Annotated in this window: 43 protein-coding genes and 1 riboswitch; of the genes, 27 read left to right on the forward strand and 16 right to left on the reverse strand. The window is 45.8% G+C overall.

The genetic code is table 11. The annotated features are described in order from the left end of the window. The first annotated feature begins 137 nt into the window (after nucleotides 1-137). From QUA42_RS18875 to QUA42_RS18930, 12 genes are all read left to right on the forward strand, one after another. The gene (locus tag QUA42_RS18875; RefSeq protein WP_333139072.1) at nucleotides 138-2,876 is read left to right on the forward strand and encodes a DEAD/DEAH box helicase; all 2,739 of its coding nucleotides are present in this window, start codon (nucleotides 138-140) and stop codon (nucleotides 2,874-2,876) included. Between the two features lie 387 nt (nucleotides 2,877-3,263). Beyond that, a complete protein-coding gene (locus tag QUA42_RS18880) occupies nucleotides 3,264-6,005 on the forward strand; it encodes a family 10 glycosylhydrolase (protein ID WP_445301340.1) in 2,742 nt (913 codons plus the stop codon). Between the two features lie 456 nt (nucleotides 6,006-6,461). Then, entirely contained in the window at nucleotides 6,462-10,406 is a 3,945-nt protein-coding gene (locus QUA42_RS18885) for a PAS domain S-box protein (RefSeq protein WP_333139076.1), read from the forward strand. 7 nt (nucleotides 10,407-10,413) lie between these two features. After that, entirely contained in the window at nucleotides 10,414-11,838 is a 1,425-nt protein-coding gene (locus QUA42_RS18890; protein ID WP_333139078.1) for a response regulator, read from the forward strand. A 210-nt stretch (nucleotides 11,839-12,048) separates the two neighbouring features. Then, nucleotides 12,049-12,441: a response regulator gene (locus tag QUA42_RS18895; RefSeq protein WP_333139080.1), complete on the forward strand. Its 393-nt coding sequence runs from the start codon at nucleotides 12,049-12,051 to the stop codon at nucleotides 12,439-12,441. Beyond that, nucleotides 12,438-14,996: a response regulator gene (locus QUA42_RS18900; protein WP_333139082.1), complete on the forward strand. Its 2,559-nt coding sequence runs from the start codon at nucleotides 12,438-12,440 to the stop codon at nucleotides 14,994-14,996. The genes QUA42_RS18895 and QUA42_RS18900 overlap by 4 nt, the downstream gene beginning before the upstream one ends. Next, nucleotides 14,971-16,629: an adenylate/guanylate cyclase domain-containing protein gene (locus QUA42_RS18905; protein WP_333139084.1), complete on the forward strand. Its 1,659-nt coding sequence runs from the start codon at nucleotides 14,971-14,973 to the stop codon at nucleotides 16,627-16,629. Before QUA42_RS18900 ends, QUA42_RS18905 begins: the two co-directional genes overlap by 26 nt. Nucleotides 16,630-16,697: 68 nt before the next feature. Continuing rightward, nucleotides 16,698-17,213, forward strand: a complete 516-nt coding sequence (locus QUA42_RS18910) for a DUF1499 domain-containing protein (RefSeq protein WP_333139086.1) — start codon at nucleotides 16,698-16,700, stop codon at nucleotides 17,211-17,213. Between the two features lie 547 nt (nucleotides 17,214-17,760). Next, a complete protein-coding gene (locus tag QUA42_RS18915) occupies nucleotides 17,761-18,621 on the forward strand; it encodes a DUF2382 domain-containing protein (RefSeq protein ID WP_333139088.1) in 861 nt (286 codons plus the stop codon). Nucleotides 18,622-18,842: 221 nt separating this feature from the next. Next, nucleotides 18,843-19,736, forward strand: a complete 894-nt coding sequence (locus tag QUA42_RS18920) for a DUF2382 domain-containing protein (protein ID WP_333139090.1) — start codon at nucleotides 18,843-18,845, stop codon at nucleotides 19,734-19,736. 290 nt (nucleotides 19,737-20,026) lie between these two features. Then, nucleotides 20,027-20,515, forward strand: a complete 489-nt coding sequence (locus QUA42_RS18925; protein ID WP_333139092.1) for a glutathione peroxidase — start codon at nucleotides 20,027-20,029, stop codon at nucleotides 20,513-20,515. A 489-nt stretch (nucleotides 20,516-21,004) separates the two neighbouring features. Further along, nucleotides 21,005-21,466 (forward strand): VOC family protein, encoded by a 462-nt coding sequence (locus QUA42_RS18930; protein WP_333139094.1) that lies wholly within the window; start codon nucleotides 21,005-21,007, stop codon nucleotides 21,464-21,466. A gap of 93 nt (nucleotides 21,467-21,559) precedes the next feature. Here the strand turns inward: QUA42_RS18930 and QUA42_RS18935 are convergent, their stop codons facing one another. After that, nucleotides 21,560-24,145: a PAS domain S-box protein gene (locus QUA42_RS18935; RefSeq protein ID WP_333139096.1), complete on the reverse strand. Its 2,586-nt coding sequence runs from the start codon at nucleotides 24,143-24,145 to the stop codon at nucleotides 21,560-21,562. Nucleotides 24,146-24,247: 102 nt separating this feature from the next. Between QUA42_RS18935 and QUA42_RS18940 the strand changes: the two genes are divergently transcribed. After that, nucleotides 24,248-24,505: a hypothetical protein gene (locus tag QUA42_RS18940; protein WP_333062580.1), complete on the forward strand. Its 258-nt coding sequence runs from the start codon at nucleotides 24,248-24,250 to the stop codon at nucleotides 24,503-24,505. Between the two features lie 591 nt (nucleotides 24,506-25,096). Here the strand turns inward: QUA42_RS18940 and QUA42_RS18945 are convergent. Continuing rightward, the gene (locus QUA42_RS18945; RefSeq protein WP_333139098.1) at nucleotides 25,097-27,232 is read right to left on the reverse strand and encodes an ATP-binding protein; all 2,136 of its coding nucleotides are present in this window, start codon (nucleotides 27,230-27,232) and stop codon (nucleotides 25,097-25,099) included. Nucleotides 27,233-27,379: 147 nt separating this feature from the next. Then, nucleotides 27,380-27,724 (reverse strand): slr1659 superfamily regulator, encoded by a 345-nt coding sequence (locus QUA42_RS18950; RefSeq protein ID WP_333139100.1) that lies wholly within the window; start codon nucleotides 27,722-27,724, stop codon nucleotides 27,380-27,382. 445 nt (nucleotides 27,725-28,169) lie between these two features. Here QUA42_RS18950 and cynS point away from each other — a divergent pair, with 445 nt between their 5' ends. The 3 genes from cynS (at nucleotide 28,170) to QUA42_RS18965 (ending at nucleotide 30,881) form a co-directional block, all read left to right on the forward strand. Continuing rightward, nucleotides 28,170-28,613 (forward strand): cyanase, encoded by a 444-nt coding sequence (gene cynS, locus QUA42_RS18955; protein ID WP_333139101.1) that lies wholly within the window; start codon nucleotides 28,170-28,172, stop codon nucleotides 28,611-28,613. A gap of 227 nt (nucleotides 28,614-28,840) precedes the next feature. Further along, nucleotides 28,841-30,223: an ATP-dependent protease ATP-binding subunit ClpX gene (gene clpX, locus QUA42_RS18960; RefSeq protein ID WP_333139103.1), complete on the forward strand. Its 1,383-nt coding sequence runs from the start codon at nucleotides 28,841-28,843 to the stop codon at nucleotides 30,221-30,223. Nucleotides 30,224-30,278: 55 nt separating this feature from the next. Beyond that, complete coding sequence (locus QUA42_RS18965) at nucleotides 30,279-30,881, forward strand: type IV pilin-like G/H family protein (protein WP_333139105.1); 603 nt, start codon at nucleotides 30,279-30,281, stop codon at nucleotides 30,879-30,881. Between the two features lie 28 nt (nucleotides 30,882-30,909). Here the strand turns inward: QUA42_RS18965 and QUA42_RS18970 are convergent, their stop codons facing one another. Both QUA42_RS18970 and QUA42_RS18975 read right to left on the reverse strand, forming a co-directional pair. Beyond that, nucleotides 30,910-32,184: a protein kinase domain-containing protein gene (locus tag QUA42_RS18970; protein WP_333139107.1), complete on the reverse strand. Its 1,275-nt coding sequence runs from the start codon at nucleotides 32,182-32,184 to the stop codon at nucleotides 30,910-30,912. A 205-nt stretch (nucleotides 32,185-32,389) separates the two neighbouring features. Then, nucleotides 32,390-34,432 (reverse strand): serine/threonine-protein kinase, encoded by a 2,043-nt coding sequence (locus QUA42_RS18975; RefSeq protein WP_333139109.1) that lies wholly within the window; start codon nucleotides 34,430-34,432, stop codon nucleotides 32,390-32,392. Nucleotides 34,433-34,566: 134 nt separating this feature from the next. Beyond that, nucleotides 34,567-34,713, forward strand: a riboswitch (cobalamin riboswitch). Nucleotides 34,714-34,735: 22 nt separating this feature from the next. Here QUA42_RS18975 and QUA42_RS18980 point away from each other — a divergent pair. The 4 genes from QUA42_RS18980 (at nucleotide 34,736) to QUA42_RS18995 (ending at nucleotide 38,753) form a co-directional block, all read left to right on the forward strand. Next, nucleotides 34,736-35,146 (forward strand): DUF1636 domain-containing protein, encoded by a 411-nt coding sequence (locus tag QUA42_RS18980; RefSeq protein ID WP_333139110.1) that lies wholly within the window; start codon nucleotides 34,736-34,738, stop codon nucleotides 35,144-35,146. A 190-nt stretch (nucleotides 35,147-35,336) separates the two neighbouring features. Continuing rightward, complete coding sequence (gene cobW, locus QUA42_RS18985) at nucleotides 35,337-36,371, forward strand: cobalamin biosynthesis protein CobW (protein ID WP_333139112.1); 1,035 nt, start codon at nucleotides 35,337-35,339, stop codon at nucleotides 36,369-36,371. Between the two features lie 182 nt (nucleotides 36,372-36,553). Beyond that, a complete protein-coding gene (locus tag QUA42_RS18990; protein ID WP_333139114.1) occupies nucleotides 36,554-37,525 on the forward strand; it encodes a GTP-binding protein in 972 nt (323 codons plus the stop codon). Nucleotides 37,526-37,664: 139 nt separating this feature from the next. Beyond that, on the forward strand, nucleotides 37,665-38,753 hold the full coding sequence (locus tag QUA42_RS18995) for a WD40 repeat domain-containing protein (protein ID WP_333139115.1): 1,089 nt from the start codon (nucleotides 37,665-37,667) through the stop codon (nucleotides 38,751-38,753). A gap of 263 nt (nucleotides 38,754-39,016) precedes the next feature. On the opposite strand, the gene QUA42_RS19000 is transcribed toward QUA42_RS18995, so the two are convergent. Together QUA42_RS19000 and QUA42_RS19005 are read right to left on the reverse strand one after the other, a co-directional pair. Beyond that, nucleotides 39,017-39,853 (reverse strand): metal ABC transporter permease, encoded by an 837-nt coding sequence (locus QUA42_RS19000; protein ID WP_333139116.1) that lies wholly within the window; start codon nucleotides 39,851-39,853, stop codon nucleotides 39,017-39,019. A gap of 96 nt (nucleotides 39,854-39,949) precedes the next feature. Then, nucleotides 39,950-40,669, reverse strand: a complete 720-nt coding sequence (locus QUA42_RS19005; protein WP_333139119.1) for a metal ABC transporter ATP-binding protein — start codon at nucleotides 40,667-40,669, stop codon at nucleotides 39,950-39,952. Between the two features lie 90 nt (nucleotides 40,670-40,759). Between QUA42_RS19005 and QUA42_RS19010 the strand changes: the two genes are divergently transcribed. Further along, nucleotides 40,760-41,836 carry a metal ABC transporter solute-binding protein, Zn/Mn family gene (locus QUA42_RS19010; protein ID WP_333139121.1) on the forward strand — a complete coding sequence of 359 codons (1,077 nt, stop codon included), beginning with the start codon at nucleotides 40,760-40,762 and terminating at the stop codon, nucleotides 41,834-41,836. A 117-nt stretch (nucleotides 41,837-41,953) separates the two neighbouring features. Here the strand turns inward: QUA42_RS19010 and QUA42_RS19015 are convergent, their stop codons facing one another. Then, on the reverse strand, nucleotides 41,954-42,214 hold the full coding sequence (locus QUA42_RS19015; protein ID WP_006631574.1) for a DUF7219 family protein: 261 nt from the start codon (nucleotides 42,212-42,214) through the stop codon (nucleotides 41,954-41,956). A gap of 289 nt (nucleotides 42,215-42,503) precedes the next feature. Further along, the gene (locus QUA42_RS19020) at nucleotides 42,504-42,671 is read right to left on the reverse strand and encodes a metallothionein (protein ID WP_333081421.1); all 168 of its coding nucleotides are present in this window, start codon (nucleotides 42,669-42,671) and stop codon (nucleotides 42,504-42,506) included. A 146-nt stretch (nucleotides 42,672-42,817) separates the two neighbouring features. Here QUA42_RS19020 and QUA42_RS19025 point away from each other — a divergent pair, with 146 nt between their 5' ends. Next, complete coding sequence (locus QUA42_RS19025) at nucleotides 42,818-43,228, forward strand: metalloregulator ArsR/SmtB family transcription factor (protein ID WP_333139157.1); 411 nt, start codon at nucleotides 42,818-42,820, stop codon at nucleotides 43,226-43,228. Between the two features lie 114 nt (nucleotides 43,229-43,342). On the opposite strand, the gene QUA42_RS19030 is transcribed toward QUA42_RS19025, so the two are convergent. The 4 genes from QUA42_RS19030 to QUA42_RS19045 all read right to left on the reverse strand — a co-directional run bounded on the left by QUA42_RS19030 (nucleotide 43,343) and on the right by QUA42_RS19045 (nucleotide 45,900). Then, nucleotides 43,343-43,540, reverse strand: coding sequence for a heavy-metal-associated domain-containing protein (locus tag QUA42_RS19030; protein WP_333037087.1), 198 nt, complete (start codon nucleotides 43,538-43,540; stop codon nucleotides 43,343-43,345). A gap of 173 nt (nucleotides 43,541-43,713) precedes the next feature. Next, a complete protein-coding gene (aroF, locus tag QUA42_RS19035) occupies nucleotides 43,714-44,574 on the reverse strand; it encodes a 3-deoxy-7-phosphoheptulonate synthase (protein WP_333139123.1) in 861 nt (286 codons plus the stop codon). 142 nt (nucleotides 44,575-44,716) lie between these two features. Next, the gene (locus QUA42_RS19040) at nucleotides 44,717-44,929 is read right to left on the reverse strand and encodes a hypothetical protein (protein ID WP_333037085.1); all 213 of its coding nucleotides are present in this window, start codon (nucleotides 44,927-44,929) and stop codon (nucleotides 44,717-44,719) included. Nucleotides 44,930-45,135: 206 nt separating this feature from the next. Further along, nucleotides 45,136-45,900 carry a sulfotransferase domain-containing protein gene (locus tag QUA42_RS19045; RefSeq protein WP_333139126.1) on the reverse strand — a complete coding sequence of 255 codons (765 nt, stop codon included), beginning with the start codon at nucleotides 45,898-45,900 and terminating at the stop codon, nucleotides 45,136-45,138. Nucleotides 45,901-46,482: 582 nt separating this feature from the next. On the opposite strand from QUA42_RS19045, the gene hpsA reads away from it, so the two are divergent. From hpsA to QUA42_RS19065, 4 genes are all read left to right on the forward strand, one after another. Continuing rightward, nucleotides 46,483-51,549, forward strand: coding sequence for a hormogonium polysaccharide biosynthesis protein HpsA (hpsA, locus tag QUA42_RS19050; RefSeq protein ID WP_333139128.1), 5,067 nt, complete (start codon nucleotides 46,483-46,485; stop codon nucleotides 51,547-51,549). Between the two features lie 40 nt (nucleotides 51,550-51,589). Then, on the forward strand, nucleotides 51,590-52,243 hold the full coding sequence (gene hpsB / locus QUA42_RS19055; protein ID WP_333139130.1) for a hormogonium polysaccharide secretion pseudopilin HpsB: 654 nt from the start codon (nucleotides 51,590-51,592) through the stop codon (nucleotides 52,241-52,243). Nucleotides 52,244-52,306: 63 nt separating this feature from the next. Then, a complete protein-coding gene (gene hpsC / locus QUA42_RS19060) occupies nucleotides 52,307-53,356 on the forward strand; it encodes a hormogonium polysaccharide secretion pseudopilin HpsC (RefSeq protein ID WP_333139132.1) in 1,050 nt (349 codons plus the stop codon). A gap of 58 nt (nucleotides 53,357-53,414) precedes the next feature. Further along, nucleotides 53,415-53,993: a GspH/FimT family pseudopilin gene (locus QUA42_RS19065; protein WP_333139134.1), complete on the forward strand. Its 579-nt coding sequence runs from the start codon at nucleotides 53,415-53,417 to the stop codon at nucleotides 53,991-53,993. Nucleotides 53,994-54,303: 310 nt separating this feature from the next. On the opposite strand, the gene QUA42_RS19070 is transcribed toward QUA42_RS19065, so the two are convergent. After that, nucleotides 54,304-55,059, reverse strand: a complete 756-nt coding sequence (locus QUA42_RS19070; protein ID WP_333139135.1) for a cobalt-precorrin-6A reductase — start codon at nucleotides 55,057-55,059, stop codon at nucleotides 54,304-54,306. Nucleotides 55,060-55,275: 216 nt separating this feature from the next. Between QUA42_RS19070 and QUA42_RS19075 the strand changes: the two genes are divergently transcribed. Continuing rightward, the gene (locus tag QUA42_RS19075; protein WP_333139137.1) at nucleotides 55,276-56,094 is read left to right on the forward strand and encodes a tetratricopeptide repeat protein; all 819 of its coding nucleotides are present in this window, start codon (nucleotides 55,276-55,278) and stop codon (nucleotides 56,092-56,094) included. Nucleotides 56,095-56,295: 201 nt separating this feature from the next. Here the strand turns inward: QUA42_RS19075 and QUA42_RS19080 are convergent, their stop codons facing one another. Both QUA42_RS19080 and QUA42_RS19085 read right to left on the reverse strand, forming a co-directional pair. Next, the gene (locus tag QUA42_RS19080) at nucleotides 56,296-56,532 is read right to left on the reverse strand and encodes a hypothetical protein (RefSeq protein ID WP_333139140.1); all 237 of its coding nucleotides are present in this window, start codon (nucleotides 56,530-56,532) and stop codon (nucleotides 56,296-56,298) included. Between the two features lie 276 nt (nucleotides 56,533-56,808). Then, nucleotides 56,809-57,609 carry a TIGR01548 family HAD-type hydrolase gene (locus QUA42_RS19085; protein ID WP_333139142.1) on the reverse strand — a complete coding sequence of 267 codons (801 nt, stop codon included), beginning with the start codon at nucleotides 57,607-57,609 and terminating at the stop codon, nucleotides 56,809-56,811. Between the last annotated feature and the right edge of the window lie 62 nt (nucleotides 57,610-57,671).

The following is a 57,671-nucleotide window of genomic DNA, read 5'->3' on the forward strand; positions in this document are numbered from 1 at the left end:
GAGCGGAATGAAGCGAAAGTTTCACGTTCCGTTCTGAAGGAGAGGTAGGGGTAGTAATGCCCATATCGACTCTAACCTGCTGACTTGCTTTCAGCAAGATTTAAGCATACTTATCCTGCAACCTTATAATAATCCTTGTGCCAGACACTGCCCAGAACCGCCCAGAGCTGGATCTGAAGACCATATTTCCATTCGAGCTAGATAACTTTCAGAGAGAGGCGATCGCCGCCCTCGATGCAGGTAAATCGGTTGTCGTGTGTGCTCCCACAGGCTCTGGGAAAACGTTAATCGGGGAATACGCCATCCATCAAGCACTCTCCAGGGGGCGGCGCGTCTTCTATACCACTCCCCTCAAAGCACTCTCTAACCAAAAGCTGCGCGACTTCCGCAGTCAATTTGGAGACGACAACGTAGGTTTGCTGACGGGCGACATCTCCGTCAATCGAGATGCGCCGATTTTGGTGATGACTACCGAAATATTTCGGAATATGCTCTACGGTACGCCGATCGGAGAAGTCGGTACTTCCCTCACCGGAGTCGAAACCGTGGTGCTAGACGAGTGTCACTACATGAACGATCGCCAGCGCGGTACCGTCTGGGAAGAATCCATCATCTACTGTTCCAGCGAAATTCAACTGCTGGCCCTCTCAGCAACCGTTGCCAATAGCGAGCAACTCACAGACTGGATTAACAAAGTCCACGGGCCCACAGAGCTCGTCTACTCAGACTTTCGGCCAGTGCCGCTGCAATTCCACTTCGCCAACCAAAAAGGGATATTTCCCCTGCTAGACGAGACCGGCAAAAGAGCGAATGTTCGGTTAGTCCCCAAAAAGAAGCAGCAAAAAGTAGAAAGAGGCAGCATCCCCACTCCGAGTTTGACCGATGTTTTAGCGCGGTTGGACGATCGAGATATGCTACCAGCAATTTACTTCATCTTCAGCCGTCGCGGGTGCGACCAAGCAGTCGCCGAAGTCGGCAATTTCTCCCTGGTTAACGAAGCCGAAACAGCAGAACTCAAACGCATCATTGACGATTTTTTACAGCGAAACCCAGAAGCAGAACGCTTCGGTCAAAAAGAAGCTCTTTTAAAAGGCATCGCCGCCCACCACGCAGGCATTTTGCCCGCTTGGAAAGGTTTAGTAGAAGAACTATTTGGCAGAGGTTTGATTAAAGTCGTATTTGCCACCGAAACCCTAGCAGCCGGGATTAATATGCCCGCCCGCACCACAGTCATTTCCACCCTGTCCAAGCGCACCGACAAGGGACACCGACTGCTAAACGCTTCAGAATTCCTGCAAATGGCCGGTCGGGCTGGTCGGCGGGGCATGGACAAGCTGGGACACGTCGTCGCAGTTCAGACGCGCTTTGAAGGCGCAAAAGAAGCCTCTTATTTGGCAACAGCCAAAGCCGACCCTCTCGCCAGTCAGTTTACGCCCAGCTACGGCATGGTGCTGAATTTGCTGCAAACACACACTCTCGACGAAGCTCAAGAGTTGGTAGAGCGAAGTTTCGGTCAATACCTGTCTACCTTGTACTTGCAGCCGCAGCAAGAAGAATTAGACCGGCTGCAAACAGAATTGGCGGTGCTTGAACAGTCCCTGGCGGCGGGAGGAAATGTCTCCACCCTGGAAAAAGAGCTCGCCCATTACGAAAAATTGCAGGCAAGACTCAAAGAAGACAAACGTTTGCTCAAAATTCTCTTGCAGCAAGCAGAAGAAGCCAGATTTAAGGAGATGTCCGTAGCTGTGGCTTTTGCAGTGCTCGGCACGGTTATGAGTCTCAAAGGCAAGCACGTTCCGACAGCCAAACGATCGCACACAACTCCTGTACCCGCCGTATTGGTTGCCAAAATCGCAGGTTCCGGCCAAGCACCAAATTTGGTGTGCTTGGGCAAAGATAACCGCTGGTATGTCGTGGCCATTAGCGATGTCGCTACCCTGCACGCCGAATTACCCCGCTTGAGCGTTGCAGATACCTTGAACCCGCCGTCGGAAATGCCCCTGAGACTCGGCCAGTGCCGCTTGGGAAATGAAGAGACTGCTTCAATTGCTGCATCGATCCCACAATTGCCCGCACCGGAACCGAGCCCAGAGGCGATCGAGCAACAGCAGAAAATCGCAGCCGTAGAAGCTAAGCTAGAAATTCACCCGGTTTTAGAATGGGGCAATCCCGGTACTTTGCTCAAACGCCAGCGCCGCCGGGAAGAATTGAAAAAAGAAATCCGCAAAAGCGAACAAGAGTTAGAAAAGCAGCGAGCTCGCTACTGGGAGCAATTTCTCAACTTAATCGACATCTTGCTTAATTTCGGCTGCTTGGAAAGAGTAGTTTCGGCAACGGGAAACCGAGATGACTCCTCCGACAGATTGGTGCCCACAGTCTTGGGCCAAGCTTGCGCCGCCATTCGCGGCGATAACGAACTGTGGCTGGGTTTGTCCCTGATGTCTGCAGAGTTTGACGAACTCGACCCCCACCACCTCGCTGCTGCTTGCGCGGCCTTAGTTACAGAAGTTTCCAGACCGGACAGTTGGACTCACTACTCGCTGTCGCCAGAAGTTTTGGCACCTTTGGACAATCTGCAAAAAGGCCTGCGCCGCCGATTGTTTCAAGTGCAGTACCGTCACGAAGCTGCCATCCCGATTTGGCTGGAACGGGATTTAGTGACTTTGGTCGAACAGTGGGCTCTGGGCGTTGAATGGCTGGAACTGATTAGCCATACGAGTTTGGATGAAGGGGATGTGGTGCGGATTTTGCGCCGGACTTTGGATTTCTTGTCTCAGATTCCTCACGTTCCTCACGTCTCGGATTCTTTGCGGAGGAATGCTTGTCGGGCGATGCAGTTAATCGATCGATTCCCCGTGAATGAAGCTGCAAGTTAGAAAATTGTTGAGTGTTGACTGTTGAGTGTTGGCTGTTGACTGTCCGGCATCTAAATTGTATTTTTGGTTTTTCAACCCCAATGCACGCAGATTTTAATCTAAAATCGTTTCCGGTTGCATCGGTATTGTTCCAATGTCCAAACAGTCAACACTCAACAGTCAACAGTCAACTGTCATGAGGAATAGACCGAGATTTAAATCTAAAATCCAAAATCTAAAATCCAAAATCTAAAATCGATCGATCGCACATTTTCCTGATTCAGGTTGCAGAACAGGATAGAAAATTGTATGGTGCGGATCGATCGCTCTTAATTGTTATTGAATTTTTCTCTAGCGGTGTGGTGGGTAATTCTCATATTTATGCAACAAATCAATAAGCCAGATCAAATGCCTGATGCCTGCTCTCAGGCTCAAAAATTTCGCTTTTTAACTTTCTTGCAAAGAGTCTTAATTGGCACTCTAGCAAGTACATTACTCAATCTCTTTATTTTATTTCCCTCTCCGAGTTTCGCAGAAGTAGTTCTGGGTGTGGTTCGCAGTTCCGAAAATTCTCCCGATTGGGTAAAGATTACCACGCGCCTCTGGGAAAGCGGCATTGCTTACAAACCAATCAATTTGGAAGAAATCAAAAACTTGGCGGATTTAGCAGGCGTTAACGTGCTGTTTTTGCCCAACATTGAAACTTTGAGCCCGGCGCAAATTAAAGTTTTAGAAGCTTGGACAAAACAGGGCGGCCGCTTGATTGCTTCGGGCCCAGTCGGCCGCAGTTCCCCGGCCTTGGTGCGCCAATCTTTGCGATCGCTCCTCGGGGCCTATTGGGCTTTTCCGTTAACCCAGCCGGCGACTCCGCAACCGCGCAACCGCTGTCGGGATCTGGCTTGCACTACTTCTAGCAGTTGGATGCCACCCGAACAAAAAAATGTCTCAGTCCAAGGCGGTGTCTTGATTCCGGCTGATGCGAACAGTCAAACTATTGCTACTTGGAAAGATAGTTCCGGTTCCTCCGCAGCCATCGCCACGGATCGCGCTACCTATCTCGGCTGGCGCTGGGGTAGCGACGGTTCGGGAAATGTAGATAAGGCTTGGCTGCAAGCCTCGATCGCCCGCTGGGGAGGCACGATCGCTTCTGGGCCTGTAGCGCCGCCCACTGCTGCCGCGACCCCACTGCCAACTCCCCCCTCAAGAGTCAGTAGAAACAGCCCTAATTCGCCGCGTAGTAACCCGCTGAGCCGACTTTCTCCCTCTGGCTCGGTTCCCGATCCAGTTCCTGCAAGTTTTACAGACCCTTCGGATCAGGTGGCGGCGGCGGGTTTGGACGTGCAGGCAAATTCCAATAAGCCGATCGTCAGCATTGAAGCGTACTTGATGCGCCAAGAACTCACCAACCTCCTCGGCCGGTTTGAAAGCGCCCTGACAGCATCTAATTCAGCCAATACCGCCGTCAATCTCAATGCTGCTACCACCCCTCAACTGGTGGCTGCAGAACAGGGGGGAGGCGGCCCGGGAGCCAGTCGCTTGACTATTCTGCAAGCGAGCAGGACGGGGGCGATCGCCCAAGCGCGGCAGGTTTTGCAAACTTTCGACCAACTCCTGCAACAGCAAAACTACGCGGAGGCTAGAAAGCAGTGGGTGGAAGCGCGGCAGTTGCTGTGGCAAAATTACCCGAAGGAAGGACAGCGCGTTGGGGCGGAAATTCGGGCGGTTTGGCTCGATCGGGGTACGATCGTTGCAGCGCGATCGGAACAGGGTTTGGCGGCAGTGTTTGATCGGCTCGCAGCCGCCGGTATCAATACCGTTTTCTTTGAAACTTTGAATGCCGGATATACGATTTATCCCAGTCAAGTTGCACCGCAACAAAATCCCCTAACAGTTGGCTGGGATCCGCTGGCATCGGCGGTTAAATTAGCTCACGAGCGAGGCATGGAACTGCACGCTTGGGTTTGGGTTTTTGCCACAGGAAATAAGCGCCACAATACTTTAATTGGCCAGCCTAGCTCTTATCCGGGACCGGTACTTTCCGCTCATCCACAGTGGGCGAATATTGACAATAAAGGACGCACGCAAAATCCTAATGATGGTAAATTTTATCTCGATCCGGCGAACCCGGAAGCGCGTAATTATTTGCTGCAAATTGTCAGCGAAATTGCCAACAACTACAAAGTAGATGGGGTGCAATTAGACTATATTCGCTATCCTTTTCAAGATGACAATGCGAATTTTACTTACGGTTACGGTATTGCGGCGAGGCAGCAATTTAGGCAGTTGACTGGTGCAGATCCGGTGAATATTTCGCCCAGGGACGGCAGTTTGTGGCGGCAGTGGGTTGAGTTTAAAACTAATCAAATTAATAGTTTTGTAGCTGAAGTTTCTCAGCTTTTGCGGCAGAATTATCCGCGCACAATTCTGTCGGTGGCGGTGTTCCCGCACCCGGAAAGTCAGCGAATTTACAAAATTCAGCAAAATTGGGAAGTTTGGGCTCGTCAGGGCATTGTAGATCTGATTGTGCCGATGACTTATGCTTTGGATACGAACCGACTTCAGCGCATCACCGAACCTTTGGTAAAGGAACAAATGCTTGGTTCGGCTTTGATTTCTCCGTCGGTTAAGTTGTTGACTCTCCCGGAAGTTGTGGCGATCGACCAAATTCAAGCTTTGCGCGATTTGCCGACTGGGGGCTATGCTATTTTTGCCGTGGAAAGTATCAGCAGCGGGATGCAGGGGTTTTTTAACCGCACTCAAGGCACGCCGGTGCGTTCCACTTCTGCTGCGGAGCCGATTCCTTACCGACAGCCGTTTGCGGCGGCGGCTTCGCGCTATACTGCTCTCAAGCAGGAATGGAGTTTTTTGCTGGCTAACAATCAGTTGCGGGTGTCGGAATCTGAACTAAAAGTTTTGCAAAGTCGATCGGAGGAATTGGCGCAAGCTTTGAGCAAATTGGCGGCAAATCCTTCTACGGAAAGTTTAGCAACTACTAAAAGATTGTTAAGGGGTTTTCAATCTCAATTTCAATCTTCGATGCGCTTGCATTCTGCCGAAAATAGCTATCAGGTGCAAACTTGGCAAAATCGCTTAGAGAGTTTGGATATGCTGTTACGTTACGGCGAAAGAATGGAGTTGAATCGCAGGTAAATGCAGGTTTTTGGGGTGTGTGCTTGTTAGCTACTGTTTGTTCAAACTGAGAGGTTGCACCATTCTCAATAACCCTTCCCTGCGCGGGCAGGATGCCCACCCCACAAGAAAATGTACTTGTTGTGGAACAGGCAAGATGCCTGTTCCACAATAAAATTCATCTCTTGTGGAACAGGCATCTTGCCTGTTCCTAAATAAGTAATTGAGAATGGTGCAATAGATCAGATGATTTCGAGTTAGGTCGATCGCGCCCACTTATCTGTATCAGTAGTTACGAAAAAACTCTGAGTAGAAATACGCTATTTTGATATAAATTGATCGACGGTACTGTCGTCAGTAAACTACAGCATAAGGAGAAAAGGAAGGGCAAAGGGAAAAGAATTTACACTCAAAACTCCCAACAATTACCAATGCCCAATTCCCAATGCCCAATTCCCAATTCCTCTGAGGATGAATATGTTTCCTAAACCCCTCAATCGTTTGGCTACAAAATTTATCGGCAAAGCTCCATTACAAACGGTGCTCGTGGTTCCCTTTTTAGTGCAAATTGTCGGCACGGTAGGAGTTGTAGGTTGGCTATCTTTCCAAAACGGTCAGCGGGCAGTTAACGAGGTTGCCGCTCAGTTGCGGGGAGAAATTAGCGATCGCATCAAAGACCGCATGGAAAATTATATGTCAATTCCCCACATTGTCAATCACCTGAACGTTCAAGGCTTAAAATTGGGGCAGTTGAACCTAGAAGACAACCAAAAACTAGAACATCATTTCCTAGAACAAATTCAATATTTTGATTCTATCAGCATCATTTACACAGGTAAAGAAAATGGAGAACATTCGGGAGCAATTCGCACTAAAGAGCGGACGTTGATATCTGCTGCCGACAGCTCGACTGGCAATAAATTAGCTCGGTATACGGCTGACTCTCAGGGAAACCGCGTTCAATTAGTGCAAATTTCACCCGATATTTACGATCCGCGAACTCGCCCTTGGTACATAGCTGCGGCTGCGGCAAAAAAACCTATTTGGACTCCAATTTATACAGATTTTTTGACTAGGGAACTGGCAATTACTGCTGCTTTGCCTATCTACGACGACGCTGGCAAATTGTTAGGCGTAGCTGGCAGCGATTTGCTTTTTTCTCGAATCAAAGAATTTCTCGTCAGCCTCAAAATTGGCAAATCAGGACAAACTTTTGTCATGGAGCGATCGGGGATGTTAATAGCCACTTCAACGGCGAGTGCAGAATTTGTGGTGGAAGGTAAAGAAACAAGACGCATCAAAGCTTCAGAAAGCGACAATCCGGTAATTCGACAAACCGCACAGCATTTAGATAAACACTACGACAGCTTAGCTAAAATCAATAATTCTCAACAGCTTACTTTTGATGTTGACCGTAAGCGAAATTTTATTCAGGTAGCTCCTTTTAAAGACGATCGAGGGTTGGATTGGCTGATTGTAGTAGTTGTACCCGAGTCTGACTTTATGGAGCAAATTAACCTCAACACGCGCACAACTTTTTTACTGTCGCTTGCAGCTTTGATGGGGGCGACAATCCTGGGAATTCTTACTGCGAAATGGGTAGTTCAGCCGATTTTAAGATTGAATGCAGCGGCGAAAGCTTTGGCGCGGAATGAATGGGATACAAAGCTCACTCTGAATCGCGAAGATGAACTCGGAGAACTTGCCACTGCTTTTAACAGCATGGCAGAGCAATTGCAGCATTCATTTACTTCCCTCTCAGAAAGCGAAAGCCGAGTCAAACAATTTCTCAATGCAGTACCGCTCGGCATTTTTATTGCAGAGCAAAACGGTCAACCTCACTACATTAACCCTACAGGAAAAAAACTTTTATCTCAAGGAATTGTGGCAGCAGATGCCGAAAAGTTGCGCCAATTATACCGAGTTTATTTAGCTGGAACTCAGGAAATTTACCCGGCGGAACGCGACCCAATCTTAAATGCTTTGCAGGGCAAAGCTGTAACTGTTGATGACATTGAAATCTCCTCCAATAACAAAACTGTTCCCCTGCAAGTTTGGGGAACTCCTATTTACGACGCCCAAGGAAATATTATTTACGGAATGTGCGCTTTTCAAGATATTACGAAACGGAAACTCGCAGAGAAATTATTAAGGGCATACAACCAAAATTTAGCAGTGCAAGTTGCAGAACGCACCGCAGATCTTGCTAAGGCAAAAGAAAAGTTTTCTAAAGCTTTTCGTTCGAGTCCGAATGCGATTACAATTACAAGAATTCGTGACGGCTGCCACCTAGAAGTTAATGATAGTTTTTGCCGGATGATGGGCTACACTCAGGAAGAAATTATCGGTAAAACAGCGGTTGAACTCAATTTTTGGGCGAGTTTGAAAGAGCGTGACCGCATGATTCAAATGTTAAAAAACAAGACAGCAATTCACAATTATGAGCTGAGGTTTCGCAATAAAAATGGTACAGAAAGAACGGCACTGCTGTCTATAGAAACCATCGATATTGACGGAGAAGCTTGTTTTTTGTCGATGTCTAGCGATATTACCGATCGCCAAAAAGCAGAAACTGCCCTCCGGGAAGCCGAAGAAAAGTACCGCAACATTTATGAAAATGCTTTGAATGGAATTTTTCAAACTGCTGTTGACGGGAAATACATCAGCGCTAACCCCGCTTTAGCTAACATCTACGGTTACGACTCGCCTGCAGATTTAATAGCAGCACAGCCGAATTTCAATAACCAGCTTTACGTGAAACCCAACCGCCGCGACGAATTTGCAGCGCTGATGAACGAGTGCGGGATACTATCAAACTTTGAATCGGAAATTTACCGCAAAGATGGCAGCATAATCTGGATTTCGGAAAATTGTCGCGCTGTCTGCGATGAAGCAGGAAATTTACTTTACTACGAAGGTTTTATTAAAGACATTACTGATAACAAACAAGCTGAAATCAAAATGCAGCAGGCGAAAGAAGCGGCCGAAGCAGCAAACCAAGCTAAGAGTACCTTTCTCGCCAATATGAGCCACGAATTGCGATCGCCCCTGAACGCGATCATCGGCTTTGCTCAAGTCCTGATCCGCAGTCAAACTTTGTCTCAGGCAAATCAAGAAAATGTCGGAATTATCCTCCGGAGTGGCGAACATTTACTGGCTTTAATTAACCAAGTTTTAGACTTGTCAAAAATCGAAGCCGGACGCACAACTCTTAATGAAAAAAGCTTCGATTTGTACCAACTAATCGACGATTTAGAAGATATGTTTGCTCTCAAAGCTGAGCAAAAAGGTTTGCAACTAATCTTCGACACAGACGCAGAAGTTCCCCATTACATTTGTACTGATGAAGTTAAATTGCGGCAAGTCTTAATTAATTTGCTCAATAATGCAATTAAATTTACCTCCGAAGGGGGAGTGTCGGTGCAAGTCAAAGGAGGAAGGCAGAATATACATAAAAACAGCATTGACCAATTGCCCGGCCGCTACTGGCTGCATTTTGAAGTTCAAGATACTGGTGCAGGCATTGCTGCTGAGGAAATCCATCAGTTGTTTGAAGCATTCGTGCAGACGAAAACAGGTAAAGATTCTCAGGAAGGAACGGGTTTAGGTTTAGCTATTAGCCGCCAGTTCGTGCAATTAATGGGAGGGGAAATTACTGTTAGCAGCGAGATCGGAAAAGGTGCATTATTTCAGTTGGACATCCAAGTTTATCTGGTTGAAGCTAGTGATATTGAAAGCAAAAAAACTCAACGTCGAGTTGTTGCCCTCGAACCGAATCAGCCGAGTTATCGCTTGCTAATTGTGGACGACAAACCTTTGAACCGCCAACTGTTAGTAAAACTTCTCAGTCCACTCGGATTTGAGTTGAGAGAAGCAAATAACGGTAAAGAAGCGGTGGATATTTTTATGGAGTGGGAACCGCATCTGATTTGGATGGACATGAGAATGCCTGTCATGGACGGCTATGAGGCAACGAAACAGATTAAAACTACAACTGGCGGGCAAGCAACGGCGATTGTGGCCCTAACTGCTAGCGTTTTGGAGGAAGAACGGGCGGTGATTCTTTCGGCGGGTTGCGATGATTTTATGCGGAAACCGTTCCGCGAGGAGGATATCTTTGTGGCAATGGGAAAACATTTAGGAGTACGCTATATTTATGAAGATTCAACCGCAGTAAGTGCCGCAGGTATAGAGGAGTCAAGTCAGGAGGTGCTGACACCGGAGGCTTTTGCCTCTCTTTCTCCAGACTGGATGGCCCAATTTAAGCAAAGTATTTTGAGTGTGGACATGGAGGCGATCGCGACTTCGATCGCACAAATCGGCACTGTCAATCCCTCTCTCGCGGGCAAGCTTCAAGATTGCATTAATAATTTTGAATATGACAGAATTTTGAACATAATCGATATCAGCGAAAAACAGTAAATACCCGATGACTTCAACTTTACCTATAACCAATCGAGCTAATATTTTAGTAGTGGACGATACGCCAGAAAACCTGCGGCTGCTGGCCGGAATTTTGAGCGAAAAAGGCTATCAAGTTCGCCCCGTACCCAATGGCAAGCTAGCATTGTCTGCATCTCAAAAAATACCCCCAGATATAGTGCTGTTGGATATTATGATGCCGGAAATGGACGGCTATCAAGTTTGTCAGCAACTCAAAGCTTCTGAAATTACAAAAGACATTCCTGTTATTTTTATTAGTGCGATTAATGACGTGCTGGATAAAGTTAAAGCTTTTGCAGTTGGCGGAGTTGACTTTATTACTAAACCGTTTCAGGTAGAAGAAGTTTTAGCCCGGATAGAAACTCATTTAAAAATTTGTTCGCTGCAACAAACTTTGCAAGAAAAAAATCAAGATTTAGCAACCGCGCTGCACCAACTGCAAGCCACCCAAGAGCATTTGATTCAATCGGAAAAAATGGCAGCCCTGGGACAACTTATTGCCGGCATTGCCCACGAAATCAATACCCCCCTTGGCATTATAGGTTCCTCTATTCATAATATAGCTAACTTTTCCGACGAGTTCTTAGAAAAATTTCCTGAAATTTATCAACAACTTTCTGCCGAGAGCAAAGCTTATTTTTTAGCTTTACTGTACAGAGCCACCCATCAAGAAGTTTTATTCACAAGCAGAGAAAAACGCAAATTTAAGCAGCAGTTGGCGGCGGATTTGATTGCAGAATCTGTTGAAAACGCCGAGGAAATTGCGGATACTTTAGTTGACATGGAAATCTACGAAAAAATAGAAGAGTTCTTGCCGCTTTTTAAATCCCCCGATTGGGAAGTAGTTTTAAATAGTGCTTACCAATTTGCGAGCTTTAAAAAAAGTATTAGCCTGATCCAAAGAGCAACAGCGAAGTCTGGGAAAGTAGTATTTGCCTTAAAAACCTACGCTCATTTTGATAGCAAACTAGAAAAAGTCCAGGCGGACTTGCACGATGGCATTGAAACGGTATTAACCCTTTATCAAAATCAACTGAAACACGGTATAGAAGTAGTTAAAAAGTATGGAAATTTACCCCAAATTATGTGCTATCCCGATGACTTAAATCAAGTTTGGACTAATCTCGTTCATAATTCCCTGCAAGCAATGGATTATAAAGGTATTTTGACGATTGAAACTCGGCAGCAAGAGGCAACTATTTTCCTCAAGTTTACTGATAACGGCAAAGGTATTCCCTCAGAAGTTATTCCCAAAATTTTTCAGCCGTTTTTTACGACTAAATCGGCAGGCGAAGGTAGCGGTTTGGGATTGGATATTGTGAGAAAAATTGTGGAAAAACACGAAGGCACAATTGCTGTAGATTCTGTACCGGGGCAGACAACTTTTACAGTCTCGCTGCCTATTTATTAAACAAAACTTACCTGCAGGGGGCTGATTCCCGGTGACACTCGTCGCTGTCTCGCTGACAAATACAAGATTTATGACAAGAAACCGGGTTGATCTTCGGAAGTCCTATTAAAATAAGATAGGGGACAGATATCCTGCATCCTTGCCGGAAATCAATAATGTAAAAGCAAGTCATGTCAGTAAACCTACTAAAATTTAAGCAGAGAAGAAAAGATGAATAAGCCTATAATTCTTTGTGTTGATGATGAACCGGATATCTTGAATACTCTCAAAATGCAGCTCAAAAAGGAATTTAAAAATGATTACTTTTATGAATTAGCTGAAAGTGGTGATGAAGCTTTAGATTTACTGGAGGAATTTCAAGAAAAAGCTCAGGTGATTGTGGTTGTTTCTGATTGGCTGATGCCGGGAATTAAAGGTGACGAACTTTTAATTAAAGTTCACCAAAAATATCCTAAAATTATTAAAGTGATGTTGACTGGACAAGCGGATGCAGGGGCAGTTCAGCGGGCATTAGAAGAAGCAGATTTATACTGTTGTTTGTACAAACCCTGGCAAAGCAAAGACTTAATAGAGATTATAAAATCTGGGCTGGCTAAGTTATGAAAAAACCTGTGATTGTTTGTATTGATGATGAACCTGACGTTTTGAATAGTTTAAAGATTGAACTGAAAAAGGCGATCGGCGATCGCTGTATAATTGAAACCGCTGAAGGGGGGGCTGATGCTTTAGAGTTGCTGGCCGATCTGCAGGCAGATGAATACGAGATTGCTTTGGTGCTTTCCGATTACATCATGCCGGATATTAAAGGGGATGAACTGCTCAGAAGAATTCACGAAAGCTCGCCGGAGACTCTAACCATAATGCTAACGGGGCAAGCAGATTTGGAAGCCCTGAGTAATGCTATCAAGTATGCTAAATTGTACCGTTATATTCCTAAACCTTGGCAAAATGAAGACTTAAAATTAACCGTAGTAGAAGCGGTTCACAGTTATTTGCAAGATCAAAAGTTAGCCGATGAAATTCATAAGCGCCAAGAAGCAAACGAGGAGTTAAAGCTAGTAAATCAGGCGTTGTCTGCGAGTGAAAGCCGCCTGAGTCAATTTTTAGAAGCTTTGCCAGTGGGGGTATCTGTTTATCATCCCGATGGCTCGATCGCCTATTTCAACCAGGCAGCGCGGGATTTGCTGGGTGCAGACACTATCCCGGAAAGCACTGCGGAACAATTAGCTGCCACTTATCAACTTTATGTTGCCAATACTGATGAGCTGTACCCCCCGGATAATCTGCCAATTTTGCGGTCACTGAAAGGAGAATCTGTCAAGGTTGACGATGTAGAAATCCGTCAAGATGGCAAAAGAATTGCGATCGAGATCAGTACCACGCCGATTTTTGACGCTAGCGGAAATATTGTTTATGCGATCGCAGCTTTTCAAGATATTAGCGATCGCAAACAAGCCGAAAAAATACTAGCAGAATACCACCACACTTTAGAAGCCAAAATTGACGAACGCACAGAACAACTGCAACACGCCGCATTAGCTGCTGAAGCAGCAAACAAAGCTAAAAGCACCTTTTTGGCCAATATGAGCCACGAGTTACGCACCCCTCTCAATTCTATACTCGGCTTTGCACAAATCATGGAACCCAGCCCTGATCTTAGTGTCGAAAACCGAGAAAATATGAGAATTATTCGGCGTAGTGGCGAACACTTGCTGACCTTGATCAATGAAGTCTTAGACTTGTCAAAAATCGAAGCGGGGCGGATGATGCTCAACCCGAAAAACTTCGACCTCTACCGCTTGCTTGACGATTTGCAAGATATGTTTCAACTGCGGGTAGAGAAGCAAGAGTTGCAGTTGCGTTTCCAGCGCGATGCTGACGTTCCTCAGTACGTGCGAACCGATGATATTAAACTGCGGCAAGTGCTGATTAATCTTCTGAGTAATGCCATTAAGTTTACGGAAACAGGCGAAATCATCTTAAGAGTTATAAAATTAGAAAAATCGGGATTTCTGGATTTATTGGATAGTCCCACAGCTTGCTTTGATACCACAAGAAGTATTCGGGAATTTTCGAGAGCTAGCAGTGATTTTGCCAAGGTTGAATGGAGGGATGAGGCTGAGAATTCAACTGTGCCGAGTTTTTTCCTTCTATTTGAAATAGAAGATACAGGAGTTGGCATTGCTCCCGAAGAATTGGGCAATATTTTTAAGGCTTTTGTGCAAACAGCTTCCGGTAAAAAAAATCATAAAGGTACGGGTTTAGGATTGAAGATCAGCCGTCAATTTGTCCGCCTGATGGGAGGAGAAATTGTCGTAGAAAGTCAACTGGAACTAGGCACCACTTTTAAATTTGAAATTCCAGTCGGTGCAGTTTATGCTGCCGATCTTCCAGATCCGCAACTTAACCGCCAAGTTAGTGGGTTGGAACCCAATCAACCGTGCTACCGGATTTTAATTGTGGACGATCGCGAAGACAACCGCCAACTTTTAGTTAAAATGCTTTCTCCTTTAGGTTTCCGGGTGGAACAAGCCACCAACGGTCAGGAAGCAATAGAAATGTGGGAAAATTGGCATCCCCACTTAATTTTGATGGATGTGCGAATGCCAGTGATGGACGGCTACGAAGCTACTAAACAAATTAAGGCTAGAATCAAGCAGAGAGAGTCAGGATGGGAAATGAATATTTCCCATCCTGACTCTCCGATTCCAAAGATTATTGCTTTGACAGCTAGTACAATTGAAGGGAGGCAAGCGTTTGCTTTATTGATCGGCTGCGACGATTTTATTAGCAAACCTTTCCGCAAAACAGATATATTTGATGCCATCAACAAACATTTGGGCGTGAAGTATCTCTACTCTAACTCAAGGGACTTTATCTCAATAGGCGATCGAAATAATTTATCGGGTTCCATCGCTAATGCTGCGCTTGCTTATTTACCTACACTTCCCGCAGAATGGATAGACAACATGAAGCAGGTAATCCGCAGTGCTGATTTTGACTTAATTGTCAGGACAATCGACGAAATAAGGGAGCCTCATCCTGAATTTGCGGAAATCCTCCAGGGTCATCTCGATAATTTTGATTACCAGAAAATTCTCAATTTAATTGCCGAGGCGGAGGAATCAGATAATGCAGATGAAGGCGGAACAAACTGAAAACGATCAAGCAGATATTTTAGTAGTTGACGATACGCCAGATAATCTGCGTTTGTTGATTAGAATTTTGCAAAAAAATGGCTATAAAGTTCGACCGGTTACTAATGGTTTTTCGGCGTTAGATGCTATTCAATCTAGCGCACCAGATTTGATTTTACTCGATATTATGATGCCGGATATTGACGGCTACGAACTATGTAAAAAATTAAAATCACAAGCGAAACTCAGGGAAATTCCCATCATTTTTCTCAGCGCGCTAGAAGAAGGAATAAATAAGGCCAAAGCTTTTGAAGTCGGCGGAGCCGATTATATCACAAAACCTTTTCAGGTGAAAGAAGTATTGGCGCGAGTGAGTAATCAACTTACTGTGCGTTCATTGCAAATGCAATTGCAAGAAAAAAATCAAAAATTGACAGATCAAAATATCCAGTTGCACCAAGAAATTGCTGAACGCCACCAGGTGGAAATGGAAACAAGATTGCTGCTGGAGGCTACTCAAGCTATTAGCAAGTCTGAGGATTTTGACTCTGCTATAGATTTAATTTTAGGTTTAATTTGCAAAACTATTGAATGGAATCTGGGCGAAGCTTGGATTCCTTGTAGTGAGGGGTTTTTAAAATGCGCTACAGGCAGGTACGTTAGTGACTTGAGTTTTGCCCAATTCCGACAAACAAGTTGGCAGTTAATTTTTGCTCCCGGTGTGGGACTCCCAGGTAGGATTTGGCAGTCGCAGCAGTCTGAATGGATCGATGATGTTTCTACTGCACCGGCACAAGTTTTTTTACGAGCGGAAATCGCGGTGAGTGTGGGATTAAAAGCAGCTTTTGGGGTGCCAATTGTCGCCGACAATCAAGTGTTAGCTATTTTGATTTTTTATCGTGAAAAAGTTCTGAAATGTCAGCCACGCTTGTTAGAATTAGTGAGCGCGGTTGCTACGCAGCTTGGTTCGTTGATTCAGCGGAAGCAAGCTGAAGCAGCGCTGAAAGTGCAGCAAGCACAAACAGAGAAATTGCTGCTGAATATTTTACCGAAACCTATTGCCGATCGCTTGCAAAAAGAGCAAAAGTTGATAGCGGATCATTTTGATGAGGTAAGCGTCTTGTTTGCTGATTTGGTGGGTTTTACACAGTTTTCTGCTCACAAAAGTCCGACGCAGTTGGTAGAAATTTTGAACGGGATTTTCTCGGAGTTCGATAGGTTGTCTGAATTGCACGGGTTGGAAAAGATTAAGACAATTGGGGATGCTTACATGGTGGTTGGGGGTTTGCCGACGCCACGGGAGGATCACTCTGAGGCGATCGCATTTTTAGCTTTGGAGATGCAGGCAGCTTTGAGGAGGTTTAATGCCAAAATGGGAGAAAATTTTCAATTGAGGCTCGGAATTCACAGCGGTTCGGTGGTGGCTGGAATTATTGGGATTAGTAAATTTAGCTATGATTTGTGGGGGGATACTGTTAATGTTGCTTCACGCATGGAGTCGAATGGATTGCCTGGTAAAATTCAAGTGACGGCGGCGACTTACGAGCGTTTGAAAGAGCAGTTTGTTTTGGAAGAACGGGGTCATATCCCGATTAAAGGTAAAGGAAGAATGCTGACTTACTGGTTAATTGAAGAACAAAAAAAATCTTTTTAATTTTTTGATGTTAATTTCAATTAATATGAAAATTAGACCGCATTTATACTTTCAGGAGGGCTAATCCTTTGCAAACAGTTGAAACAAAATCGCCGACAGCATGGAAAAAAGTCGTGGTTATTTTAATATCATTGCTAGCAGTAGCGGTACTGTCGATCGCTACTTTTATCGCTATTCCCGGAGAAAAAACAATGTTTGCTGGAACAAGACCTGCCAATATCGGGATTCAGTCAGGAAAACTCGCAGCGTGCCCGAGTTCCCCCAACTGCGTCAGCAGCTTCAGTCAAGATGCCGAACACAAAATTGAGCCTTTGGCATACCCTTCGTCCGCTGCGGAAGCTATGGTAAAGCTCAAAGGGGCGATCGAGTCCTATGGAAGAACTAAAATTATCACGGCAACTGATAATTACCTGTATGCGGAGTTCACCAGTGCTTTGATGGGGTTTGTTGATGACGTTGAATTTTTGGTAGATGATGAAGCAAAAGTCATCCATGTGCGATCGGCTTCGCGTCTGGGACAGTCGGATTTGGGAGTTAACCGCAGTCGGATAGAAGCTATCAGAACTCAATTCAATCAACTCTGAACTTAAAATTTCTAGCTTTTCGGAAGCCCCTCTCCTACAGGGCGGTTTCATTATCCGTAGGGGCAAACCCCCCGTGGTTGCCCCGATATTTGAAACACCTATTCCCTCGTCCGTGGAGGGGGTAGGCACGGGGGCGCTACCCATACAAAACGATGATTTCCCTGGGAATAAAACAGCCCTGCCCTCTCCTACAAGATGAGGGGATTTGATTTTTCTGTATTACTATGTAATGTTGATTTTTTACCACCTCGTTAACAATTATTAACAGTAGGCAGAGCGCAAAGGATTGTCCAGTAGGGGAGTAGGACACAGCAATGCCGTGTCCGTACCGTTGGCTTTGAGTTTTAATACTTGTTATATATAAGATTGACGATTGTAGAGTTTTACAATCTTTAGAATAGCTGAGCGCGCTAGCACAGAAGAAGAGATGCCGTAGTATTCCTATAGTATTAAACAACCTAAATTATACACTTCTGACTTTAGGGAGAGGGAAGTCAGCAAATTAATTTCTACTATTAATTTAAGTAGAGCAAAGAGGAAAAAACACATGGCACTTCAAAGATTAGCAGAATTTTATCCTAACTATCAGGAAGAAATCTTTGCTGGAGACGACATCAAGGGATTTGATGTTTATGCAGGCGACTCTGATGAAAAAGTAGGCACGGTTTATGATGCTTTGGTTGATGACACTGGTCGTTTCCGCTATCTGGTAATTGATACCGGTATTTGGATTTTTGGCAAAAAAGTATTGTTGCCAATCGGCTCGGCCCGCTTCGACTACGGAGCCCGTCGCGTCCACGCCACAGGCCTTCGGAACAAAGCTCAAGCAGAACAATTGCCGGCTTACAATGATTTAGAAGCAGTAGATTACGATCGCGAAGAACAGGTAAGAGGCGTTTACCGCAATCAAGGAACTGGCGCTGCCAGCACTGCCACTCCTGCTAGCTACGATCGCAGCAGCTACAACTACGATATCGACCGCCCTCTCTACGAAACCAACGAACAGCAGCACCAAAATCTCAAGCTTTATGAAGAACGCTTGATTGCCAACAAACACCGCGCAAAAACAGGCGAAGTAGCAGTGGGCAAGCGCGTGGAAACTGAAACAGCGCGAGCTTCAGTACCCATTGAAAAGGAACGAGTTGTAATCGATCGAGTAACCCCAGTAGAAGCGGGTCGAGTAGTTTCAGTCGGTGAGGCTGACTTCCAATCAGGGGAAGTTGCACGCATGGAAGTCTACGAAGAAACGGCCGACATTCACAAGGAAGCTTTTGTCCGGGAAGAAGTCAACGTCAGAAAAGAAGTTGTTCGCACCACGGTTGAGGGCGAAGAAACCTTGCGTCGTGAAGAATTAGACGTTAAGACTGATGGAACTGCGGTTGTAGATAATAAAAATAAAAAGATCTAAACCAACCGCAACAGCTATTGCATAGGAATTGCGCCTTAATGACATAATTCTGTCACCGCGCAGGTTTGATTGGATTGGTAGCGATCGCGCACTTCCTATGTGAGGGGCGGGGGGGGTACAAAACTTGTCTAGTTTTGGCAACGTTTATGCACTTTCCCCGCCTTTACCAATTTCCCCTTACCAACTCATAAGAAAAATCCCTAAGCAGGAAAGTTTAAAAAATGAACGGTCAAGCATCAGCAGAAAAGATAGCAACTGCCAAATCAATAACCCGTCTCAACCGGGTACCTGAAAAAGTCAGAACTAAGCTAAAAAGTTTTACCGTCAAAGACAACCAAGGTCACTTGGTAGGCAAAGTTAAAGATGTATATTTTGATGCTAACGGTCAGTTAAACTTTGTGGTGGCTGGGCTAGGCAGCGAAAACGCCCGCATTTTTTTATTAAGTGTTAAGCTGCTTAAAAAAGTCGATTATCACCAAAAAGCCCTGTTTGTAACTATTAATTCGGATCAAGTCGATCTGCTGCCAGTAGTTTCGGCAAATGGCGGGCATCCGTATTTAGAAAAGGCCTCTGAACCGGATAGTGAATTTAGCAACAGTGAGTTAACAAATCCCTCAACAGTTATGTCAAATCTAACAGATGCCGAACTCACAGATCCAAATTGGGAGACAGATGAGGATGAGGAAAACTTGGATATTGTCGATCAAGAAGTAATTCGCCTGCTAGAAGAACGATTGGTGATAAATCGCAGCAAGCGCAAAGTCGGCGAAGTCATAGTGCGTAAAGAAATTGAAACTCGGATGGTACAAGTACCTATCCAGTGGGAAAAGCTGATTGTCGAACAAGTCGGCGACGATCCGAAGGTGTTGGCAGAAATAGATTTAGGCGAGGGAAACATCACTGGTATAGATTTGACGGAGATTAAGAGCGCTCGCCAAGAACCGACAGTTAAGGCTGAATTTACCTCTGTGCAGAAAGCTAGCAAAATCTTAAATTCGATCGCCTCTCAACCCCGTCACGGTTGCGTCAAAGTCCGCCTCGAACTCGTTCTCGAAGACAAGCAACTTGAGGATACTTACCAAAAATGGATGACGGAACACCACTCAGAGACTTAAAATATTCGTCCTTTTCCGTGTAGATTTTAGGTATTAGCGAGAAACTTAAATCTAAGAGCGGACTGTGGCGAGCCGTGATCGGGAGAAAGTTTACCGCCATCTACTAACATCATGTTCGGTAAATTAACCGTCATTTTTGTAGGGGCGGATTCACCCATATCTATAATATAAGCGCGAGATGCCTCAACCCGCCCCGACCGGGATATTGAAATTTTTAGCGATCGACCTCTAGACAAAATTGTACAGACTTGCGGTAAAATTGTGGTGGTCAAATTTAAAAGTATTTGAAAATGCCCAGCACAATCTCCGACATAAAAGTAACAACGATCGCAGGCGAAGACAAGCAGCTAGGAGAGTACGCTGGCAAGGTACTCTTGATAGTTAATGTAGCTTCCAAATGTGGCTATACACCTCAATACAAAGGACTCGAAGAATTGAGCCAGAAGTACAGCGCGGCTGGACTCCGTGTTTTAGGATTTCCCTGCAACGACTTCGGAGGTCAAGAACCCGGAAGTAATCCAGAAATCGTCAATTTCTGTACTACCAAATACGGCGTCAGCTTTGAATTATTTGACAAAGTACGCGCTAAAGGAACTCAGCAGCACCCGCTGTACGCTAAGCTTACGAGTGCAGTCGATCCCAAGGGTGAGGTCTCGTGGAATTTTGAGAAATTCTTAGTTAGCAAACAGGGTGAAGTGGTGGCCAGATTCCGCAGCAGTGTTGGCCCCGATTCGCCAGAACTAATCGCTGCTATTGAGCGAGAATTGGCAAAACAATAAGTTCGGCAACTAAGCTGTGTACAGGATTTAACTGATTTAACGGATGGATGTTTAGGGAAGACGGAAGAAATTAATAGGCTTTTTTTATAAAAAGTTGAGAACTAATTTTTTTCTTCTGATCTTCCCCATAGTGTGCAAGCACTCAACCATGAACAAATACCGATAATTGTATTTAATTGGAGAACAGTTTAATTTAATGGAAAATACATCGGGATTAGATTTAGTTGTAGGTGTACTTGCTTTCGCAATTCTGGCAGGTGGTCTGGCTATGCTATTTGTAGGCATGGCATCGTTTCCTAAAGAAAAATAATATTAATGGATATGATGTGCGATCGCACGACCAGAATTAAAGTTTTGGTAGTGAGGACTTCAGTCCTCATAGAAATCGGAGGATTCCAGTTCTCACTACCAACTTAAAATGCTTATTTTACAGGGCAGCATCTGAAAAAATCAAACTGCATTCAATTTTAATATTCGCAATTGACAATCATGCAAACTACTGAAAAAAACGTCAAAATTGCCCTCGCGCCGGGGAATTTGCGCCGCGTTCACCATATCGCTTTAAACGTGCGCGACATGAAAGCTTCCCGCCACTTCTACGGTACAATTCTCGGCCTGCACGAACTAACAGGTGCAGAAATTCCCGCAACTTTAACAGAAATGGTAGCCGCTGGTAAAGTCGCTAATTTCGTTACCCCAGACGGTACTGTTATTGACTTATTTTGGCAGCCCGACTTGGAACCGCCCAACCCAGACCCGGAGAAAGCTTTTACCCGCGCCAACCACTTAGCCTTCGATATCGAGCCGGATTTGTTCGATGGCGCTCTGGAGGTGCTAAAGTCAAATCAAATTGCGATCGATAGCGGCCCCGTGACTCGCGCTACAGGACGCGGCATTTACTTTTACGATCCTGATGGATTTATCATCGAAATCCGTTGTGATGCAGTTTAAACAGTCGCTATCTGCTTCTTCGTAGTCCGTCTACACCCTACATTTACTCTTTGGCTCGCGGTGAGCCGTAAACATCCTACCTTTAAAGTTGTTTTATTTTCCGTCTTGGCTAATAGGTTGCTTCGGCCAAGTAAACCGAAAAGTTGCTCCCTCACCTTCGGCAGATTTGATAGAAATACTGCCGCCTTGACCTTCGACAATTTTTTTTACCAGCGACAAACCAATCCCAGTATTTTCAACTTTATCGCGAGCTTCCAAGGTCTGAAAAATTACAAAAACTTTATCGTGATATTGAGGAGCAATCCCCGGCCCGTCGTCCTCTACAGAAAACTCGTAAAAATCATCTAACTCTTTAACCGATATTTTTACATGACCCGCTTCAGCTCGGTTGTGCTTAATTGCGTTGCTAATTAAATTAGAAAAAACCTGCTGCAACAGCAATCTTTCGGTCACAAAAGTTGGCATTCCCGGTTCAACTTTCACCTCAAATCCCGAGGGTGGCGCCAACGAATCAATAATTTCTGCTAATAACTTCTCAAGTTTTACCATTTCTGAAGGCACTTGAATCCTTCCGACGCGGGAATATTGCAGCAGTCCCTCAATCAAACCTTCCATCCTGTGAACTCTGCCGCGCAGCAGGTTCATTTGGTGCAGAGTATCCTCTGTCATCGACTCGCTGAGGTCTTCTTCTATCCAACTGCTGAGATTGGCGATCGCCCTGAGTGGCGCTTTCAAATCGTGAGAAACTACATAAGCAAACTGGTCTAATTCTTGATTCCGCTTTTTTAAACTATTCGTCGTTTGAGCTAGATTTTGGGCTGTCAACCTCAATTCTTGAGCGCGCAACCGCAGCGATTCCTCAGCTTGTTTGCGTTCCCTAATATCTTCAATCACACTCATCAGAAATTGGCTGCCATTTTGTTCTCGCAGCAGGGAAACCGTTAAGTTTGCCCACACCAACTCTCCGTCTTTGCGGATGTAGCGCTTTTCCACAGAAAAATTTTCAATTTCTGCTGCTAACAATTGGCGCAAAAGTTCCAGTTCGCTTGCCAAATCTCCAGGCCAAGTAATATCCTGAAATCTTTTCTCCACCAATTCTTGCCGGCTGTAGCCCAAAATTTCGCAAAGTTTTTGATTGACTAAGAGAAATTTGCCTTCCACAGTCGCTTGAACCATGCCTACTGCCGCCTGCTCAAAAGTAGCGCGAAACCGCTGCGCGCTTTCGGCTAAAGCAATTTCTGAGCGTTTGCGATCGCTAATATCGTTGCTGATTTCCAAAATAGCCACTGGTTGATCTTGATCGTCGTACTGCAAAGTCCATCGGCTTGCCACCGTTATTTTTGTCCCGTCTTTCTTAGTTCGCACCAGTTCTCCTTGCCAAGAACCCTTCTCGAAAAATACTTTTTGAATTACCTCAAAAGGTTGGGCCCATTCTGTTTGTAAAAGCTTGTGAATATTTTTTCCTATTGCTTGCGACTTCCGCCACCCGTAGAGCCACTTCGCCCCCAAATTCCAATAAGAAATCGCCCCATTTAAGTCTAGTACCGCGATCGTATCATTTGCCAAATCCAGCATTTGCGCTTGCTTTCGCAGAGTTTCCTCGGCTTGTTTTCGTCCTCTGGCATCGCGGCAAATCGCAATAAACAAGTGTTGATTTGCCAGACGCATTTCGCTGACAGCCAACTCCATCGGGAACTTGGTTCCGTCGTGCCGAATTCCAACTGTTTCTTGCTGGTAAGTCTTCAGCCTAGTATCTGGATGTAACACAAAATATTCGATCGAATAATCCCCCACGCTGCTGTGCGGTAGCGGTTGAGCTATCAGCCGCCGCAGGTTAGAGCCAATTATTCGATCGGCTTTCTCGCCAAAAATCTTTTCTGCTGCCCTATTAAAAGACTCAATATTTCCCTGTGCGTCCAAAGTAATAATACCGTCAGCCGCATTGTCTACCACAGCTTGAATGCGACTTTTACTTTCTTCCAAGCCAGCTTCCCGCTTGCTCAATTCCTTCTCTAAACTATCAAATAAATACCAGGAAGCCCCTGCACCCAAACAGCCGGAAAGTAAACCCGCAACTTGCACAAAATTAATGAAATCTACCAACTCCCCTAATTGCCTATCTAGACTTTTCTGGTAGGCTTCGCCGGCATTAGCAAACACATTAATTTTTGCGCGCAGGTTCTCCCTCCTCAATTTGCCTTGAGTGAACACCTCAATTATTTCCGGCGACTGCATCCTTATTGCCGAACTGTCCAGCTTATTCAAAGTGTTTTGCAAGAAATTTATATGCTGTTCGGTACTTTTTTTAATTTCTTCAAATCGCTGAGCTTGCAGTTTGTTTTCTTGAACCAAAACGTTGAGTTTAGCCAGCAGCGGAGGCAAACTCTTCTTTGCTTCTAAGTAGGGTGATAGAAATTCGCGGCGCTTTGTCAACCCATAACCCCTAACGCTCGTTTCCGCATCCACCACCAGGGTTATCATGCGGTTAGTTTCCTGAAGTAATGCCTTATTAGTATCTCCTCGCTTTCTTATCTGTATGGCACTATCCCGGAGGGCTGCAATTGCTAGCAGCGAAGCAAACAGAAAACTCAGCGGAATAGCAATGATGACTGTTCCCCGCTGGCGAATTGGTCGGTCTGTCCATACAAAGTGGAGGCAGCGATCGAGCAAATACTTCACGGATATTGAAGGAGAAAGTTTGCTGCCAGTATATCGTTTTTTGACAGTTTAAGCTATGGATAAGTTTGTTTTGTTTGGTTTGACGATCGTCGGGGACTAACCGTGGAAACTAGATTAGACCCCTGCGATATCTACCTGCTGACACTAACAGCAGATTTTTTGGCACGGTGTTTAAATGGAGGCAGGGAAAAAGAAAGGACTTTTTTCGACACCGAGACAGCAGGCGAAGCAGAAACGATCCTTTCTGCTTTACCTTCGTTTTCGCCTTCGGCTTCTGCTTTTAAACTAGAGTCTGTTTCGCAAGTGTTTGGAACACTTGTAACTACAGTAGTCCACCTGCCTGTAGCCGGATCGCGATAACAAGTAAAAGGGTTTATTTTTAGCGGTTGACTGCAAGGTTTAATCATGTAGATGCACTCCTTTGATTCTGAGAAATTGTGCATTGCTTTCAGCAGCAGTGCTATCTCGCCCGTAGAAGCAGTATGAAGGCAAAAAGCAGAATTGTGTTTCTGCGTCCAGAGACTTGAGAAAATTCCTGATTTCCTGTTAAATTTTGCCTTCTACTGCTTCGCGACCATAGCATTACTTTTACCAAATTGCCTTTCTGGAAGCAACCCCCCACCGCCTTAATTAGGTTGAGGTGGGACTTGTGAATGCAGCGAGGCCCCCTATCGTGCCTGCAGGACAATCTTGGAATAATATAGGTATTCTAGGCTGAAAAAAAATGCTACTGTGTGATCGAAAACAGAGGTTGATCGCGATCGGTGTCACAATAAAAAAGGGAATGGGTAATTGGTAATGGGTAATTGGTAATGGGGGAATGGGTAATGGGGGAATTATTCCATCTTTTGCCATCCGTTAAATCCGTTAAATCCCCTACACAATTCCTGGCAAAACCCCCACCCATTAAATCCCTTAAATCCCATACATTGCTAGTTGCCCAATTTGCTTCTAACTAATATCAACTTTTGTCTTTAAATGAACAGTAAAAGTAGAGCCAACATCCAACACACTCTCAACAGTGATATCGCCGCCCATCATCTGGCAAAACAAGCGACTAATGGCTAATCCTAAACCGGTGCCACCGTACTTGCGAGTAGTCGAAGCGTCCCCTTGAATAAAAGGTTGAAACAAACCCTGCTGCTGTTCTGCCGACATTCCAATCCCCGTATCAGATACCTGCAAATAAACCCAATCGCTCTCGCCGGCTGGTTCGCGAGTCGCGCTCAACAGAACCGTTCCACCTTCGGTAAACTTCAGGGCATTCGAGAGCAAATTAAACAGAATTTGCCGGACTTTAGTCAAATCTGCATACATCACTCCCAAATTTTCAGAGCAAGAAACTTGCAATTGATTGTGATTTTTTTCGACCAAAGGGTGCAAAGTTGCAACGACTTCTTCTATTAAATTACTGAGGTCAAATTTTTCTAAATAAAGCTCCATCCGACCAGCTTCTATCTTAGAAAGGTCGAGAATATCGTTAATTAAAGTCAGCAAATGTTTGCCAGCGTTATAAATTTTTTGGGTATCGGGAATGATCTCTTCGAGTCCCGATTCTCGTGCTTCTTCTTGTAGCATTTCGCTGTAACCGATAATCGCGTTGAGCGGCGTCCTCAGCTCGTGGCTCATATTGGCTAAAAAAGTGCTTTTAGCTCTCGAAGCTGCTTCAGCTTTGTGTAAGGCTTCTTGCAAGGCTATTTCGGCTCTTTTGCGCTCGGCAATTTCGATGCGGAGCAGTTTATTGGCGGCGGTGAGTTGAGCGGTGCGCTGATCGACCGTCATTTCTAGCTGCGCTTTCGCTTTGGAGAGTGCTTCCTGAGCCCGCTGGCGCTCAAATCCTTCGATCGCCAGCGCTACTAAATTTGCCAAAGAATCAGCGAAGGTGCGTTCCTCCAGAGCCCACTGGCGGGGCGCGCCGATATGTTCGAGAGAGAGGATGCCCACGATCTGGCCGCCGAGCCTAATTGCTACATTTAATATGGAGGAATTCGGCTTGCTGGCATTTGGCAGCACACCGGAATGTTCGGCTAGGGAAGATGAGTGGGACAAATTTGTTTGTAGAGAGTTTTGAGTCTTTGTCGTAGGTTCTAAACCATTGTCCGATCGCACATTTTCGCCCGGTGCGTCGCCTTCAACATCTAAAATTGATAAATTTAAATCGCTTGCCGATATGGACTCCCGGCTCAAATGATTCTCCTGGGTGCGATCGTATACGTCAAGACAAACTAATTTGAGGTTGGGCATTTTAAACTTAGAATGATTCACCCCCTCGTGTTGCTCTGGGGCAGCGGCCTCTGTATCGAGTGGCTCTGTTTGGTTCTGGGCGAGAACTCTCTCGGTAAAATTTAGCTGATCGCTGGGGTACCGAGTTCCAAATCTTCCATGGTTGTAAAGCCAAACGCTGACTTTTTCCACATCCAAAGTCCGGGCAGCAGCCTCGGTAATTTCGCGAATTCCCACATTCAGCGCACCGCTGTTGAGAGTCCTCTGCCTACCTAGCTGCAACAAAGCCAAACTCTGGCGACGGAGACGCTTTTCGCTCTCTTGGAGGGTTTGTTCTGCTTCCTTGCGCTGGGTGAGGTCGTACAAGGCGCACAATGCCGTCTGCTGCCCGTTAAACACCAGCGACTGAACCGAGATCATCGCCCAGAAAGCGGTGCCGTCTGATTTTTTGCAGTGGATTTCGTAGTTTTGGAGGTATCCCTCTTTAGCAAGTGCCTCAAGTACCTTTGGGCGATCGGCGGGGTTAAAGTAAAAGTCTGGAGTGCTGCAGCCGATCAATTTTTCTAGGGGTATGTTCAGGAGAGAAGCCAATTGAGCGTTCGCATACATAATTAAGCCGTCACAGAGGCGAGAAACTAATATCGGCACGGGAGTTGCCGAGGCGATCGCCCGAAATTGCTCTTCGCTTGAACGCAGCGCCAACTGAGCTTTGCTCAGCAAGTGAGCTTCCATCGTATCTGAATGTTCGGTGGTAGTCTCCAGCAAAAGTTCTAGGTCAACCTTTTCGCGCTTCAAGTTTTCAAGTTCCGCACTCAGCCGCTGAACGTCGAAAAGTAGCTGTTCTGTCGATGGTTCTTCCTGCATAGCAATTGAAAATTGGTAATTTTTAGTCGGTTCTGAAGTTTTTTAGGGTTTTGTGCTAGTTTAACTATGACTTATTCCGATTAACTTCAGCCACCCTCATCCTGGTTCTCGCACTTAGCCGGGGATTCCTGTTTACCTTTTTCGTTATTATTCCAATTCTAAGTGCAAGGAAGGCATCAGCCGCTGCAAGTTTTTCAGGGATTTTATCTGCCAGGGGATCTGTTTAGAACCTTTGATGGCGATTTGAATATTTTTTTGCTGGCGCACTTTGATCACAAATTTTGAGACAATATTAATTCCAGAACTATTTAAAAATTCTAGCTTTCGCAAGTCTAGAGTCACCGTGTTTGGGCAGGAGTCAGCCACTTCGTTGAGCAGATCGACGATGGGTGCGTATTCTTCCACCTGGCTGAGTCGGAACGAGCCACTACAGGTGACTGTTTGCGTAGCGCGATCGTACTGGATCGTGTAATCTTTGGTCTGAATCTCCATACTTTTGTCAGTTGCCTGTTTTGAGTGGTAAAGGCGCTTTGGTTGCGTGAGCGAGGATTGAGCTTCAGGCTAGCACGATCAAAATTCAGCCGTTTGCCGAATGCCGAAGGCCTTTGCGTGTGTAACTTTTATTACATATACTGCCAACTGTACCATTGCCACAGGGCAGTTATGAGTTATTTTAGGATTTATCGGTTGTGATACCAGTTGGAATAAAGAATGCAACTGTTGACTAGCTCTCAACCCTGGTAGTCATCAGTCATTGCCAATCTCAAATCTCAAATCTCAAATCTCAAATTGTATGAGTTGCGGGGGTTAAGGAGACCAACTTTTGCTGAAGTTGCGAGCTATCAATTCGATTTTTTTCTCAACTTAGTATTGACAAAATTACCAAAATGTGAGACATATTTCACATCTGACACAGAAGTGAAGGGGAGAATATTTAATGGCAATTTCAGGAATTACAGAAAAGCTTTTGGCGGCTAAAAAAGCTAAGGGAATTAGTTTTGGAGATTTGGAAAAAGTTTTGGGGCGCGACGAAGTTTGGATTGCCGCGGTTATTTACCGTCAAGCTACCGCATCACAAGATGAAGCCGAGAAAATTGTCTCGGCTTTAGGACTAGATAGCGAGACGGCTGCGGTTCTCTGTGAACCTCCGTTAAAAGGTTCTTTGGATCCCTCGGTTCCGGTTGACCCCCTGATTTATCGTTTCTATGAAATTATGCAAGTTTACGGGATGCCGCTCAAAGCAGTGATTCACGAAAAATTTGGTGACGGGATTATGAGCGCGATCGACTTTAGTTTGGATGTCGAGAAAGAAGCAGACCCAAAAGGCGATCGAGTGAAAATAATTATGTCGGGAAAATTTTTGGAATACAAAAAATGGTAAGCCCGCGCCACTTTATTTTCAAGAGAAAATGAAAAATTCAAATTTGCTCGAATGACTCATGACTAATGACTAAAGCCTCAAAAGTGTTAACTTAGAAATAGAGATCGCGAAGCTTGACTGGCTTGGGTGTCCGATCGGGAAACCCTTCTAGGGCAAAGCTAAGGTCGCTCCCGCGGCAACTTCCCCAGTCGAAACAAGCAACCGCAACCGTAAATTAAGAGGCAAATATGTCAAAATATGACTCCCATCTCAGATGCTCCTTTTGCGGCAAGTCGCAAGAGTACGTCCGCAAGTTAATAGCTGGGCCCGGCGTCTACATTTGCGATGAATGCGTGGAACTGTGCAATGAAATTTTAGAGGAGGAGTTCTTTGACTCCAGTAAAACAATTGGTCAACAGATTCCCCAATCAGAGGTGCGAGAGTCTCAGGGACAAGGAACGCGGCGCCCGGGTCGATCGAATAAATCGAAAATCGTTTTAGCTCAAATTCCAAAACCAACAGAGATTAAGCAGCATTTAGACAACCACGTCATCGGCCAGCATTCAGCAAAAAAAGTCCTTTCTGTAGCAGTTTATAACCACTACAAGCGCTTGAGCGTTGACCAAGCTAAAGATAGCGACAAGTCTTCCCCTGACAGCGATGTAGAATTGCAAAAATCAAACATCCTGCTAGTGGGCCCCACAGGTTGTGGCAAAACTTTGTTAGCGCAAAGTTTGGCGCAAATGCTCGAAGTTCCGTTTGCGGTAGCCGATGCGACGACACTGACTGAAGCGGGATATGTCGGCGACGATGTAGAAAATATCTTGCTGCGGCTGTTGCAAATGTCGGATTTTGATGTCGAATCGGCGCAGCGGGGCATTATTTATATTGATGAAATTGACAAGATTGCTCGCAAAAGCGAAAACACTTCGATCACGAGGGATGTATCGGGAGAAGGAGTTCAGCAAGCGCTGCTAAAAATGTTGGAAGGAACAGTGGTTAATGTTCCCCCGCAAGGCGGCCGCAAACATCCTTACCAAGATTTTATTCAAGTTGACACTAGCAAAATTCTATTTATTTGTGGCGGTGCTTTTGTCGGTTTGGAAAAAATAGTTGAACAGCGTTTGGGTAAAAAATCTTTGGGCTTTATTCAGCCAACAGAAAGCGACAGCAACTCGACTTTGCCGGCGAAAGATAAGCGGGCCGCTGATATTTTGCAGCAGGTACAGCCGGACGATTTAGTCAAGTTTGGTTTGATTCCTGAGTTTGTGGGGCGGATTCCGGTGGTAACGGTGATTTCGCCGCTGGATGAAGCAGCTTTGATGCAGATATTGACTGAGCCCCGGAATGCGCTGGTGAAGCAGTATCAAAAGCTGTTGAAGATGGACAGCGTGGAATTGGAATTCCAGCCGGAAGCGCTACGGGCGATCGCCCAGGAGGCCTATCGTCGCAAAACTGGCGCGAGAGCTCTCCGCAGCATTTTAGAAGAGTTAATGCTGGATGTGATGTACGAGTTGCCTTCTCGCAAGGATGTGGCTAACTGTACGATTACTCCTGAAATGGTCGAGAAGCGATCGACTGCTGAATTGCTGTGGCATCCCGCATGGCACAAACAGCACGAAACTGCATAATTTGTAATCTGTAGGGTGCTTGTGGCGCACCCTACAAGCTTGGCAAATTTACTTTATGACAGTTAAAAAAATGTCAGTCAATGTAGCTAAAGCCAGTAAAAAATCGAGATTGCCAGTATCCAGTTTGCTGCCGAGGATTGCAATTTACAGCGCGCTTGTGGCTGGCATCATGGCGTCATTTTACGATTTCAAACTCAATAGGATCGTCCCCCCCCCGTCCCCGGCAACGGCTAAGATGAAATTGTTAGAAGCCAGAGGCTTTATTGCAAGCATCAATAGAGGGCAGCAAGCTTACTATGCAGAATACGGTCAATTTAGCGATTCCATTGCAAAATTGAATTTAGGATTTAAAGAACAGACCAAGAACTATAATTACACGATAGTCTCATCAATGGGCCCGGTTCAAACTAGGCACAATCACCGCGAACCAGCACAATTTGAAAGCGCGATCGCGATCGCCAAACCTACTGATAGGAACCCCGGAAAATCCTACACGGGCGCAGTATTTGCTTACAAAGAAAAGGGTAGCAATCTAATAAAAACTATTAGTGCTATGTGCGAGAGCGATCCGGAGAACGTAAGTTATCCAGAAACTTGGATTCCGCCAACTTTTGACGGCAAAGAAATTGACTGCCAGCCCGGAACAACGTTACGGTGAAGTTAACTGCCAGCCCGGAACAACGAGGTTAAGGTAAAACCTTGAAACTCTTTTGCGTCACTTTTTGACCGTCTAAGTAAAATTGAAACTGCCAATTGCCGGGTTTGTCATCTTTTTGAAAATTGTACCAGCACCAAGTATTTAATCGATCGCCCGTCGTTTTTAAATAAGATTGACTCTGGGCTGCGAATAGTCCTTGAGGGTTGACAACCTTACAATAACTTCTATATTCTCCTTTTGGCAACTTAGTACCACTGACAGCAAAATAGACTTTTTTGTTTTGCCTCAAAGACCAAAAATCTCTAGTTTTTGTCGATTCTAGTTTGTCAGTTAACATCACTTGAGTCTGAGGACTTAACTTTTTTGCGTTGATTACTCGTTTGATATCGACGGCTGTTTTAGGTTCGGAAAATTTCCAGAGCACGGGAATAAAAATAGCAGCAATTACTGTTAATAATCCGACTGATATCAGTGCGAGTTTTGACTTGTTACGCTGCTGAACTACCTCTAGGGGAATCAAAGCATTGAGGGCAGCATCCGCCGAAAGATAGCGGTGTTTGAAATTAGGTTCCACCATTTTTTGCAGCCAGTCAAGAAATTCTGGAGTTAGCTGCAGCAAGCGATGTTTAAAATTAATCCGCCCGGTATCGTCCATCAAACTGCCAACTTCGGTAGAATTGATGCCGATTAGCAAGCAAATTAGCGTTGCGCCGAGACTGTATAAATCCGATGCAACAGTTAGCTGCCGATTGAACATTTGTTCTGGCGGCATAAAACCCAAAGTGCCTTTAACAACGCTGCTGGCGGCCACTTCTCCCCCGCCGATTCTGGCAAATCCGAAATCGACAAGGCTGACATTCATCCGGTCATTTACTAAAATATTTTCGGGTTTTAAATCTCTGTGGATGACTGGCGGAACCCGATTTTGCAGGTATTTGAGTATTTCTAAAACAGAGATAGCAATTTGCTTGATTTGTTCGGGCTTCCAGCGGTTAGAATTTGCCAAGGAAGGGGCATTTTTGTATTCTTGCACCATGCAGAAACCCGATGCAGTGGGGAAGGAATCTAAATAGCGGGGAATGCTGGGATAGTCGAGTTCTCGCAAAATCTGAATTTCTTGTTCGCACGCTTGATATTGAGCCCAATTAGCGCCTGTTTGGGCAAATTGAAATTGTTTGACAGCGACGGAACGTTTGGTATTAATTTCGGTAGCGAGATAAGTAACTCTACCGCCAGCGCGATTGTGTCCGAGTTCGCGGGTTATTTGATAGCCGTAGTTGGAAAAGTCAGGAAAAGCATTCATAGGTAAATAGTTGATAGTCGATAGTTGATAGTTAGTGGTTGAGAGTTGTGATAGTTAATAGCGAGGTTTTTAAAAGTGGGATTTAAAGCGAACTCTCGAAACAATCCGCCAACAACAGGCAGGAATGCAGACTCTTAATATTTGGTAAGGTTTGTAGTGAGGACTTCAGTCATTGAGGTTGAAAGTCCTTGCTGCGAACAAGTTTTTACGGTTTAATTAAATTTGGTCGGGATTTGCGATAGTTGGCAAGCATTCTTTTTGGTTGAAAAACGATCGAGTCAATTAACGGAATTCCAGTGACGGCTAGAGATGTCATTATCGTTCCTCCTACAACTAATATTTCTCTTGGTTCAACCCATTTTAATTGAAATTCTAAGCTTCTAAATAGTATAAATGCTACTGACAAACTCATACAAAATCCGGCAGTAAGAAAAGCTCTTGTGCTAGCATCTACTTCAAGGATTTGTCTGGCTATCTGCTCGTCAATCAGCTTGTTAAATACCGAACTGACTATCTTGTAAATCAGGGATGCCAGCGCTAGAATCAAGACGACTCTAAAGCTATTAGCATACAATGAAAATGATAAAAGCAGCATAATAACTGCTACTATCGTAATATTTTCGATCGTAACATTCGTAATTCTTCCTCCTAGTATTAAGGCTCCAAGTAAAGTTACTGCGAGCGAAACCAGCACTGATCCAGCATACACAAAACTTATTAATTGATTATCGATCGTACCCTTCGCAATATCAAAAACAATACTGGTTAATATGCTGCTAATAAAACCAGAAAAAATCAATCCTATTAACCCTCCACATAAAGCTAGAAACCAATTAAAATCATATTTTTTTGATTGGGCTGTAATGGCGATTTCGGCGACTAAAAATCCCAACAAGCCACTCGTAAAACAGATGGGAAGCAGGATAGTAGTAGTCCCAGAATACAAAAAGATGTCAACCTCCAGATAGGGGTAAGTATAATCAATCAAGGAAAATATCACAACTGTTACCAGCAAACAGCACATAAAAGTTGCTAAGCTCAAACAGAACATAAAAGTCAGCCTGAATACCGACAAAAAATTAGTTTTTTGCGGTACGGGCAGCGGGGCTGTTGTAGCTTGCAATTCTATTGTATAAGTTTCGGGTTCAGAATTTGCGCGCAAGATGATTTGGCGGTTGTAAGTTTGACATTCCAGCAATTTGTTCGTATCGACTGTGATTTTGCACTCGATATTATTGCTTTCAAATGCCTGCGGGTCAAAGGAGATCCAAGAGTGGTCGTAGGGCGTGTGGGGCGGATCGTTCGGATGCGGCGCGACTTCCCACCTGCCACAAAGCATTGTGTCGGGAATTGGGTTGCTAATTGCAATAGTTTGTGTTAAGATTTCTCCATATTCAGTAGCAGTGAATTGAATGCGACCGCGCTCAATTCTCACTTTCGGCAAGCTGCTGACATCCAAAGATTCTAGCGCAGTTAAAGCATCCGCAGCCGATGGATATCTGTCTTGCAGTCTCGGCGCTACTATCCTCTCCAACCAATTCATCCAACCTTGCTGCAACGGCGGTACTAAATGCCGAAAATGAATGCCATAATTAGCATCAATTAAATTACCGACATCCGCAGATTTCGTACCAGTTAACAAGCAAATCAGCGTTATCCCCAAGCCATAAAGGTCGGATGCTTTTGTTAATTGTCGGTTGAACATTTGTTCCGGCGGCATGAATCCCATCGTGCCTTTGACAACGCTGCTGGCGGCGATATTTCCACCTCCTAACCGCGCAAAACCGAAGTCTACTAAGTAAACATTTAACTGTTCGTCGATTAACAAGTTTTCCGGTTTGATGTCGCGGTGAATTATCGGCGGTTTCTGAGCTTGCAGGTAAACTAAAATCTCTAAAGTGGCGATCGCAATTTGTTTGATATCCGGCGGCGAAAAAGTCCGGGCGACAGCAGATTCGGCATTTTTGTATTCCTGCACCATGCAGAAACCGCTGTCAGTCTGGAAAGAATCGAGATAGCGTGGGATGCCAGGACGATCCAGATTTTGCAAAACTTTAATTTCTTGTTCGTAAGCTTCGTATTCTGCCCAGCTAGCCCCTAATTGGGCAAATTGAAATTGCTTAATTACAACGGATTTTTTTGTGTTAATTTTTGTGGCGAGATAGGTAACGCGGCCGCCCAAACTGTTGTATCCGAGTTCGCGGCTTATTTGATAGCCATGTTTGGAAAAGTCAGGAAAAGCGTTCATAGGTAATTACTATGGTTGGTAGTAAGGACTTTAGTCCTGAAGCCGTTATCTTATAAGGACTAAAGTCCTTAGTACGAACGAAACGATCGCTCCTCCAAACATAACTTTTTTGAAAAAAGGCGGCAAGTGTGATAGGATTTGATTTCGCGATCGGTTCTAGCGGGGAGCAGTCGCTAGAGGAAACGGGGAAAGTTCGGTGCAAGTCCGGCGCTGTCCCGCAACTGTAATGAAACGCTTGTTGTTTCTAAAGTCAGAATGCCCGCCGATATCTAACTCACTTTTGAACGCATCTGCGAGGTACGGATGATGGATGGAATTAACACGGCTGTACGCACAAAGCACAGTCTACTTGTTTGCACTGCTTGCGCTAGTGTTTGGAAAAACGGCAAGCGCGAAGGAAAAAGCGGCGGTCAACAATTCATGGAAAATTTGTCGCAACTCGCTAAAGATTGGGAGTTTTATGATAAGTTTGAGATTCAAGAGGTTGAGTGCATGAGTGCTTGCAGTCACTCTTGTGCGGTGTGTTTTGCTGCTGTTGGAAAGTACACTTATTTGTTTGGCGATTTACCAGCAAATGAGTCGGAAAGCGTCGAGGCTGTACTCGAATGCGCGGGTCAATACTATGCTAAACCCGACGGTTTGTTGCCTTGGTCTGAGCGTCCTCAAGCTCTGAAAAAAGGCGTTTTAGCAAAGATTCCACCACTACCAAATTAGATAGGTTTGTAGTAAGGACTTTAGTTTTTTCCCTTTCGTTCCCAGGCTGTGCCTCGTAACGCATACGCAGAGGCTCTGCCTCGTATTAAAAGCGCTCCTTTATTCCAGCGAGGCAGAGCCTCTAGATTAGCATTCCCAGGCACAGCCTGGGAACGAGATATCCCATCACCAAATCAGCACAAAATTATCAATGCACAAAATCCCTGTTACTGTCATCACTGGTTTTCTCGGTAGTGGCAAAACTACCTTAATTCGCCACTTATTGCAAAATAATCAAGGTCGCCGCATTGCTGTTCTGGTGAACGAATTTGGCGAAATCGGAATTGACGGAGAATTGCTGCGCGATTGCCAAGTTTGTGACGAAGAAGAAGATGTCAACAGCAATATTGTAGAACTAACAAATGGTTGTCTTTGCTGCACTGTTCAAGAGGAATTCTTGCCGACTATGCAGGAATTGTTGAAGCGCAGAGAAAAAATTGATTGTATTGTAATAGAAACTTCTGGCCTCGCACTTCCTAAACCTTTAATTCAAGCTTTTCGCTGGCCGGAAATTCGCACGGGTGCTACTGTAGACGGTGTTGTTGCTGTTGTCGATTGCGAAGCTATTGCTAGCGGTAATTTTGTCGGTGATATTGATGCTTTGATGGCACAGCGACAGGCTGATGATAGTTTGGATCACGAAACTCCGATCGAGGAATTGTTTGAAGACCAGTTAGCCTGTGCCGATATGGTACTTTTAACTAAGGTCGATCGCGTCGATGCGGAAACTCACAAGAAAGTCCAAAGCTGGTTGCAACAAGAGTTGCGTCCGAGTGTAAAAATTGTGCCTTGCAAAGGTGGCGAAATTAACCCTGATGTGCTCATGGGATTTAATGCGGCGGTTGAGGATGATTTGGAGTCTCGCCCCAGTCACCATGACACTGAGGAGGAACATGAACACGATGATGATATTAACTCGACTTACTTTATTGCCGATCGCGAATTTGAACCTGAAGCTTTGGTGAAAAAACTGCAATCCTTGATGCAGCAGGAGGAAATCTATCGGATTAAAGGGTTTGTGGCGGTTCCCAAAAAACCGATGAGGATGGTGTTGCAAGGTGTGGGCTCGCGGATAGAATATTTTTACGATCGTCCTTGGCAACCTTCCGAACTCCGCCAAACCAAATTAGTGCTGATCGGTCGAGAGTTAGAACGCGATCGAATTGCAGCTATGATTAACAATTAATTGTCATCTGAGAGGGGTGGGTTTATCGATATTTTGAATTGCAGCAAATATTATTGGTAAAACTCGCCCCGACAAGCTCTGACAAAGAATTTATTAACATTATTTAATATTGTGGGCGCTGCCAGCAGGTCTGGTGTACAATAGCGATAATGGTTATCATTGTACAATAATCGAGGTCAAGTATGGTGACTGCTGGGGCGATCGAATCAGTTCCTGTTACCGTTCTCACAGGCTATTTAGGTGCAGGCAAAACCACGCTGCTCAACCGCATTTTAACACAGGAACACGGCAAAAAAGTTGCAGTCATCGTCAACGAATTCGGCGAAGTAGGCATCGACAACCAACTTATAATTGATGCCGATGAAGAAATTTTCGAGATGAACAACGGCTGCATTTGCTGTACAGTCCGAGGCGATTTAATTCGGATTATCGGTAACTTAATGAAGCGCCGAGACAAATTCGATCACATAGTCATCGAAACCACAGGTTTAGCCGACCCCGCACCCGTAATTCAAACATTTTTTGTAGATGAAGATATGCGGGACAAATTGCTGCTAGACGCAGTTGTCACGGTAGTCGATGCCAAGCACATCTGGCAGCACTGGGACGCAGACGAAGCTCAAGAACAAATTGCATTTGCTGATGTAGTTTTACTAAACAAAACTGATTTAGTTACTGAGGAAGAATTGGCCGCATTAGAAAAGCGAATTCGCGCCATGAATGCAATGGCAAAAATTTACCGTACTCACAATGCTGAATTACAAATGGATGCTTTGTTGGGCGTTAAAGCATTTGATTTGAACCGGGCATTAGAAATCGAACCCGACTTTTTGGGCGAACACACCCACGAACACGACGAAACTGTTACCTCAGTAGCAATAGTAGAATCCGGTGCTATTGACGGCAACAAATTTAGCGATTGGATCGGCGAATTGTTGCGAACTCAAGGCCCGAATATCTTTCGGACAAAAGGCATTTTGAATGTTGCCGCAGACAACAAGCGATTTGTTTTCCAAGGAGTACACATGGTGTTTGATTGTCGACCGGATAGACCTTGGAAAGCCACCGAAACTCCTAAAAATGAACTCGTATTCATCGGTCGCAACTTAAACGAAAATCAATTGCGAGAGGATTTCCGTCGGTGTCTAGTTTAACTGACATCTTGAAGCATTTTTAATAAGCTTTTTAGGGACAGGCTTTTCGGCCTGTTCCCCCAGAATAAAATTCATCTCTTGTGGAACGGGCCGGAGAGCCCGTTCTTAAAAAGAGTGCAACATCTCAGGTTCAATAAATATGGGTAACAAAAAGACAAATAAAAGTGAACTAACCCTGGAATTTCACGCCAAAGCAATGCTGTCTGACTACGTAACTGCTGTTACTTGGTCGCCGGATGGCACAACTTTAGGAGTCTGTTCTGCTGCGGGCGAAGTGATGCTGGCGAAAGTAGGGGCAGTTAATGAATTGTCATTGCAAACGCTACAAACTGCCACGGCTAAATCAGCCGATTGCTTGTCTTTTTCCCGCGACAGCCAATTCCTAGCTGCTGGCGGACAAGATGGAAAAGTGCGAATTTGGCGCGTTAATTCTGGGGAATTAATTGCTGACTTGGATAACCAGCGCGTTTGGGTTGATAAGTTAGCTTGGAGTCCCAACTGCAACCAGTTAGCTTTCAGTATGGGTCGCTACGTTCAAGTATGGAATGTTGAGGATAATGTTGTGGAAGTAACGCTGAATTTCGAGTCATCATCTATACTCGATTTAGCATGGCATCCGATGGTTCAATATCTGGCAGTTAGCGGCTATCAAGGTGTCAAAGTTTGGCATGGCGAAGACTGGGACGAAGACCCGGAAATTTTATCAGTACCCTCTGCAACAGGTGCAATTTCTTGGTCGCCACAAGGGGAATATTTAGCTTGTGGCAATATGGACAATACTCTCATTGTTAATGAATGGGGCAATTTTGAACCCTGGGTAATGCAGGGTTTTCCGGGGAAAGTTCGGGAGTTAGCTTGGTCGGATAAAACTAATTCTTTGGGTGCGCCTTTGTTGGCTGTCGCGAGTTCTGAAGACATTTCAGTGTGGGAAAAACACGCTGATGAAAGTGTCGGTTGGGATTCTTGGGGGTTAGAAGTGCATGAAAATGTGGTAAATGCGATCGCGTTTCAACCTAACACATTTTTATTAGCTTCCGCTGCCGCAGACGGTCAAGTTTGTTTGTGGTCTGAAGCAGAACAATTGCTGCAAATTCTAGAAGGTGCAGAGGGCGGTTTTTCGTGTCTGGCATGGCATCCCGAAGGCCAGTTTCTGGTCGCGGGCGGCTGTGGAGGTGAGTTGCTGGTTTGGTCGCAATCTATGGGCGCCACAGAGTTCGGGGGGTGCTAAGTTGGTAGTATGGCGATCGCACCAGTTGGGCCAAACATAAAAATTGAAAACCTTGGTCTTGACAAAATGCTAAATTACAATAACATTTTAGTGGCTGCACTATTCTCAAAGGCGATCGACAATTACCACCCAACAGCAATTTCTCCAACCACTCTACAGTATTCTCGACCAAAACCACCTGCTGAAACACCCGTTCTACAAAATTTGGAACGAAGTAAACTCAACCTCGCAATCGCACAACAGATAGAGTGCGTCGAGGACTGTTATCCTCTCTTTCTTGTCAAAATTCCTTGACTGGGACTGAACAGCAAAGCTACTAAAAATAACCCAAAAATAACTAATACAATTGCCGCCCCAGACGGCATATTCAAATAATAGCTGCAATACATACCAGTCACGCTAGCTGTAATCCCAATAATTGCTCCCAATCCCATCATTAAATGCAGCTCTTTTACCAACAAATACGCCGTAATTCCCGGCCCGATTAACAGAGAAATTACTAACAGCGCCCCCACAGTTTGCAAACTCGCAACAATCGTCAGCGTAATCGCCGAAATCATGCCCAAGTAAATCCAGTTTACAGGTAAACCGCAGGCTTGCGCCCCCAGGGGGTCAAAAGTATAGAATAGTAGTTCTTTGTAAAGGAGTTTAACCGCCACTAAAATTATTAAAGTTATGACGAAAGTCTGCTGCACGTCAGCAGGTGCAACTGACAAGATATTACCGAACAAAAACCCGTCTAAGTCTAATTTGGTTGTCCGCAACAGGCTAATCAAGGTGACGCTAATTGCTAAAAATGTAGATAAAATTAAGGCCATGACTGCATCAATTTTGAGGCGCGATTGCGATTTAATCCATGCCATAATTACCGCGCTGATAATTCCCGATATAAACGCGCCGATCGAAATATTGAAACCTAAAGAAAAAGCTACTGGCAATCCTGCTAATACCGAATGGGCAATCATGTCAACTATCATTCCCATTTGCTGTACAATTAAGTAGGAACCGACAACGGCACAGAGAATTCCTAGCAAAATGCCGACGGCGATCGCATTTCGCATAAACTCGAATTGTAGTGGCTCAATTAGTAGGTTTAACATTGAATTACATCAATAATAGGATTTTTTTAACTACAATAAACTGCACAGGCGGGACCCCCGTGCCACAATCAACTTTAAAGATAAATCTTTTTTTGCTTAGGCAGCAACTAAACTTAAATCGTATCCATAGGCTTTTTGAATATTGGCTGCGGTGAGCACTTCCTGGCAGGAACCAGTCGCAATTAACTGCTTGTTGAGCAATAATAAATTGTCATACTGTTTTAAAGTTTCACCTAAATCGTGGCTGATTACTAGCAATGTTTTATTTTCGGCTTTTAGTTCGGCAAAAATATCGAAAATAATTTCTTCGGTTGCTTTGTCGATCGCGTTAAAAGGTTCGTCGAAGAAGAATAACTCGGCTTGTTGGGCGATCGACCTTGCTAAGAAAATCCGCTGCTGCTGTCCGCCAGACAGTTCGCCAATTTGTCGATCGCGCAAATCCCACATTCCCACCCGCAGCAAAGCAGCTTTCACCAATTCTTGCGACTGCTTCGAGGGCGATCTAAACCAACCAGTCTGGACGGTTCGCGCCATCATCACCGCATTCCACACCGTAATCGGATAATCCCAGTCAATTTGCGATCGCTGCGGCACGTAAGCCACCCGCGACAACTGTTCCTTCAGCAGCCGCCCCTGATATTTCACCAAACCCCGACAGGCCGGGATCAATCCCAGCATCGCTTTCACCATCGTGCTTTTCCCCGCGCCGTTGGGGCCGAACACACCAGTTAATTGTCCGGGATCTAACTGGAAATTCACGCTGCTGAGGGCCGCAATTCCGCGATAATTGACAGCCAAGTCTTGCACTTCTAGCATAATTAGAGATTTTGAGAACGATTCTTGTTCGTAGCTACTAGAATAGGATAACTCGAAAAAGCAATAACGATTATCGTTCCAAAGGTGAAAATGTTAAAGAACTTGGCTGGAAAAACCTGCAGATTGTGGGGTGCGAGTGTTTTGGCAATTGGCTGCGGTCTGGTTGCGTGCAGTGGAGGACAGAACGCAAGCAATCGCGCGCCGGAGAGTCCCGCCACAACTCAAACTCAAGCCAGTCCCGGCGGCAACTTGCCCAAAGTCGTGGCCACGACTGGCGTTATCTGCAACCTAACTAAAGAAATTGCTCAAAGTTCGATCGACACCACCTGTCTAATTGAGCCGGGAGACGACCCCCACGCCTACCAAACCAAGCCAGAAGACCGCAAAGCGATTGAAACAGCAAATCTGATTTTCTACGGCGGCTACAACCACGAACCCAGCATCATTAAGTTAATTGAATCTAGCAATAATTCCGCACCCAAAATCGCCGTCCACGAACTCGCCGTTCCCAAACCGCTGATGGGCAAAGACGAGCACGAACACGGTGAAGATAAAGCGGAAAACCAACCCCATGCAGAAGGCCAAAAAGTCCCTGACCCTCACGTTTGGCATAACCCTGAAAATGGCATCCGTATGGTAGAAACAATTCGCGATGAATTGAGCAAAGTTTCCCCCGCCAATGCTCAACTTTATACCAAAAATGCAGCAAGCTTAACAGATGAGTTGCAAAAAATAGATACTTGGATAAAAGCTCAAATTGCGACTATTGCACCCGAAAAACGCAAGTTAGTAACCACTCATGATGCTCTGAGTTACTATGCCGATGCTTACGGTTTGGAGATGGCTGGAGCTTTGCAGGGTGTGACGACAGAGGAACAGCCCACAGCAGCAAGAATTGCCGCATTGTCCTCAGAAATTAAGAGCACAGGAGTACCGACAATTTTTGCCGAAACTACAACTAATCCGAAGTTGATGGAGACTGTGGCGAGGGAGGCAAATGTCGAGATTTCCGACAAAGAACTTTACAGCGACGAGTTGGGCGGCCCCGGCACGGGTGCTGATACATATCAGGGAATGCTGAAAACTAATACTTGCGCGATTATTTCTGGCCTCGGTGGCAATTGTACTTCCTTTGCTGGAGAAAGTGCACCAAATCCCAAACCATAGAATTTTCTAAAGTTTGCCTACTAGCAAGCACCTTACCTTGGCTGAGTACGCAGAAAAAAGCAGCGCTCGCAATCGCAGGGGTTTTCGATTGCAAACGCTGCGTTGGTAGCGATGACTTTAAGGTGAATTTTGCTCCTCGGTACTGGGAGGTTTTTGGCCAATTCCTAATTGCTTCTTAGAGGATTTTAAGTCTTTCCAAAGCATCTTAATATCTTTATAGGCTTTCTCAGCGCTAATTTTACCCCCTGTTTCCAGCGAGCAAATATAAGTTATTTTTTGAGCAAACTCCTGCAAGTTGGCATTAAACGCCAAGTTTTCTGGCGTGAAATCACCGTAGTAGCGATTGCGAGGATGTAAAAAATCTTCCCGCTCTTTCATTGCCCCCTCCTAATTAAACTTTTGGTATTCAACTTTTGGTTCGGTCTCTGCTGTTAATAGCACTATTTGTACTCAGTATCGCGGCGCTAACTTGCTTCTATTGTATTGCGTAAGTAGCAATTGTGCTTTTTCGCTCTGTATTTAGTCTATTAATGCAGTCTTAACCTTAAGTTAGCTTTATCTTAACTTTTCTTTAACCTAAAAGCAAAAAAATTGGGAAATGCGCTGTTGGCATCTCCCTTTAGATATATTTGGCAGTTGTTGATTAACCTTTTCTGAAGCCGAATATTTATTTGTGGCACTCGCAGCCGGTGTGGCCGCAGCCTTGGCCGTTGGGGTGCCCGTCAGCGCAAGCACTGGAACAGTATGTTTTGCCGTCTTTTTCAATGGCTTCGCTGGGGCTGACAACGCACGAACATGAAGGACAGGCACATTTTGTTTGGGTGGCGGTAGTCATTTGAGCTTCTCCTGGTGGGGTTGTTTGTCTCTACTAATATATGAACACATATTCAGATATTAGTCAAGGTAATGTAAAAGTTTTGTTACAAAAGGTTTGCAGATCGCACTAAAATGAAAATGAGAATTAAAATTAGCCGGGAAAAGATGTCACCCAACTCTGCTGTTAATGGAGCGATAACTCAGTCTCACCAACAAAACGATACACCAATGTGCGATCGACCGCACCTAGTTGACCGTGTACGGGCAGGGGACATCCAAACACAAGTTCTCAACACCGCAAAAGCTCAGCGGATGGCTGAGTTTTTCAGTCTTTTGGGAGATGCGAATCGCCTACGGCTGCTATCGGTTTTGGCAAAACAAGAACTGTGCGTGTGTGACTTGGCTGCGGCGTTGAGTATGAGCGAGTCAGCAGTATCGCATCAGTTGCGGGCATTGCGGGCGATGCGGTTGGTAAGTTACCGCAAGGTTGGGAGACAAGTTTTTTATAGTTTACTCGATCGCCACGTTTTTGAACTTTACCAAGCCGTCGCCGAACACTTAGACGAAGCAGATTAAGCTTTTGGGCATTGGGCATTGATAATGGATTTAAAATTGTGTAGGGGCGGCTTTTACCAATAATTTCAGCCTAAGACCAATAATCTCGTAAACCCGCCCTCACCAAACTCAATATCAATCTTGGACGGTGTGGCCCGTAGCAACAACCGCCTGTGTAATTGACTCTTCAGAAGCTTGAGCTTCTACTGTAACAGTCTTAGCTGCGACATCCACATTGACAGTAGCATCGGAGTCAACAGTTTTGATGGCTTTGGTAATTGTATCAGCGCAGCCAGAGCAGACGATCGAAGGAACGTTAAGTAGTATTGCCATAATTAAGCAAAATTTCGTAGATGACAGTATTATTTTTTATTTTAATCTAAATTCGTGAAACACGCGCTTTCCCGGATTTCGGCAGGGGTTTAAACCCCTGCCTCAAAGCTCAATTCGGTTAAAACCGACTGTAGAGTTTGACGTTAAAAGTTATAGATTATTTCCTACCCATATCACTTCAAACTTAATACCTCTGAAGGCACATTAATCTCGGGTATGCGGCGCCCAACGGCGGCGGCTACAGGCCGCAAACTCGCAACTAAATCTACCATATCTGGTAAAGAAAGAGCTTGCCGCGCGTCAGAAACCGATTTTTCTGGTTGCGGGTGACACTCAATAATTAATCCGTCTGCACCGCAAGCAACCGCTGCTTTGGCTAGTGGTGCGACTAATTCTCGCTTGCCGACTGCGTGAGAAGGGTCTACTATTACTGGCAAATGAGTTAACTGTTTCAGCGCTACGACTGCACCTAAATCTAATACGTTTCGGGTGTAATTGTCGAAGCTGCGGATGCCTCTTTCGCAGAGAACTACATGAGGATTTCCGTGGCTGAGAATGTATTCGGCGGCCATCACAAATTCTTCGATTGTGGCTGATAAGCCGCGTTTTAGTAAGACTGGTTTTCCGGCTTGACCGATCGCCTTTAGTAACTCGAAGTTTTGCATATTCCGACTGCCTAATTGCAGCATATCAGCATAGGTGACAACTGGCTCGATTTGGGCGATCGACATTACCTCTGTCACGACGGGTAAACCGTAACGCCGGCTGACATCGGCTAAAATTTCCAGTCCCTCAATTCCCATCCCTTGGAAAGCATAGGGAGATGTGCGGGGTTTGTAGACTCCGCCTCGCAAAGCTTGCACCGATGCGGCGGATAGTTGGCGGGCGACTGTTTCCATTTGTGCAGGACTTTCGACGGTACAGGGGCCGCCGATGATTAATAATTCTGTGCCGCCGACTGAGACTGTTTCTGAGAGTTTGACGATTGTTTGGTGTTCGGGATGAGATTTGGTTACGAGTTTGGCTTCTAACATGAGGGAATTCTCCAGGAAATTTAAGTGGGTGGTTGACAACAAAAAACCCGGAACTTTTAGGAGTTCCGGGTTGGTGCGAAAAGACAGCGCGACAATTTACCCAGAACTTTTGTTGGGCCAAAAATAAAAGCTGTAGTACCAGTTACTGAATAATGTCATTGCTGTTTTCGCTTGTACTCGATTGGTTGTTGGGAAAAGAAGTAGAAAAAACAAAACCGCAGGTGTTAATCTGCGGTTCGCCCGGATGTTCACAGTGAATTACCAATTCACTCCGGGCGAACTTGGCTGTACCAAAAATAAAAATAGCTGTTGGCTGTGAACATAACTGAAGTGCTGCGATTTGTGGATTAAACACAATACTATTGCCCAACCTAGCACAGGGAGACTGGGATGTCAAGCATTGTTTGTCAAATGTAGGGAAAGGGCAAGGCTCATTGGTGTCATCGACTTAAGCCGACTATCTGCCAGTCCGCGAGTCCGCTAGGGAATTCAACCCCTGCCGGACTATGGATTTTACCCTAAGTTGAAACCAATGGGCTTTGCGGTTTCCCTACTATGATGTTAATCCCAGCCGAAGTCTCGATCGCACAATTTGGCTAGTCTTTGGTTGTGAGATCGAAAATATGCTCTCAATTGCTCGTATACTGTCTCGCTGATGGGGGGATATTGGGTGGCGTTGTATTTTTCGTAGGTTTGTAGTTGGTGCGGCGGCAATTCTAGAAATTCTAAGACGCTGTTGTATGTGCTGAAGGGATTGGTATACAAGTCTTCGCTTTTGAGGATTAAAAGTTGTGATTTGGGAAAAAGTTTCATCCAGGCTGGGAGTTGATCGGCGTAAATGCCGCGCGTTAGATAGCTGTGGTGTTGGTGTTCGTAACTGTAGTAGTTTGGGTTGGCTATGAGTTTTTCTATTTCGCCTTTGAGTCTTTCGGGTTCGGAGGCGATCGCACTTTCTAATGATAGGGATTCGTAGCCTATTTTGATATAGTAATAATAGTGGGATATTGCGCGTTCTACTGGGTTTCTCAGCAGGGCGATTATTTTAACTTTGGGAAATAAATCGTGGATTCGTTGCGGAACTTGGGGGTGACAGATGTAGTAGGGGCTGGCTTCTCCGGTTAGTAGATTTTCGCCTGTTTGGGGCTGGGGAAATTGGGCATAGTACCAGTCGGGGCTTTTGTCGAAGTTGAAGTCGAAGTAATGGATTTCTTTTTGGGCAGCGGGGGCGATTTGGGGATGTTGGATTAAGTAATTGTACAGAGATGTTGTGCCGGCTTTTTGGGCGCCGATGATGATAAAGTCGGGGGCTTTGGGAGTTTGTTTCATGGGTGGGGGTAGTAGGTTTATATTTGGCACTTGTACTGACAGTGCGCCAGGGGTCAAATGGAAATTCGATCGCACTTTGACGCATGGCGGAAATTCGATCGCAGTTGACGCATTACGGAAATTCGATTGCCCAATTTAGATTTGATCGCGCTGACAGGCATAACCACTCGATCGGCTGATCGTGATTGTGGATTCCGGTGGTTGAAAGCGCTAGCAACGCGAACACACCAACAAAGCCCGCGAGACAAGGACTGGGAAATAAATCGGATACGATCCCGATCACTGTTTTTGGGTGATCGAATTCACTTGGCCTCTGGCGACTGACATTTTAATTTAACTAGATTAGAGTGGAGTTAGGAAGAGCTAATTCGTGCGGGGCAAATCTTTCGCGGAAAAATATATTATCGCCGGCGATTTTGGTTGCGGGTTTGTGGGTTTTATTTTTCAGCCAAGGTACAGATTTAAATTTGTGCAAGAGGCTGATATGCAAGTTGCAAAAAATGGGAACAATAAAGATGGGATTGTACTGTCGAGCAGTAACTACCAGCAATACCATCTCTGAAATTATTCAGGAAGGCGTCAATGTTTAAGAGCAAATTATCCAAAGTTATCGTATCCCTGCTGCGGCGGATTGCTGGTATTACCAGATCCGGGGCCAAGCGGCTGATGAGAGCAATGCTGCAAGCGCTGATGGCTATGGGCCGCAGGGCAAGACTACCGATGGCGGGGTTTGTGCTGCCAACGGTGACGATGGTGTTGCTGGTAGTGATTTTGTTGACTGTGGCGATTACGCTGCGATCGTTTGATCGGGCTAATACGGCGCGTAACGTTCGCGTGAACCAGCAGGTGCTGGCGGCCGCGACTCCAGCGCTCGATCGGGCGAAAGCGAAAATTCAGTTTATGCTGCGGGAAGACCCGCAAAGGCCGACGGCTACTCCATCGGACAATGAAATGTACCGGATGATGTCCGATAGCAGTGGTTCGGGTAGTGGTACCGATACTTATACCTTTGGGGACGAGACCCGCCTAAAACTTAAAGCTAACCTGGACTCTGTTGCAGCCATATCTCCAGACCTTAAAGTTACAGATGCAGGCTTTAATCTCGAAACAAACGAATCAATAAATACTGCTTGGAGATATCCGGTCGATACGAATAACGACGGCAAATTTGACACTTTTACCCTCTACGGCATATTTTTCCGCAGCCCCCCACGCATTGCATCAGGTGCTTATGCAGGCGAGTTCACGAGGCCAAGAAAGCCACTGGAAGCAAGAACGCCACCGATGTCCCTTGGGGTACTCAAAAAAGGATGTGAGGCGGCGGCAGGTAATAGCGCTAGCTTGGTTGGAGATTCCGGTTGGTACAGTATTAATGGCAGACTGTTAAAAAGTTTCTTTGTTTACACGGTTAATGTACCGATTAAAGATCAAGCAGAAGCGGCAGCAGCGCAGGCTTTGGATAATACTCGTCAGTATCTACCCTTCACAGGCACTACCAGCATATCGGCTCTCGAATACCAGCAAGACCAAAGTCGGATTCCCCTCAGAAACAACGCGGTTGTGTACGAAGACGACTTAGAAATATCTCCCGGTCCTCCGTTAAATATCAACGGGCGAATGATTACAAATAGTAATTTCCTGGTGACGGGGTTGAACGCTGATGACAATTTAAAATTATATCAAGTTAGCAGCCCTAATTCTTGTTTTTACGAGCAAGAAAATAGCAAAATACTTGTCGGTGGCAATGTAGTAAATGGCGGTTCTGGTGATAAGTTTCCTTCTAATACAGTGCCAGTACACCTGTTTAAAAAGCCTACTCCAATAATAGATCAAAAAATTAGCACGACACTGGCCGCTAAAACAAAGGGTCAATCTGTTGTTAACCCAGCCTCTACAGCTTTAGACGTACTTTACAACAACGCCGCTTTTCAGGATCGCATCAGTTTGCTAGTAGGGTGGCAGTCGAGGACTAAACCACCTACTGATGACCCATTGTCAGTGCAGAAGAGACCGACCACTCAGAGCCGGGAGCAAGCACTAGAAAATTATTTTAAACTCACAACCCGAAAAGTTCCCTTTGCTGAAGTGGCATTTGGAACAAGCGGAATTGTTGGCTTCGATCCGCTACCACCCGCACCAGCAGCACCAACAGGAAGCTCGCCCATTCAAGGTAGCGGGGAGAATCTGCGACCGATCGACGCATGGAACCTTCCGACTGATGCCAACACTAAACTAAGTCTCAATCTCAACCAGCTAGAAGCAACAAAGATCGATCCAAAAAACCCGATCGAAGAAGAAGCATACCTAGGCGATCGCGTGGTTGCAGGCAACAGCTTGCCTAATAAGTGGTGGGACAGCACTAAAAGTGAATTAGTCAGCACCGAGCAACCAGTCGCTGGAAAGTGGAATACCGACGCTACAGACCCAACTCGCACGCGCACTTCGCAGATAACACAGCTCGCTGACGTGGGGGCGACAGACCGAGGCAACGGTTTAGGAGAAAAGACAGATGCAGATTTAAGAGACGGTTTCTGGGAAGCATCCGCAGCCCAAATACCTAAAACAGCAGTCGATGGCATTGGCGGTTTGCGTGTCATCACCAGTGCTGGAGTTTACGATCGCACTAATTCCTTCCTACCGCCGCCTAAGTGGATAGATCCTGCCGGTACGACGAAAAGCGGTCCCGCATCGATCGCTATCACTCCCGATCTCACCAATACTTACGACGACCCAGCAACGGCCGCTAGGGAGGAGTACCGTGTCGTCTGGCCGGACTCTATGCCAATGTCACCCCTCGGGCCGGGGTCGAAAGTGTATGACAATACTCTCACTGATCCTGATCCCAACAATCACTGGACTTCTTGGCTGGCGGCGTGGTCTATTCCTACCGATATCAGTGCAAATCTCCCAGCAGCAGTCAACTCTACTACTCTACTTCCAGGTATTGTTGAGCAGGCCACCACGGCTAAGAAATATTCCAAAGGTGATTTGCGGATGCGGGCATCGGCAGTTTATCACTATGCAGAGGCAGGCTACAAGGCTGACGACATTGTTCCCCCAGCTCAACCAGTCCAAAAGCCGATCGCCTGTATCAGCAGCTATTACGACCCCAGCAGCGTTTTGACAGCCCTAAATATCGACGGGCTAGCCAATGTCAGCGGACAGGGATCACAGTCACCAGCGGTATTAGCAGGGCTACCGGCACTTGGAGGAACGCAGCAGAAATTCATCGGCTCTAACAACGGCATCACCTACGACTTCCCTGGAACAGCCAGACCGATGGGTGCTTCCACTGTGGGGGCTAACGGCTTGTTGAGCAATGGCGATCCAGTTTTGGATAATCAAGCCAACTTAGTCTTCCCTGACGGTCGGTTTGCCAACGGGCCTTTGAGATCGGCACTCCAAGTGGCGGACACTAATCGCACATTGGCACAAAAAGCTGCTATTGACTCAACGAATTGTGCACTTCACATTCTGAGGGGTGCGACTCCCAATGACGCAAAGATTCCTCACGGATCAATTCAAGAAGTATCATTTTTGAATGCCAGAGAAATCAAGGCGGTCGATCGCGACGATCCTACGACTACCAAAGTTAATGAAGCCTTTACCCTGAGCAGTCCTCTTAAAGGCGTTGCCGGGGCAGCAAACTTAACAGGAGATTACAATCAGCCCATAGAAGAACGGCAACCCCTAGAAATTCGAGCCACTCAGATTGATTTAGAGCAACTTCGCAAGAAAGTTATCGCTCAAACAAATCTTACGGGGCCAAGCCCGGAGTATTTGCTGCCAAACAGTGGGATAGTTTATGCAAGCCGAGATGACGCGCTGCCCGATCGCAGCGATCGGACAGGCGATGAAAAGACCAGCAAAAGAGTCAGCCCCTCGGACTCTCTGCTCGATCCGACCCGAAAACCTAACGGCATTGTCCTAATCAACGGTAAGCAACTATTTCGCGGCACGACCCCGGACGTAACCAGTGTGACAGATTTAGTCAAGCAAAAAGGCTTGATTTTAGTTTCTAACTTACCCGTTTATATCAAAGGAGAGTTTAATCTTCACACCGGGGGAAACGGGGGAGAAGAGTTCAACACGCCCTTGCCGACGACAACTTGGGGTCCCAATGAGTTCTACTCTCGGAGTGGCCTTAATAATAGCTTTGCCTGCCGTAAGGGGGACCCCCGACTGACGGCTTGTGGGGGTGACAATTGGCGTCAGGCAACTGTACTAGCAGATGCTGTCACTCTGCTGTCCAAGAATTACCGTTTTGGCTTCCGCAACGAGGGTGACTTTGACCTCAGAAATAATGTCGGCGCTGCTGCTGTATTGCCTCGCAAACAACAAGGATTTTTCAACAACAACTTTGTCACTAACGGGCTCACCAGCGGGGTATTCTCAACCACTGGCAGTCCTGTAGCGACAGGAGGGCTGACAGACACAAACTACAAGAACGTCACTGGTAAGCTTGATAGTTCTTACTTCACTAACTTCGCCACCCCTGTCCAGCGGCGCGGGAACTTCCCAGAGTATTTGATGGAAGTTTGTATGAAACTGCCTGTTTCTGAATGCAAAGCTGAGGACTGGTATGTCGATCCGGTAGCAGGAGTGAGGGCAAACATCAGCACCGGAGTTTATGCCCCATCCGCTAATTTTAAAGCGGGAACAACTGCTACTCTCCCAGATAGGACGTTACAACGTTTCCCCCGCCGCGTTGCTTTTGTAAGAGACGCTACTAATTATGCTCTGACAGGAGGGCCATTAGGAATTACTGGCGGAGCAGCTAGTTCTGGTGTTGGCACTCCAAAACCCAATTCTCTGTGGTTTGCCACGGTAGATAGCGCTTCCATAAATTACAACGGGACTTCTGGTGTGCCCTTTCGACTCAACACAAATGTCAATGACTGGAATAATCAACCTTTGCCGAATTCCACAGCAACTCCGACCCTCCAGCCGCTGCTGATGCCAGTTTTGCAGCTCCAAACAGTAACACTGGATACAGGCTCTGGGAATAGGGCACCGGAAGGCGGTACCGTTACAGGAACCGGGTGGATAACGCGAGCCGAAGAGACAAACTTTAATTTAATCATCGGTTCCGGGGACATTCCTTCACGAAAGCTCGACAGCACTACCGGTGACTTTAACGGTGGCTTGCAAAACTTGCCCCGCTTCTTGGAGAGCTGGAATAACGGCACAAACGATATTAAGGCTAAGATTAAGGGTTCTTTCATCCAACTAAACCGCAGTGCCTATAGCACCGGGCCCTATCAGGCGATTTTGCCAAGGACGTCTCCGGCGCAAGCGGGAGCTAGGAAGCTAAAAAGTCTTTTCCAGCCCCCAACAACTCCAACTCCTACAGTTGCTTATACAGCTCCTGAAGTTGTCCCAGGCTCCCCCGGATACAGAATTGAGGGAAACGGTCTCATTCCCTTCTTCAGACCGCCAAGTCGGGATTGGGGTTTTGATGTAGGTCAGCTATCTCAGCCACCTGACTTGTTTACCCAAAGGTTCACTACTCCTCCCAGAAAGACTGAGCCGGCGGAGTATTTCCGGGAAGTACCTCGTAATGACGAGTGGGTACAAACTTTAATGTGCGGAGTTGTAGATGGCGGTACTACGCCCGCCACTTCCAGTCGCCCCGCGAACTGCCTCTAACCCTCTAACTTTCCGCCGCGCAATTATTGGAGTCCTATTTATGACTAAGCGACAACAACTAAATTTATCCCAGTCACGAGATGGTGGCTACACGATTATCGAGTCATTGGTAGCGATGATTGTAGTTTCGGTGCTGATGATTGCGATCGCCCCTGTGATGGCTTTTTCAGTAGCGACTCGCGTACAAGCGCGGCGGACGGAACTGGCCACACAGGCGGCGAGAACTTACATCGACGCTCTCAGGACGGGGGCGATCGCGAGTCCAACACCAGGCCCGGCGGGTCGAGGATTCCCCATCAAAGTCTCCACCGGAAATGTGGCAGATGCGCCCGTTCCGACAGCCTCCGACAAGTCGCAGAATTTATATCCCCTGGACATGGATGGGGGAGGTTTTAGCGATACCAGCAGCACGGACTTTTACGTTCAAGGTGCTTGGCGAAACCCATCCGATCCCCCCGATCCCACAAAAACGGGCTACGAGTTAATCGTGCGGGTTTACAGGGCCGATTCCTTTGCAAATGGGGTGACTTTGAGACCTCCCAAGGATGCGAAGCAATCAGTTGTCGGTTCTGGTTTGGGCGACAAGACCATCCCAGTAGTAGAAATGACTACACAAATTCCCCGTACTACAGGAGAGGCCTCCGCGTATGAATCGTTGTGCGCTCGACTCAAAGGTACCAATGGCTGTAAGTAATAATCAAAGTCCCGGTTATTAAATTTAAAATCCCTCCCCCATTTGACAAAGGAAACAGTCAAAATGAAAACTTTACTCAGGTTGCTTCTCAAAAGTCAGCACCAGCGAAACCGCTCTGCCTCAGCTCACATAGACAAGGGTATGACTTTGGTCGAGCTATTAGTTGGAGCAATTATGGCATTTTTAATCATTACGCCGATGCTCGGTTTTGTAGTCAATATGCTGAATACCGACAGGAGGGAACAAGTAAAGTCAAATACCGAGCAAGACCTTCAGGCCGCAGTTGATTTCATCGCCCAAGATTTGAGCCAAGCTATTTATATTTACGATCAGGCGGGAATCACTGCTACCACTGCTAAACTTCCTCCTCCTCCTACAGATACCACAGGTACTCCAGTTTTAGTATTCTGGAAGCGACAGCAAATTAAAAATGCTGTTCCTATTAATTCGACTGTGAGTGCACAAACACCAACCGATTGTAAATCTAATGCTGGTCAATGTAACGACACTTATGTACTATCATTAGTTGTCTACTACCAGATTAGAGATACTACTCCTAACCTTACTTGGTGTCAGCCTTCAGGAGGCACTTGTCCTACTCGTATTGCTCGCTATGAAATTAGGGATGGAGTGAAAAACCCCAATTCAGCCGATCCCGCCAATCCTTACTACGATGCTCCGGGCGCAAACGAATATGCACCAGATCTAGCTTTTGAGCCAACTTTTGACATTAATAAGCCTTTAGTAAATGTGACGAAAGGAGGCCGTTTTAAGGATGCTGAAGTATTGGTTAATTACATCGACCACAGCCAGCTAACAGGAATATCAATTAACCCCGCCGAATGCCAGACAGCTCTTGGCAATCCCATGGATACAACAGGAGTCACCCCCACAGCAATCCCAGAAAAAACACTAAGAATACCCCCCGCGCCGCCAGACAGCGTAAATAGCTTTTACGCTTGTGTTGATACATCTAAAAATATAGCCAGAGTTACGCTCAGAGGAAACAGCCTCCGCCGCCTTCAAACTGATGCTAATTATGATGCCAATAAATCGGCATATTTCCCAACAGCCAGCGTGCAAGTACAAGGTTTAGGTGCGCTAGGAAAATAACTGATTTCTGAAGCACATTTCTGAATCGCCGCCCACCGATAAACAATAGGATAATACCATGAAAACCCCACCAATATTATTAAAACTTTTGCATAACTCGGCTGCCAAGCCCAGCCATAATTTCCACAAAACTGCATCCAGAAAAGCCGATGGAGGCTTCACGCTTCTAGAAGTGCTGGTGATAGCGTTGATCGTAGGTATATTAAGCTCGATAGCCGCTCCAAGCTGGCTGGCATTCATCAACAGACAAAGAGTTCGTACTGTGAACGATCGAGTTTTCCAATCATTACGACTTGCACAAAGCGAAGCAAAGCGAAGTAAGAGCAGTGTCACAGTTACATTTGATACAACGGTCGATCCGCCAACAGTTACGTTTGCCCCCCCACTCGCTACGGGTGGTAGTACGCAGACGTTAGATGGTGGAGGCGAAATTAAACCCGGCACTATTGCGCTTACCGTTAATACACCTGCTCCTACCACGCCTCCAAACTCGATCGTTTTTGATTACCAGGGTAATCCCTCTACAACTCCGTTTGTGGTCACAGTTGCTCCATCTGGCGGTGGTGCTAGGCAGTGCGCGAGGGTAGAAACTCTCATAGGAGGAATGAGAACTGCTGAAGGAGCAGAATGCAACTAAGTGAGTTTCCATGATAGCTTTCCATAAATTTAATCTTAATCTATAACAGCAATTCCGCATAAGTTCTGAATTGCTAAAATCTCTTAACTTAAATTATTTTATATTTGAAATCCTATTAAAACAGTCAAAATATGCAGCTAGAACTAAAACAAATAATCATCCAGCCAGGGAACCAAGTATTAACTTAAAGAGATAACATGGCTGATGTTTGAAATCCTACTAACAGAATTGGGAGAAAGTCGCGCATCCAGACTTTCATACAGCAAAAGAACATTAGAAATCATGGTTCCGCTAATGGAACACCAAGTTATCAAAGTCCTGATAACTGCTTAACTAACCAAGCGATCGCCCCTTCAACATCCGCCACCTGCTCAACATCCGGAATCGGCGGCCGCTGCACCATCACTAGCGGAATTCCCAGTTCCCTAGCCGCAACAATTTTCGCATAAGTAGCACCGCCGCCGCTGTTTTTACTAACAATTGTATCAATCTGATATTCTAATAGTAATTGGCGCTCCTCTTCCAAAGAAAAAGGCCCCCTTGCTAATAACAATTTACCATTAGGAATAGGAGTATTTAGTGCCGGAGGATCGATCGCCCGCATCAAAAACCAAATAGCATCCAAACCAGCAAAAGCAGCCAATTCCTGCCTACCAATCGTGAGAAACACCCGCTGAGACTGCCCCAATAAAGCTTTTGCAGCCTCCGAGTGGCTGGCAACTTCAATCCAGCGATCGCCCTCCACCCTCTCCCAAGCTGGACGCACCAGCATCAAATAGGGCACTTTACATTCAGCAGCAGCAACAGCAGCATTGGCAGAAATCTGAGCCGCAAACGGATGAGTAGCATCAATTAACAAGTCGATCGGGCGATCGAGCAAAAACCCCGCCAGCCCCGCCGCCCCACCAAAACCCCCAATTCGCACCGTACCCGTTTTTGGGGTAAAAGGCTGTTGAGTGCGTCCTGCTAGCGAAGATACCACCTCAATTTCAGCGATTTGAGACGCTCTTACCGCCAGTTCCGCAGCATCCCCCGTCCCGCCCAAAATTAGCAAGCGTTTTTTCACCAAATTATCCTTACCGACTACACAAAGTGGCGGTTAAACCTGCAACTACACAACCAAAGTCCGCCTACGCCCACTAAAGAAAATCCAGAACCTGCGGAGGCAGGTTTTGTCCGTGTAGCTGCGACTTAAGTCGCCCAGACTTTTCAAACATCTTCTAACCAACGCCCGCAAATTCGGTTAATAATATGCTTAGTAAAGTTTAAACGACCAACAACGATGATTCGCTCAGTTTTCACATTTTTTACAGTATTAATTGTAACCGGGTTAGTATGGTTGGGAAATATCGCCCCCGTTGCTGCACAAGTACAACCAACAGATATCGCCGATCCCCAACAGGAATTAGGAGAACTCGTTCAAAAAGCTTTTGAAGCTACAAATGAAGGCAAATTTCCCGCAGCAGAAACTTTTTGGACTCAAATCATTGACAAATTTCCCTCACAAGCCGCCGCTTGGAGCAACCGAGGCAATTCTAGAGTCAGCCAAAACAAACTACAAGCCGCTATTTCCGACTACGAAAGAGCGATCGAACTAGCACCCGACGCCCCCGATCCCTACCTAAACCGCGGCACCGCCTTAGAAGGTTTAGGACGCTGGGAAGAAGCGATCGCCGACTACAATCACGTACTAGAATTAGACTCCCAAGATCCAGCCGCCTACAACAACCGAGGCAACGCCGAAGCCGGTTTAGGAAAATGGGAACAAGCAATTGCCGACTACAGCAAAGCCTTTGAACTAGCCCCCGAATACGCCTTTGCCCGCGCCAACCACGCCCTCGCACTTTATCAAAACGGGCAAACCAAAGAAGCAATTCGCAACATGAAAAACATCGTCCGCAGATACCCCCAATTTGCCGACATGAGAGCCGCCCTCAGCGCCTGTCTTTGGGAAGCAGGAAAGCGCGGCGAAGCTGAGAGCAATTGGGTAGCCGCCATCGGCCTCGACTCCCGCTACAAAGACCTCGATTGGGTTGCCAATAACCGCCGCTGGCCACCAGTTGTAGTCAGCGCCTTAGACAAATTTTTGCACTTAAAATAATCTCACAAAGCCCATGAAAAATAGCGAGCATCCCGATAATTGTGGGGTATTTTTCCTAAAAGGGATGCTCCAAAAAATTGCCAAATGTCATCCGAAGCTAGCAGGAAATAAATTCTTGAAAAACAATTATAATTCTTCCTTCTTCTTTCTTCTTTCCTCAATATTCACCACTACACCGCTCGCTGCCAAACTTCTTTATTCTCAAAACTCGTATTCAACTTCTCCGGCAACAATCTTATCCGTCACAAATATTCTGTATAGTTCCAGTTCTTCAACAGTAACTTTTCCGTCAGCCCAAATCGTTCTCTTGATATCTTCCATTTCTTGCTTAGATATCTTACCATTAGCAACAGCTCGCTCGATTTGGACTTGGAGCTTTTCTAGTTGCCGAGTTTCTTCCGGCGTAGGTTGTTTAGCACTCGATCGCGAAACTAACATAGTTGCTTTCTCCTAGAGTATGACCTCTACTCTGTACTAAGCTGCAGCAGCAGATATTGTCAACTCAAAGATGCAAAAATTGACAAATAAATGTAACAAAACTACATTTACTTGTCAATAGGATAAAGTGCAAAATTATTTAACAAAATTACATTTGTTTGTAAATAATACGGTCTCAAATCCGCGCTTCATCGTCGGGCGCAAAGTCGAATCCCCAGGCCAACAAATAATGCGCGCAATTTTCATTTTTTTGACCCCTCCTTCAACAGTCAACAGTCAACAGTCAACAGTCAACAGAACTAATTCTCGAATCCGCGCCACCGTCAACTCTTCGACATTCCTGAAAACCGCTGCAGCACCCGCATTTTCCAGCACCGCAGCATAAGCCTCACAGCGCACAGCATCATCCAAAACATGAGGTGGCAAAATTCCAGCCCCCAGCCAAACCCGATTTGGTTGCACTTCCCGCGCCTTCACAACCGTGTAAATATCGGCAACAGTATCTCCCGCATAAATCACGGGCAAATTTTTTTCTAAACCGTGCAGGTTTTCCAACTGTTCAATTGCCGCAAAAAGTCCAGCCGGATCGGGTTTTCCCGGTGCATCTTCCATCGCCACCAACACCGGGGAATTTAAACTCAGTTTCCCAGACAAAACATAAGCAGCTTCATCCCGCATCGCCCCGCTAAAAAAGCCCCAAACAATTCCCCCAAGTGTTAAATTTTCCAGGTAAGCCGGACTTAACAACAGCGGTTCGTCACAAATGTAACCAGTCCAATTTTTCTCATCTGCCCCGCGATAGCGACTTTGGAAAAAAGCTACTAATTCGTCATAGTTGAGAGCGAGTTCGTTTCTCGATCGCCCAATCCCCTCAAAATAGCGGCAAACTAACTCGAAAGACGCCTGCCAGTCATTATTCCACACTCCCTCAGACTTCAGAGAGTCGATATCGAGAGAATTCGGGCGAAAAGCACCCGCCGTGAAATGTTCCACCGCATCGGCGATCGCCCGCCGGTAAGAACCGGACACATCCCGCACCACACCGTCAATGTCGAAGACTACAATAACTCTGTTCACAACTTAACCATCCTTGTACTTAGGGCGGGTGAGAACCCAAATTTTATCTGTTCCCAGCCCCT

This window comes from Microcoleus sp. Pol11C2, assembly GCF_036701505.1.
Lineage (GTDB): Bacteria > Cyanobacteriota > Cyanobacteriia > Cyanobacteriales > Microcoleaceae > Microcoleus.

Excerpts from the sequence above, each read along its gene's own strand:
- QUA42_RS18880 (WP_445301340.1), top strand. The coding sequence starts at position 3,264 with ATGCCTGATGCCTGCTCTCAGGCTCAAAAATTTCGCTTTTTAACTTTC.
- QUA42_RS19045 (WP_333139126.1), bottom strand. The coding sequence starts at position 45,900 with ATGAAACAAACTCCCAAAGCCCCCGACTTTATCATCATCGGCGCCCAA.
- QUA42_RS18885 (WP_333139076.1), top strand. The coding sequence starts at position 6,462 with ATGTTTCCTAAACCCCTCAATCGTTTGGCTACAAAATTTATCGGCAAA.
- QUA42_RS18930 (WP_333139094.1), top strand. The coding sequence starts at position 21,005 with ATGCAAACTACTGAAAAAAACGTCAAAATTGCCCTCGCGCCGGGGAAT.
- hpsB (WP_333139130.1), top strand. The coding sequence starts at position 51,590 with ATGACTAAGCGACAACAACTAAATTTATCCCAGTCACGAGATGGTGGC.
- QUA42_RS18945 (WP_333139098.1), bottom strand. The coding sequence starts at position 27,232 with ATGCAGGAAGAACCATCGACAGAACAGCTACTTTTCGACGTTCAGCGG.
- QUA42_RS19080 (WP_333139140.1), bottom strand. The coding sequence starts at position 56,532 with ATGTTAGTTTCGCGATCGAGTGCTAAACAACCTACGCCGGAAGAAACT.
- QUA42_RS18890 (WP_333139078.1), top strand. The coding sequence starts at position 10,414 with ATGACTTCAACTTTACCTATAACCAATCGAGCTAATATTTTAGTAGTG.
- QUA42_RS18995 (WP_333139115.1), top strand. The coding sequence starts at position 37,665 with ATGGGTAACAAAAAGACAAATAAAAGTGAACTAACCCTGGAATTTCAC.
- hpsA (WP_333139128.1), top strand. The coding sequence starts at position 46,483 with ATGTTTAAGAGCAAATTATCCAAAGTTATCGTATCCCTGCTGCGGCGG.
- QUA42_RS18975 (WP_333139109.1), bottom strand. The coding sequence starts at position 34,432 with ATGAACGCTTTTCCTGACTTTTCCAAACATGGCTATCAAATAAGCCGC.
- QUA42_RS19030 (WP_333037087.1), bottom strand. The coding sequence starts at position 43,540 with ATGGCAATACTACTTAACGTTCCTTCGATCGTCTGCTCTGGCTGCGCT.
- clpX (WP_333139103.1), top strand. The coding sequence starts at position 28,841 with ATGTCAAAATATGACTCCCATCTCAGATGCTCCTTTTGCGGCAAGTCG.
- QUA42_RS18895 (WP_333139080.1), top strand. The coding sequence starts at position 12,049 with ATGAATAAGCCTATAATTCTTTGTGTTGATGATGAACCGGATATCTTG.
- QUA42_RS19020 (WP_333081421.1), bottom strand. The coding sequence starts at position 42,671 with ATGACTACCGCCACCCAAACAAAATGTGCCTGTCCTTCATGTTCGTGC.
- QUA42_RS18980 (WP_333139110.1), top strand. The coding sequence starts at position 34,736 with ATGATGGATGGAATTAACACGGCTGTACGCACAAAGCACAGTCTACTT.
- QUA42_RS19010 (WP_333139121.1), top strand. The coding sequence starts at position 40,760 with ATGTTAAAGAACTTGGCTGGAAAAACCTGCAGATTGTGGGGTGCGAGT.
- QUA42_RS18970 (WP_333139107.1), bottom strand. The coding sequence starts at position 32,184 with ATGAATGCTTTTCCTGACTTTTCCAACTACGGCTATCAAATAACCCGC.
- QUA42_RS19075 (WP_333139137.1), top strand. The coding sequence starts at position 55,276 with ATGATTCGCTCAGTTTTCACATTTTTTACAGTATTAATTGTAACCGGG.
- QUA42_RS18965 (WP_333139105.1), top strand. The coding sequence starts at position 30,279 with ATGACAGTTAAAAAAATGTCAGTCAATGTAGCTAAAGCCAGTAAAAAA.
- QUA42_RS19015 (WP_006631574.1), bottom strand. The coding sequence starts at position 42,214 with ATGAAAGAGCGGGAAGATTTTTTACATCCTCGCAATCGCTACTACGGT.
- cobW (WP_333139112.1), top strand. The coding sequence starts at position 35,337 with ATGCACAAAATCCCTGTTACTGTCATCACTGGTTTTCTCGGTAGTGGC.
- QUA42_RS18905 (WP_333139084.1), top strand. The coding sequence starts at position 14,971 with ATGCAGATGAAGGCGGAACAAACTGAAAACGATCAAGCAGATATTTTA.
- QUA42_RS18915 (WP_333139088.1), top strand. The coding sequence starts at position 17,761 with ATGGCACTTCAAAGATTAGCAGAATTTTATCCTAACTATCAGGAAGAA.
- QUA42_RS19025 (WP_333139157.1), top strand. The coding sequence starts at position 42,818 with ATGTCACCCAACTCTGCTGTTAATGGAGCGATAACTCAGTCTCACCAA.
- cynS (WP_333139101.1), top strand. The coding sequence starts at position 28,170 with ATGGCAATTTCAGGAATTACAGAAAAGCTTTTGGCGGCTAAAAAAGCT.
- QUA42_RS18900 (WP_333139082.1), top strand. The coding sequence starts at position 12,438 with ATGAAAAAACCTGTGATTGTTTGTATTGATGATGAACCTGACGTTTTG.
- QUA42_RS19065 (WP_333139134.1), top strand. The coding sequence starts at position 53,415 with ATGAAAACCCCACCAATATTATTAAAACTTTTGCATAACTCGGCTGCC.
- QUA42_RS19005 (WP_333139119.1), bottom strand. The coding sequence starts at position 40,669 with ATGCTAGAAGTGCAAGACTTGGCTGTCAATTATCGCGGAATTGCGGCC.
- QUA42_RS18925 (WP_333139092.1), top strand. The coding sequence starts at position 20,027 with ATGCCCAGCACAATCTCCGACATAAAAGTAACAACGATCGCAGGCGAA.
- hpsC (WP_333139132.1), top strand. The coding sequence starts at position 52,307 with ATGAAAACTTTACTCAGGTTGCTTCTCAAAAGTCAGCACCAGCGAAAC.
- QUA42_RS18920 (WP_333139090.1), top strand. The coding sequence starts at position 18,843 with ATGAACGGTCAAGCATCAGCAGAAAAGATAGCAACTGCCAAATCAATA.
- QUA42_RS19000 (WP_333139116.1), bottom strand. The coding sequence starts at position 39,853 with ATGTTAAACCTACTAATTGAGCCACTACAATTCGAGTTTATGCGAAAT.
- QUA42_RS18990 (WP_333139114.1), top strand. The coding sequence starts at position 36,554 with ATGGTGACTGCTGGGGCGATCGAATCAGTTCCTGTTACCGTTCTCACA.
- QUA42_RS18950 (WP_333139100.1), bottom strand. The coding sequence starts at position 27,724 with ATGGAGATTCAGACCAAAGATTACACGATCCAGTACGATCGCGCTACG.
- aroF (WP_333139123.1), bottom strand. The coding sequence starts at position 44,574 with ATGTTAGAAGCCAAACTCGTAACCAAATCTCATCCCGAACACCAAACA.